45 protein-coding genes (2 of these 45 only partly in view) are annotated in these 57,671 nt (G+C 65.6%); 25 read left to right on the top strand and 20 right to left on the bottom strand.

Annotated elements, in window-relative coordinates:
• Positions 1 to 1,405: the 5' portion of a transglycosylase SLT domain-containing protein gene (locus MG068_RS14825; protein ID WP_071228772.1), read on the bottom strand. It extends 200 nt beyond the left edge of the window; only the first 1,405 of its 1,605 coding nucleotides appear in the window; its start codon is at positions 1,403 to 1,405; its stop codon lies beyond the left edge, outside the window.
• Positions 1,406 to 1,527: 122 nt separating this feature from the next.
• Between MG068_RS14825 and MG068_RS14830 the strand changes: the two genes are divergently transcribed.
• Together MG068_RS14830 and greB are read left to right on the top strand one after the other, a co-directional pair.
• Positions 1,528 to 3,033: a helicase HerA-like domain-containing protein gene (locus MG068_RS14830; protein WP_132810551.1), complete on the top strand. Its 1,506-nt coding sequence runs from the start codon at positions 1,528 to 1,530 to the stop codon at positions 3,031 to 3,033.
• A 78-nt stretch (positions 3,034 to 3,111) separates the two neighbouring features.
• A complete protein-coding gene (greB, locus tag MG068_RS14835) occupies positions 3,112 to 3,618 on the top strand; it encodes a transcription elongation factor GreB (RefSeq protein WP_032128239.1) in 507 nt (168 codons plus the stop codon).
• Between the two features lie 157 nt (positions 3,619 to 3,775).
• Here the strand turns inward: greB and MG068_RS14840 are convergent, their stop codons facing one another.
• Positions 3,776 to 4,612 (bottom strand): DUF3025 domain-containing protein, encoded by an 837-nt coding sequence (locus MG068_RS14840; protein ID WP_132810552.1) that lies wholly within the window; start codon positions 4,610 to 4,612, stop codon positions 3,776 to 3,778.
• Positions 4,609 to 5,970: a 30S ribosomal protein S12 methylthiotransferase RimO gene (gene rimO / locus MG068_RS14845; RefSeq protein ID WP_049398716.1), complete on the bottom strand. Its 1,362-nt coding sequence runs from the start codon at positions 5,968 to 5,970 to the stop codon at positions 4,609 to 4,611. The genes MG068_RS14840 and rimO overlap by 4 nt, the downstream gene beginning before the upstream one ends.
• Positions 5,971 to 6,321: 351 nt before the next feature.
• On the opposite strand from rimO, the gene MG068_RS14850 reads away from it, so the two are divergent.
• Positions 6,322 to 6,636 (top strand): hypothetical protein, encoded by a 315-nt coding sequence (locus tag MG068_RS14850; protein ID WP_132810553.1) that lies wholly within the window; start codon positions 6,322 to 6,324, stop codon positions 6,634 to 6,636.
• Positions 6,637 to 7,021: 385 nt separating this feature from the next.
• Here the strand turns inward: MG068_RS14850 and MG068_RS14860 are convergent, their stop codons facing one another.
• Positions 7,022 to 7,729 carry a hypothetical protein gene (locus MG068_RS14860; protein WP_132810555.1) on the bottom strand — a complete coding sequence of 236 codons (708 nt, stop codon included), beginning with the start codon at positions 7,727 to 7,729 and terminating at the stop codon, positions 7,022 to 7,024.
• A 598-nt stretch (positions 7,730 to 8,327) separates the two neighbouring features.
• Between MG068_RS14860 and MG068_RS14865 the strand changes: the two genes are divergently transcribed.
• From MG068_RS14865 to MG068_RS21105, 3 genes are read left to right on the top strand one after another with little or no spacing between them, the layout of a single operon-like run.
• Entirely contained in the window at positions 8,328 to 8,999 is a 672-nt protein-coding gene (locus tag MG068_RS14865) for a dienelactone hydrolase family protein (RefSeq protein WP_049423813.1), read from the top strand.
• Positions 8,996 to 9,418 (top strand): HIT domain-containing protein, encoded by a 423-nt coding sequence (locus MG068_RS14870; protein WP_010483023.1) that lies wholly within the window; start codon positions 8,996 to 8,998, stop codon positions 9,416 to 9,418. The genes MG068_RS14865 and MG068_RS14870 overlap by 4 nt, the downstream gene beginning before the upstream one ends.
• Before the next feature lie 15 nt (positions 9,419 to 9,433).
• Entirely contained in the window at positions 9,434 to 9,601 is a 168-nt protein-coding gene (locus tag MG068_RS21105; RefSeq protein WP_005418011.1) for a LiaI-LiaF-like domain-containing protein, read from the top strand.
• 96 nt (positions 9,602 to 9,697) lie between these two features.
• Here MG068_RS21105 and dcd read toward each other — a convergent pair whose 3' ends face one another.
• Together dcd and apbC are read right to left on the bottom strand one after the other, a co-directional pair.
• Complete coding sequence (dcd, locus tag MG068_RS14875) at positions 9,698 to 10,270, bottom strand: dCTP deaminase (protein WP_010483020.1); 573 nt, start codon at positions 10,268 to 10,270, stop codon at positions 9,698 to 9,700.
• A 77-nt stretch (positions 10,271 to 10,347) separates the two neighbouring features.
• Positions 10,348 to 11,202 (bottom strand): iron-sulfur cluster carrier protein ApbC, encoded by an 855-nt coding sequence (gene apbC / locus MG068_RS14880; protein WP_026347084.1) that lies wholly within the window; start codon positions 11,200 to 11,202, stop codon positions 10,348 to 10,350.
• A 214-nt stretch (positions 11,203 to 11,416) separates the two neighbouring features.
• Between apbC and MG068_RS14885 the strand changes: the two genes are divergently transcribed.
• From MG068_RS14885 to MG068_RS14925, 9 genes are all read left to right on the top strand, one after another.
• Positions 11,417 to 14,206, top strand: coding sequence for a TonB-dependent receptor plug domain-containing protein (locus MG068_RS14885; RefSeq protein WP_132810556.1), 2,790 nt, complete (start codon positions 11,417 to 11,419; stop codon positions 14,204 to 14,206).
• A gap of 344 nt (positions 14,207 to 14,550) precedes the next feature.
• Positions 14,551 to 17,358: a TonB-dependent receptor domain-containing protein gene (locus tag MG068_RS14890; RefSeq protein ID WP_132810557.1), complete on the top strand. Its 2,808-nt coding sequence runs from the start codon at positions 14,551 to 14,553 to the stop codon at positions 17,356 to 17,358.
• 466 nt (positions 17,359 to 17,824) lie between these two features.
• Entirely contained in the window at positions 17,825 to 20,680 is a 2,856-nt protein-coding gene (locus tag MG068_RS14895) for a TonB-dependent receptor domain-containing protein (protein ID WP_132810558.1), read from the top strand.
• A 160-nt stretch (positions 20,681 to 20,840) separates the two neighbouring features.
• On the top strand, positions 20,841 to 22,817 hold the full coding sequence (locus MG068_RS14900; protein WP_240792080.1) for an alpha/beta hydrolase family protein: 1,977 nt from the start codon (positions 20,841 to 20,843) through the stop codon (positions 22,815 to 22,817).
• A 138-nt stretch (positions 22,818 to 22,955) separates the two neighbouring features.
• On the top strand, positions 22,956 to 23,777 hold the full coding sequence (locus MG068_RS14905; protein ID WP_132810559.1) for an SEL1-like repeat protein: 822 nt from the start codon (positions 22,956 to 22,958) through the stop codon (positions 23,775 to 23,777).
• A 188-nt stretch (positions 23,778 to 23,965) separates the two neighbouring features.
• Positions 23,966 to 26,068 carry a M13 family metallopeptidase gene (locus MG068_RS14910; RefSeq protein WP_049398732.1) on the top strand — a complete coding sequence of 701 codons (2,103 nt, stop codon included), beginning with the start codon at positions 23,966 to 23,968 and terminating at the stop codon, positions 26,066 to 26,068.
• Positions 26,069 to 26,376: 308 nt separating this feature from the next.
• Complete coding sequence (locus tag MG068_RS14915) at positions 26,377 to 28,383, top strand: M13 family metallopeptidase (RefSeq protein WP_049460715.1); 2,007 nt, start codon at positions 26,377 to 26,379, stop codon at positions 28,381 to 28,383.
• Positions 28,384 to 28,509: 126 nt separating this feature from the next.
• On the top strand, positions 28,510 to 29,004 hold the full coding sequence (locus MG068_RS14920; RefSeq protein WP_132810560.1) for a VOC family protein: 495 nt from the start codon (positions 28,510 to 28,512) through the stop codon (positions 29,002 to 29,004).
• Positions 29,005 to 29,081: 77 nt separating this feature from the next.
• Positions 29,082 to 30,665, top strand: a complete 1,584-nt coding sequence (locus MG068_RS14925) for a phytoene desaturase family protein (protein ID WP_132810561.1) — start codon at positions 29,082 to 29,084, stop codon at positions 30,663 to 30,665.
• A 212-nt stretch (positions 30,666 to 30,877) separates the two neighbouring features.
• Here the strand turns inward: MG068_RS14925 and MG068_RS14930 are convergent, their stop codons facing one another.
• From MG068_RS14930 to MG068_RS14960, 7 genes are all read right to left on the bottom strand, one after another.
• Positions 30,878 to 31,552, bottom strand: coding sequence for a rhomboid family intramembrane serine protease (locus MG068_RS14930; protein WP_132810562.1), 675 nt, complete (start codon positions 31,550 to 31,552; stop codon positions 30,878 to 30,880).
• A gap of 93 nt (positions 31,553 to 31,645) precedes the next feature.
• Entirely contained in the window at positions 31,646 to 32,074 is a 429-nt protein-coding gene (locus tag MG068_RS14935) for an MGMT family protein (protein WP_489686035.1), read from the bottom strand.
• A complete protein-coding gene (locus tag MG068_RS14940; protein WP_132810563.1) occupies positions 31,981 to 32,901 on the bottom strand; it encodes a DMT family transporter in 921 nt (306 codons plus the stop codon). The genes MG068_RS14935 and MG068_RS14940 overlap by 94 nt, the downstream gene beginning before the upstream one ends.
• A gap of 188 nt (positions 32,902 to 33,089) precedes the next feature.
• A complete protein-coding gene (gene gorA, locus MG068_RS14945; protein WP_125893984.1) occupies positions 33,090 to 34,448 on the bottom strand; it encodes a glutathione-disulfide reductase in 1,359 nt (452 codons plus the stop codon).
• A complete protein-coding gene (locus MG068_RS14950) occupies positions 34,445 to 35,695 on the bottom strand; it encodes an NAD(P)/FAD-dependent oxidoreductase (RefSeq protein WP_132810564.1) in 1,251 nt (416 codons plus the stop codon). The genes gorA and MG068_RS14950 overlap by 4 nt, the downstream gene beginning before the upstream one ends.
• Positions 35,696 to 35,698: 3 nt before the next feature.
• Positions 35,699 to 36,943, bottom strand: a complete 1,245-nt coding sequence (locus tag MG068_RS14955) for a DUF418 domain-containing protein (protein WP_132810565.1) — start codon at positions 36,941 to 36,943, stop codon at positions 35,699 to 35,701.
• A 99-nt stretch (positions 36,944 to 37,042) separates the two neighbouring features.
• Positions 37,043 to 37,525, bottom strand: a complete 483-nt coding sequence (locus tag MG068_RS14960) for an FKBP-type peptidyl-prolyl cis-trans isomerase (protein ID WP_049398704.1) — start codon at positions 37,523 to 37,525, stop codon at positions 37,043 to 37,045.
• Positions 37,526 to 37,598: 73 nt separating this feature from the next.
• Here MG068_RS14960 and MG068_RS14965 point away from each other — a divergent pair, with 73 nt between their 5' ends.
• A complete protein-coding gene (locus tag MG068_RS14965; RefSeq protein WP_065428014.1) occupies positions 37,599 to 38,177 on the top strand; it encodes a C40 family peptidase in 579 nt (192 codons plus the stop codon).
• 131 nt (positions 38,178 to 38,308) lie between these two features.
• A complete protein-coding gene (locus MG068_RS14970; protein ID WP_132810566.1) occupies positions 38,309 to 39,082 on the top strand; it encodes a C40 family peptidase in 774 nt (257 codons plus the stop codon).
• Between the two features lie 290 nt (positions 39,083 to 39,372).
• On the opposite strand, the gene MG068_RS14975 is transcribed toward MG068_RS14970, so the two are convergent.
• The gene (locus MG068_RS14975; RefSeq protein WP_046988032.1) at positions 39,373 to 40,707 is read right to left on the bottom strand and encodes a dicarboxylate/amino acid:cation symporter; all 1,335 of its coding nucleotides are present in this window, start codon (positions 40,705 to 40,707) and stop codon (positions 39,373 to 39,375) included.
• 154 nt (positions 40,708 to 40,861) lie between these two features.
• Here MG068_RS14975 and MG068_RS14980 point away from each other — a divergent pair, with 154 nt between their 5' ends.
• From MG068_RS14980 to MG068_RS15000, 5 genes are all read left to right on the top strand, one after another.
• Positions 40,862 to 42,568, top strand: a complete 1,707-nt coding sequence (locus tag MG068_RS14980) for an alkaline phosphatase (protein ID WP_107431288.1) — start codon at positions 40,862 to 40,864, stop codon at positions 42,566 to 42,568.
• A complete protein-coding gene (locus MG068_RS14985) occupies positions 42,565 to 43,110 on the top strand; it encodes a WG repeat-containing protein (protein ID WP_032128996.1) in 546 nt (181 codons plus the stop codon). The genes MG068_RS14980 and MG068_RS14985 overlap by 4 nt, the downstream gene beginning before the upstream one ends.
• 711 nt (positions 43,111 to 43,821) lie before the next feature.
• The gene (gene tilS, locus MG068_RS14990) at positions 43,822 to 45,108 is read left to right on the top strand and encodes a tRNA lysidine(34) synthetase TilS (protein ID WP_206138659.1); all 1,287 of its coding nucleotides are present in this window, start codon (positions 43,822 to 43,824) and stop codon (positions 45,106 to 45,108) included.
• Between the two features lie 36 nt (positions 45,109 to 45,144).
• Positions 45,145 to 45,405 carry an exodeoxyribonuclease VII small subunit gene (locus tag MG068_RS14995; protein ID WP_132810567.1) on the top strand — a complete coding sequence of 87 codons (261 nt, stop codon included), beginning with the start codon at positions 45,145 to 45,147 and terminating at the stop codon, positions 45,403 to 45,405.
• A complete protein-coding gene (locus MG068_RS15000; protein ID WP_132810568.1) occupies positions 45,395 to 46,273 on the top strand; it encodes a polyprenyl synthetase family protein in 879 nt (292 codons plus the stop codon). Before MG068_RS14995 ends, MG068_RS15000 begins: the two co-directional genes overlap by 11 nt.
• 92 nt (positions 46,274 to 46,365) lie before the next feature.
• Here MG068_RS15000 and MG068_RS15005 read toward each other — a convergent pair whose 3' ends face one another.
• Entirely contained in the window at positions 46,366 to 46,737 is a 372-nt protein-coding gene (locus MG068_RS15005) for a DUF4870 domain-containing protein (RefSeq protein ID WP_014038018.1), read from the bottom strand.
• 87 nt (positions 46,738 to 46,824) lie between these two features.
• Complete coding sequence (gene pmbA, locus MG068_RS15010; RefSeq protein ID WP_132810569.1) at positions 46,825 to 48,192, bottom strand: metalloprotease PmbA; 1,368 nt, start codon at positions 48,190 to 48,192, stop codon at positions 46,825 to 46,827.
• 68 nt (positions 48,193 to 48,260) lie between these two features.
• Between pmbA and yjgA the strand changes: the two genes are divergently transcribed.
• Positions 48,261 to 48,848, top strand: coding sequence for a ribosome biogenesis factor YjgA (gene yjgA / locus MG068_RS15015; protein ID WP_049398682.1), 588 nt, complete (start codon positions 48,261 to 48,263; stop codon positions 48,846 to 48,848).
• Between the two features lie 41 nt (positions 48,849 to 48,889).
• Here the strand turns inward: yjgA and tldD are convergent, their stop codons facing one another.
• From tldD to MG068_RS15035, 4 genes are read right to left on the bottom strand one after another with little or no spacing between them, the layout of a single operon-like run.
• Entirely contained in the window at positions 48,890 to 50,335 is a 1,446-nt protein-coding gene (gene tldD, locus MG068_RS15020) for a metalloprotease TldD (RefSeq protein ID WP_049398683.1), read from the bottom strand.
• Positions 50,336 to 50,395: 60 nt separating this feature from the next.
• A complete protein-coding gene (locus MG068_RS15025) occupies positions 50,396 to 54,250 on the bottom strand; it encodes a YhdP family protein (protein ID WP_132810570.1) in 3,855 nt (1,284 codons plus the stop codon).
• A 30-nt stretch (positions 54,251 to 54,280) separates the two neighbouring features.
• On the bottom strand, positions 54,281 to 55,768 hold the full coding sequence (gene rng / locus MG068_RS15030) for a ribonuclease G (protein WP_010482960.1): 1,488 nt from the start codon (positions 55,766 to 55,768) through the stop codon (positions 54,281 to 54,283).
• Positions 55,761 to 56,369 (bottom strand): Maf family nucleotide pyrophosphatase, encoded by a 609-nt coding sequence (locus MG068_RS15035; RefSeq protein ID WP_132810571.1) that lies wholly within the window; start codon positions 56,367 to 56,369, stop codon positions 55,761 to 55,763. Before MG068_RS15035 ends, rng begins: the two co-directional genes overlap by 8 nt.
• Before the next feature lie 131 nt (positions 56,370 to 56,500).
• Between MG068_RS15035 and MG068_RS15040 the strand changes: the two genes are divergently transcribed.
• Together MG068_RS15040 and MG068_RS15045 are read left to right on the top strand one after the other, a co-directional pair.
• A complete protein-coding gene (locus tag MG068_RS15040) occupies positions 56,501 to 57,238 on the top strand; it encodes an SIMPL domain-containing protein (RefSeq protein WP_006382138.1) in 738 nt (245 codons plus the stop codon).
• A 216-nt stretch (positions 57,239 to 57,454) separates the two neighbouring features.
• Positions 57,455 to 57,671, top strand: the 5' end (the start) of a protein-coding gene (locus tag MG068_RS15045; RefSeq protein WP_032128989.1) for an energy transducer TonB. Its footprint extends 434 nt past the window's final position; the window shows 217 of its 651 coding nt (coding positions 1-217); its start codon is at positions 57,455 to 57,457; the stop codon falls past the right edge of the window.

The raw sequence follows: 57,671 nt of genomic DNA on the forward strand, positions 1-57,671 counted from the left end.
CGACCGGTGTGGTCGGCACGCTGGTGGAGGCCGCGGCGTCGGCCACCGGCACCACGCCGCCCACGGCCACGCTGCCGGTGTAGCTGGCGGCGGTCGGGCGCTTGATCGCCGCGTTCAGATCGGCGGTGATCAGGGTGCGGGCCAGGTCGGCACGCGGGCCACTGACGCAGTTGCGCTGGTACAGGCCGGCAATGCGGGTGGTGGCGTTGATCAGCGTGCCGGCCGGAATCCAGCCATCGGCCTCATAGCGCGGATTGAGATTGCGCAGCGCGCGCATGTAGCCATCACGGGTGCCGTGGCTGCCCAGGCAGATGGTCAGTTCGTAGATGGTGGTGGACTTGGCCAGGCGCAGCGTGGCCGGCTGCGCACTGATCTTCGGCAGCTCCACACCGTACTGCTGCGGGTGCAGGAAGATCCAGGCCGCGGCGATCACCATCGGCACGTAGTCCTTGGTTTCACCGGGGAACTGGTTGTAGACGCTGTCGGTCCAGAAACTCTGGCCACCGCTCTGCTTGAACACGCGCGCGGCGCGGCCTTCGCCACCGTTGTAGGCGGCCACCGACATTTCCACGTTGTTGTTCAGTTCGCGCAGGCGCTCGTTGAGATAACTGGCGCTGGCCTCGGCGGCACTGCGTGCGTCAAAGCGCGTGTCGAAGCCGGTGCCGTCCGGGCCCAGGCCGAAGCGGCGGCCGGTGGCCGGCATGAACTGCATCAGCCCGGCGGCGCCGGCACGCGAGGAGGCATGCACACGGCCGTTGGACTCCTTGGCCATGATGCCGAACAGCAGCGCCTCCGGCAGACCACGCTTTTCCCACTCCGGCCACATCACCGCGCGCAGGTTCTGGTAGTTCTCGTAGCTGGTCAGCAGCGCCGGGCGCATGTCGGTCAACCAGCGCCGGATGCCGGCCTGCACGGCGGGGTTGTACTCGACCATGGTGTCGAAGGCATGTCGCTTGTCGTTGAGCAGCGCTGCAGCGCGCGCGGCCTCCGGCACGTCGGCGGTAAGCGGGCCGATATGGTCGGGGTCGGCTTCCAGGCGGTCACCACCCTCGTCGGCCACGTCATCGCTGGCAGCGGCATCAGCATCATGCTTGAGCAGGCGCTTGTAGCTGGCCAGCAGGGTGCCCATCTGGCAGCCCTTCTGCTTCACGCAGTCGTTGAGGACATCTTCCATGTCCTCCAGCGCGGCGTCCGCCTCGTTGCTGCCCTTGGGGTCGGCATTGGCGACCAGCAGCAGCGCATCGCTGTAGCGCTTCTCGGCGGCGGTCATGCGCTGCTGCAGCGCATCCACCTTCACCTTGTCCCGGGCCGAAACCCGCTGCGCATGGGCGTCGGGCGCCAGGGAAACCAGGCCGGCCAGGGCCAGCAGCGGCCAACCGCGGGAAATCAGGACAGGAACGGGCATTGATGGCACTGTGTGCGAAACAGGCAGGCAGAGTAGCGGCGCCGCCAAGGTCCGGGCAAGCCGACCTTCGGCCCGTCACCGCCGGCGGTTAACATTGGGCTATTCACCACAAGGGCTGGACCATGGATCCGATTCTGCTCGGCAAAGGCATCACCGACGATATTGCCGTCACCCTGCTGCCGAAACTCGGCAACCGCCACGGCCTGGTGGCCGGCGCCACCGGTACCGGCAAGACCGTGACCTTGATGACCCTGGCCGAGGGCTTCTCGCGGCTGGGCGTGCCGGTGTTCCTGGCCGATGTGAAGGGCGATGTGTCCGGCCTGGCCGTGCCCGGCACCGGTGCCGAGAACCTGCTCAAGCGCGCCGCCGAGATCGGCGTGGCCGACTACGCGCCGGCCGCCAGCCCGACCATTTTCTGGGACCTGTACGGCAAGCTCGGGCACCCGGTGCGCACCACGGTCAGCGAAATGGGCCCGACCCTGCTGGCACGCATCCTCGAGTTGAACGACACCCAGTCCGGCGTGCTCGACATCGTGTTCAAGCTGGCCGACGATCGCGGCCTGCTGCTGCTGGACATGGATGACCTGCGCGCCCTGCTCGGCCTGGTTGCCGAGGAACGCAAGGACATCTCCACCGAGTACGGTCTGGTCAGCGCGCAGTCCATCGCTGCGATCCAGCGCTCGGTGTTGCGCCTGGCACAGGATGGCGGCGAGAACTTCTTCGGCGAACCGGCCTTGGAACTGGCCGACATCATGCGGGTCAATCACGACGGCCGCGGCGTGATCGGCATCCTCGCCGCCGACCAGCTGGTGCTCAAGCCCAAGTTGTATTCCACCTTCCTGCTGTGGCTGCTGTCGGAGCTGTTCGAGCAGCTGCCGGAGGTCGGCGACCTGGACAAGCCGAAGCTGGTCTTCATCTTCGACGAGGCCCACCTGCTGTTCGACGACGCACCGGCCTCACTGGTGCAGCGCATCGAGCAGGTGGTGCGCCTGATCCGCTCCAAGGGTGTGGGCGTGTACTTCTGCTCGCAGTTCCCTGATGACGTGCCGGGCAACATCCTCGGCCAGCTCGGCAACCGCGTACAGCACGCACTGCGTGCGTTCACCCCGCGCGACCAGAAGGCAGTGAAGACTGCTGCCGAGACCTTCGTACCGAATCCGAAGCTGGACGTGGCCAAGGTGCTCAGTCAGCTCGGTACCGGCGAAGCACTGGTCTCCACGCTGCAGGACAAGGGCGTGCCGATGCCGGTGCAGCAGACGATGATCGCACCGCCGCGCTGCCGGATGGGGCCGATCACCGAGGCCGAACGTGCCCAGGTGCGTGCCGGCAGCCCGGTCGGCACCCGCTACGACACCGCGATCAACCGCGAATCGGCCGCCGAGCTGCTGGCCCAGCGCGCGCAGAAGACGGTCGAGCAGGCGCAGGCGCCGGCGGCCCGCAGCCGCGAGCAGGACGAGGCGCAGGAAGGCGGTTTCGGCCAGGCGATCAAGGATGCGATCTTCGGCACCAAGCGCCGCCAGGGCATGATCGAGACCATGGCCAAGCAGACCACGCGTACCGTTGGCACCAAGCTGGGCAACCAGATCGTGCGCGGCCTGCTGGGCGGCATCTTCGGCGGCAAACGCTGACCTGCCCTCCCGGGGTCGGAGGCCTTTCCTGTGGAAAGGACCCGGCCCCATCGTTCCCCTGAAAAGAAGTTGCACCACATGTCGCGTTGGCGTCCCCCTGCAGAAAAGAGTACCGCCCTGATCACCGCCTCCGGCCACGCCCGGTTGAAGGCCGAACTGGATGAGCTGTGGCGTGTGCGCCGCCCGGAGGTGGTGAAGGCGCTGGCCGCCGCTGCCGCGGAAGGCGACCGCTCCGAGAACGCCGAGTACACCTACCGCAAGAAGCAGCTGGGTGAAATCGACCGCCGCGTGCGCTACCTGACCAAGCGGCTGGAATCGCTGCGCGTGGTCGACACCACGCCGACCGATCCTCAGGCGGTGTTCTTTGGTGCGTGGGTGGAACTGGAGAACGTGGACAGTGGCGACACCAGCCGCTATCGCATTGTCGGCCCGGATGAGACCGACGCAGGCCTGGGTTGGATCAGCATCGATTCGCCGCTGGCACGTGCACTGCTGAAGAAGCGGCTGGATGATGAATTCTCGGTGGAGCTGCCCGGCGGCCAGTTCACCTTTGCGGTAATCGGGGTGGAATACGAACCGCTGTAGCGTCGACTGTCAGTCGACTACCGCGCCAAGCGCGGCACAAACCTCCGCAGCCGGACGGTAAACGCACCGCGCTCCTCATCGCGGTTGATGACTCGCCGAAGCCACCTGTCGGGCGTTCACAGCCTCGGAACGAAGAGCAGTCGACTGACAGTCGACTCTACATAGCCCCGTGCAACGGCGGCGGATACTGGCGGCCGGCACGCAACGGGCGGAAGTACGCGGCATCTGCATAGAAGTCGGCGTCCTGTCTCTCGTGCCAGCCCGGAACTCCAGCCAACGGCAGCGGACGCAACTGCAGGGGATCGGTCACTGCCCTGCCTTCGGCAATGGCCGCGGTCACCGCGTCAACACAGGTGTCATCGGCTTTGCCGAGCACCACCACGCACTTGCCCACCAGCCGGCGGCCCGGCAGCAGCGCCTGCTCCATCAGCGCGTGCCCGAATACCGCAGCGATGGCGATGTCGCCGCTCAGCCAGTGTCTCGATTCGAACAGCGCACACCAGTCGTGCACATCCCAGGCAGCCAGCAGCCTGTGATCGCGCACACGCACGATCACGCCGGTTTCGTCGAACTGGGTCAGTGCCGCCTGCGCGCGGTTGCGCTGGCCCGGCGGCATCGCCTCGATATGCCGGCACTGCTGCGCATTGAGCGCCTGCTTGAGCTGCGGGTAGTGGGCCCACACCAGTGCGTTGAACAGGTCATGCCAGTTGTCGGCGCGGGTGGCGATGCGGCCCTGTGCGATGCGGGCTTCGTAGTGCAGGCCGTCGGCCAGCAGCGTGGCATCCTGCTCGACCAGCTGCTTGCCCGGTAGCGCGAGGCGTGCCTCGAGCGCTGCAATGGACGGCCACGCCGGGCCTTCCAACAGATCACGAACGTCGCGCAATCCGGCAAACACCGGGTGCCCGAACACCTGTGGATCGACCGCCGCACGCGGCGGCGGCACGAAACGGCGGACGCTGCTGCCGTCACCGGCCGCGGTCGTCGCCGCGGTCACAGCATCTTGAGATCGAATGCCGGGCGGGTGGCGGCCGGCAGCGCGTCACCGTACAGGTCGTGCTCGTCGCTCTCGGTGATGTCCACGTCGACGAACTCACCTACGCGCAACGGCACCTGGTCGGCATTCTGGATGTGCACCAGGCCATCGATCTCCGGGGCATCGGCCTTGGAACGGGCCACCGCGATATCGCCTTCGATGGCGTCGACCAGGCACTGCTGCACGGTGCCGATCTTGGCCTCCAGGCGCGCAGCGGAAATCTGCGCCTGCTTTTCCATGAAACGGGCCAGGCGCTCCTGCTTCACTTCCTCCGGAACCGCATCGGGCAGGTCATTGGCGGTGGCACCTTCGACCGGCGAATAGGCGAACGCGCCGACGCGGTCCAGCTGCGCTTCGTCGAGGAACGACAGCAGCTCTTCAAATTCGGCCTCGGTCTCGCCGGGGAAGCCGACGATGAAGGTGGAACGCACGGTGATGTCCGGCGCGATGCGGCGCCAGTTCTGCACGCGCTCCAGGGTCTTCTCGACCGCGCCGGGGCGCTTCATCAGGCGCAGGATGCGCGGGCTGGCATGCTGGAACGGGATGTCCAGGTACGGCAGGATGCGGTTTTCGGCCATCAGCGGCACCACCTCGTCCACGTGCGGGTACGGGTAGACGTAGTGCATGCGCACCCACGCATCCAGCTCGGACAGGCCTTCGCACAGCGCCTTCAGACGGGTCTGGTAGGCCTTGTCACGCCACATCTTCTCGGCGTACTTCACGTCCACGCCATAGGCCGAGGTGTCCTGCGAAACCACCAGCAGCTCGCGCACGCCACCACGCACCAGGCGCTCGGCTTCACGCAGCACTTCATCCACCGGGCGCGAGACCAGCTTGCCGCGCATCGACGGAATGATGCAGAAGCTGCACTTGTGGTTGCAGCCCTCGGAAATCTTCAGGTAGGCATAGTGACGCGGGGTCAGCTTGATGCCGTAGTCGGGCACCAGGTCCACGAACGGATCGTGCTTGGGCGGCAGCGCTTCGTGCACCGCTTCCATCACGCTCTGGTAGTCCTGCGGGCCGGACACCGCCAGCACGTTGGGGTACGCCTCGCGGATCTGCTCCGGTCGCTTGCCCAGGCAGCCGGTGACGATGACCTTGCCGTTCTGGTTCATCGCCTCGCCGATCGCGTCCAGCGACTCGGTCACCGCCGAATCGATGAAGCCGCAGGTGTTGACCACCACCACGTCGGCCGAATCGTAGGACGGCACGATGTCGTAGCCTTCCGAGCGGAGCTGGGTAAGGATGCGTTCGGAATCGACAAGGGCCTTCGGGCAGCCAAGGCTGACGAAGCCGACTTTGGGGTTCAGCTGGGACATGGAATCGCGGGACTCTGGGGGCCTGGGCCCCTGCCGTCGTGGCAGGGGTTCCTGGGGGCCGGGGCCTGAAAGGGCGCCAGTATACCGGGGTTGGCGGCCGCGCTCTGAATGGCCAGCCGCCCGATCACGCACAGCCGCTGACACCGCGCTGCCGGATTGTGAGCCGCTGATCCAGAAAGTCGACCCGCGCACCCGGCTCCCAGTCGAGGCGAGCTGGTTCCTTGAGCCGCTCAAGTGGATCCGCGACGCGGGACCGGCACCGATCGGCACCCACGAACGCCGCCGCAGGGCCACCGAAGCCACCTTCCTCATCGAAAAGCTCGAAGCCCACATCGAGGAGTGCAACAAGCCATGACCCAGGAACATATCAGCCACCCGGAAGGGTTGCCTAACTGCGCCGCCGGCCATCGCGCGCGCCACATCCACGACAAGCGCTGCGCGTCCGCCGGCGGTGGCCACCTGGTCGAATGCGCGTGCAGGTCGACCAGCAAGCATGCCGACCCCGATGCGGCCATTGCTGCATGGCGCCGCCTGAACCGCCCGGCGCGTAGCGCGCGCGCAGCCGCTGCGCCTGCTGCGACCGACAACGTGCTGCAGTTCCAGCTCGGCCTGGCCGATCGCAAGCCGAAGGCTCAACGCTTGGAGGGTCAACATGGGCGCCGCTGAAAAGCTTGCAGCGCCGCCAACGATCAGGGCGGTGATTTTTGAGGGAATTACCATCACAGACGGTGAGGGTCGACCAGCTCAGCTTGCGGTGGTCGACGCGCATGGATGCATTGTCGCTACAGGTCCGGAGGTTGCGAGAGCGGCCTGGGACGCATCCGTCGAAGCCTACCGCAACTACCTTCGCGGACACGGTCATCTGAGAGTGCTTAAGTATCCCGGCATACACGGCCGATGAAAACGCAGGCGCATCTAGCGCCTGCGCAAAAGTACTGCAAGTGGTACATCAGTGGCTACCCGGGCCGAGCAGGAAAGTTCCCGGCATTCTGTCGAAGTGACACCGAAGTGGGACCACTAGTTCCTGGAGCCCGTCCTCTAAGTCAACACATCAATAGACGTCAACCGCTCCGTTGTTTGTTGAGCACACCCGCGGAATGCATGCCGACATAGCAGTCGGTATGACGCCGCGCCTTACGCCAATACACACGACTTGAAGAGTATAAGTACCCGTGAATGGGCCAGTGTATTCATCGCTAGCGGAAGTCGTGCAGCGCCCATTATCAAGGGAGAGCGCCCCTGTAGATTTACCTGCCAATGAACTCTGAAAGCGAGCAGTGCCTACCGAATTGAAATTGACGCCGATTGGCGCACTACCACTGGGCGCCAATGCGAATACGTAGTATCCCGCCTTGGGTTGCACCATGTCGCTGGCGGCCGGCTTTAGCTCCGCAGCTGGATCTGACTCACCCTCACAAGACCAGCCAACCACTGCCGACTCGCCAGATATCACCGTCTCACCATGCCGAGCTTTCGAGTTTGTCACTTCACACGCAGCTTGATGATAGAGCTTCGTCGCTTCAGTTTGGTCATTGTAGCGATACACGTAGCCGCCCTTTCCATCTTTGAAAAGGCGCACCTGGACAGTGACTTCTCCGCCGTTGAAGTCTGATAGACGCACGGTCCGCTCAACCCATTGCTTCCCATCTGATGACGCCATCTGGCGGTCTTGGTACATAGGCTGGCTGGCCATAACCAAGGTGGGGATTGCCGCCACCACAAGCGCAGACAGAACGCGAATTCCTTTTTGGATCTTCATCTATGAAACTCCATTTATCGGACGTTCGTGCCTTTTACGCCTCGCTCCAGAACCATGTCAATTTAGGATTTTTAAAAGGCCTAGCCAAGCGGCTATTCACCGAATCCATAATGTGATTCTGGACACAGGAAGTCATTCCAAGTAGCCAATAAATCTATTGCCTTCGCCAGTTTTTCCAACCGATCTATAAGGCTTTGCATTAAAATTTCACCAATAGCCTCATGCGCAAGAACAAATGGTTCTCGCAGAAAAAATCAACACATGTGTCGCATCGATCATCGGCGCTCGATCGATTGCAACCCAACGGCCCCGGCGGCACAGCTCAGGAGTCTATTTCACCCACCCTTCGGGCAGCCAAGGCTGACGAAGCCGACTTTGGGGTTCAGCTGGGACATGGAATCGCGGGACTCTGGGGGCCTGGGCCCCTGCCGGCATGGCAGGGGGACCTGGGGGCCGGGGCCTGAAAGGGCGCCAGTATACCGGGGTTGGCGGCCGCGCTCTGAATGGCCAGCCGCCCGATCACGCACAGCCGCTGACACCGCGCTAACCCACGCAGCGCCGACAATGCCGTTCTGTTCCCCGCAACGAGATGGAAACGATGGCCGAGTGGATCACCCTGGATACGCATCACGGCCCGGTACGGGCCTGGCACGCCCTGCCGGAGGGCACCCCGCGTGGCGGGCTGGTGGTGGTGCAGGAAATCTTCGGCGCCAACCCGCACATCCGCGGCGTGGCCGAGCGCTTCGCGGCCGAAGGCTATGCGGTGCTGGCGCCGTCCTTTTTCGACCTGATTGACGGCACAGAAGCCGATCCGGACGCCCTGCCCTATGACGCCGACGGCGTGAAGCAGGGCCTGGAACGGGTGACCGCACTGGGCATGGAGAAGGCGCTGGAGGTGGTCCGTGCCGCAGCGACCCGGTTGGCCCCCTACGGCAAAGTCGGCACGGTCGGCTACTGCTGGGGCGGCAGTGTCGCCCTACTGTCCGCGCTGCGCCTGGGACTGCCGTCGGCCAGCTACTACGGTGCGCGCAACGTCCAGTTCCTGGATGAGACACCCAAGGCCCCGGTGATCTTCCACTTCGGTGCCCAGGACAAGAGCATCCCCCCGGAGGCCGTGCAGGCCCATCGCGAGAAGCTGCCGCAGATGGCCACCTTCGTCTATCCGGCCGACCACGCCTTCAACCGGGAGGTCGGACATGCGTATGATCCAGACAGCGCCACCCTGGCGCTGCAACGCACCCTGGACTTCTTCTCGGAGCATCTTGGATGAGCGATTTCGAACTCGATTCACGCCTGGCCACCGATAGCGTGCTGGTGGCGGAAGGACCGTTGTCGCAAGTGCGGCTGATGAACGACGAACGATTCCCCTGGCTGGTGCTGGTACCGCGCCTGGCCGGGGTGACCGAGTGGATCGAGCTGGACGGCGAGCAGCAGGACAAGCTGCGCACCGAGCTCAACCGCGCCTGCAAGGCCCTGAAGGGCGCCGACGGGGTGGAGAAGATCAATATCGGTGCGCTGGGCAACATCGTGCGCCAGCTGCATTTCCATGTGATCGGCCGCCATGACGGCGACCCCGCGTGGCCGGGCCCGGTCTGGGGCAGCGGCCCCGCGCACCGCTACGAGCCGGGTGCGCTGGACCAGCATGTCGCCTACTGGAAGGAACGGCTAGGATATCCAGCCCAGTCCTGAGCGTTTGCCGACCCGATGCGATTCAACCTCGTTGCCGCCGTCCTGCTGATCCTGATCGGCCTGTTCATGCTCGCCAGCAACCTCGGCTGGACGCACCTGAACCTGTCCAAGCTGCTGTTGACCTGGTGGCCGGTGGCACTGGTGGGCGTGGGCATCGCGATGCTGTTCGGTCGCGGGAAATAAGCTGGCGCCGGGCCATGCCCGGCGAGCGCAGCGTGTGGCCGCACCTATGAAAACGCCGGGCATGCCCGGCGTTTTCGTCATGCGATGGCGCGCCGCTCAGGTCCTCGGCAGGGTCACGCCGGTCTGGCCCTGGTACTTGCCACCACGATCGCGGTACGACGTCTCGCAGATGTCATCGGCGGCCGCCTGGAAGAACAGCATCTGCGCCACGCCTTCATTGGCGTAGATGCGTGCCGGCAGCGGCGTGGTGTTGCTGAATTCCAGGGTGACGTGGCCTTCCCACTCCGGCTCCAGCGGGGTCACGTTGACGATGATGCCGCAGCGCGCGTAGGTGCTCTTGCCCAGGCACACCACCAGGGTGTCGCGCGGGATGCGGAAGTACTCCACGGTGCGCGCCAACGCGAAGCTGTTGGGCGGGATGATGCATTCATCGCCGACGATATCCACGAAGCTGCCCGGATCGAAGTGCTTGGGATCGACGATGGTCGAGTTGATGTTGGTGAACACCTTGAACTCGCGCGAGCAGCGCACGTCGTAGCCGTAGCTGGAGGTGCCATAGCTGACGATGCGCTCGCCGTTGGCCTGCTTGACCTGCCCGGCCTCGAACGGCTCGATCATGCCGTGCTGCTCGGACATGCGGCGGATCCAACGGTCACTCTTGATGCTCATGCTTTGTCCTGGGGTACGAGGGGGCGCGAGGATTCTAGCAGGGGGCCGGGCGTCGCCGGCGGCCCCTGCCCTGGCACTTACAGCAGCGACGACAGGATCGGGATCGAGGCACGCGGACGCTTGCCAACCTCCTCGATCAGGCGCTGGGCGGCATGGCGGTAGGCCTGGGCCGGGACCGAATCCGGCTGGGCCACGGTGATCGGGGTACCGGAATCGCCCTGCTCGCGGATGCCGATCTGCAGCGGCAACGAACCCAGCAACGGCACGCCGTACTGCGCGGCCATGCGCTCGCCGCCGCCCTCGCCGAACAGGTGCTCGACATGCCCGCAGCTGCTGCAGGTATGCACCGCCATGTTCTCGACGATGCCGAGCACCGGCACCTCGACCTTCTCGAACATCTTCAGCGCCTTCTTCGCATCCAGCGTGGCGATGTCCTGCGGGGTGGTGACGATCACCGCGCCGGCCAGCGGGATCTTCTGGGTCAGGGTCAGCTGGATGTCACCGGTGCCCGGCGGCAGGTCGATCAGCAGGTAGTCCAGGTCATCCCACAGGGTGTCATTGAACAGCTGGGTCATCGCCGAGGTGGCCATCGGCCCACGCCAGATCATCGGCGTGTCTTCTTCGATCAGGTAGCCGATCGACATGGTGTCCACGCCGAACGCACGCAGCGGCTCGATGCTCTTGTTGTCGGGGCTTTCCGGGCGACCGGACAGGCCCAGCATGGCCGGCACGCTCGGCCCGTAGATGTCCGCATCAAGCACGCCCACGCGTGCGCCGAGCTGCTGCAGGGCCACGGCCAGATTGACCGCAGTGGTCGACTTGCCGACGCCGCCCTTGCCCGAACCAACCGCGATCACGTTGCGGATGCGGGCATGCGGCGTAAGTCCCTTCTGGACCTGGCTTGCATGGGGACGGCGGGGAGAACTGTTCACAACGAGCACCGGCGGGGTCAGGGGGAATAACCGAGCATCATACAAGCTGGACGTAACCTGACTGAAATTCAGGATTGCTACAGATTCGTGCACAGATTGTTAAGTTCATGTTACGTTCGACCCGCACTGTTTTGGGCTGCGGAGCTGGCATTTCCAGCCCGCGCGATGGCGCATGCGCAGTGCCGTTTTTGTTTTTGCTCTCCAATGGAACTACATGAACTACGTAAGCAACACCGCACGTCGCAACACGCTCGCCGTCGCCCTGATTTCCGCTCTGATGGCCGCCGCCCCGGCAATGGCCCAGGACAAGGCGACCAACCTGGACAAGATCACCGTCACCGGTTCGCTGATCCCGCAGACCCAGGTTGAAACCCAGACCCCGGTGATGTCCATCACCGCCCAAGACATCCAGACCCGCGGCTTCAGCAGTGTTGCTGAAGTGCTGCAGCAGTCGTCGCTGACCACCGGCGGCCTGCAGGGTGGCCAGACCTCGGGTTCGTTCACCCAGGGCGCCGAAGCTGCCGGCATGTTCGGCCTGAACCCGGGCTACACCAAGTACCTGATCAACGGCCGCCCGATGCTCTCGTATCCGGCGCTGTACAACGGCAGCGAAACCTTCAACAACATCAGCGGCATTCCGATCGACATCGTCGAGCGCATCGAAGTGCTGCCGGGCGGCCAGTCCTCGCTGTACGGCTCGGACGCAATCGCCGGTGTGGTCAACATCATCCTGAAGGAGCGCATGGACGGCGGCACCATGACCCTCCGTGGCGGCACCTACACCGAAGGCGGTGGCAGCAACATCCGCTTCAGCGCCGCCAAGGGCATCAACGCCTTCGACGACCGCTTCCATGCACTGTTCAACGTGCAGATCGAGAACGGCAGCCCGATCTGGGGCTACCAGCGCGACATTACCCGCCAGAACAACCCGGTCGGCTACACCGCCCAGGTCCCGTCGAACGACTTCGCCGTCATCACCAACGCTGACAACAAGCTGCTGATGATGGACCCGAGCCGTTGCGCGAACGTCGCTGGGCTGTATGACGGCACCACTGTGGTCGGCCAGCGCCCGTCGGGCGAGTCCTGCGGTTCGGTGTACAGCGCCGGCTACAAGACCCTGAAGAACGGCAAGAACAGCGGCCAGTTCTACTCGTCGATGACCTTCGACGTGAACGACAACTTCCAGCTGTTCGCCGATGTGCTGTACAGCAAGGAAAAGACCGAGTTCACCTCCGGCTCCAGCGCCCTGTGGTGGGGCACCAAGTCGAGCCTGGGCAGCTTCTACGACCAGGGCCTGGGCAAGGTCGTGAACCTGCAGCGCGCCTTCGCGCCGGAAGAAATCGGCCCGGGCCACTACAACAACATCATGAACTCCGACGAAAGCCGTGCCTACCAGGTCACCCTGGGCGGCAAGGGCATGGTCGGCGACTGGGACTACAGCGCCAGCTTCACCCGTGGTGAGTACCGCCTGGACCAGAACCGCTTCGTGCGCTGGAAGGACAAGATCGATGGCTTCTTCCGCGAAAACGTACTGGGCCCGCGCCTGGGTACCACCGCTGATGGCTTCGACATCTACAACCCGGACTACGCGGCCTTCTACTCGCCGATCACTCCGGACCAGTTCGCCAGCTTCACCGGCTACGGTACCCACCGCAGCAAGACCTGGCAGAACCTGGGCCGCGTGCAGGTGACCAACGGCTCGCTGTTCAGCCTGCCGGGCGGTGACGCCGGCCTGGCCGTTGTGCTGGAAGGTGGCAGCGAAGGTTGGGACTACTCGCCGGACCAGGCGTTCGTCAAGGGCAACGTGTGGGGCACCACCGCCGTCGCCGGCGCCGGCCACCGCAGCAACTATGCGGTCACCAGCGAGCTGCGCATGCCGCTGCACGACAAGCTGACCGTCAGCGCGTCGGGCCGCTATGACGCCTTCAAGATCGCCGACAAGACCGTCGACAAGGCCACCTACAGCATCGGTCTGGAATTCCGTCCGATCGAGAGCCTGCTGCTGCGCGGCAAGTACGGTACCGCCTTCCGCGCGCCGACCCTGTCCGATGCCTTCCAGGGCATGAGCGGTTCGTACTCGTCCGGCCAGAACGACTACTACCGCTGCAGCCAGCTGGGCTACGGCCTGCGTGACGAGGCCTGCTCGTTCTACAAGAACACCTCGGTGTACAGCGAAAAGTCCGGCAACCCGGACCTGAAGCCGATCACCGCCGACGTCTGGAGCGCAGGCGTGGTGTGGGCCCCGGTCAGCAACTTCTCGCTGTCGGCCGACTACTACAACTGGAAGATCAAGAACGAGGTCAAGACCCTCAGCAGCGACCAGCTGCTGCTGGCCGAGTACCAGTGCCACAACGGCCTGCCGAACAACACCTCGGCCAGCTGCGGTGACGTGACCAACTGGGTGTCCCGCGATGCCGGTGGCAACCTGACCCGCGTGTACACGCCGAAGCTCAACGTTGCCAGCCAGAACCTGGAAGCGGTGACCGTGGCGGCCAAGTACCAGCAGGATATCGGCCGCTTCGGCTCGCTGATGTTCTCCGGCAACTACACCAACATGCTGAAGCGTGAAGTGCAGCCGATGCCGGGTGCCGCCAAGCTGGATCTGCTGAGCGATCCGTACAACATGTGGTACTACGACAACTTCGCCAAGGTCCGCGGCGATCTGTCGGTGGCCTGGAACATCGCCAAGTTCACCACCACCGTGTACGCCAATTACGTCGGCAGCACCCCGAACTACCTGGCCTACACCGGCCGCAGCTACGGCTACGTTCACTCCTCCGGCGCCAAGGCCGGCAAGTGGGGTTCGTACACCACGTACAACCTGAGCATGAACTACCAGGCACAGGAAGATCTGGTCCTGTCGCTGATGGTCAACAACGTGTTCAACAAGCTGCCGGAAGGCCAGCGCTACAACTACCCGGGCAACGAATCGACCCCGTTCAATGACGGCTTCTACAGCGTCTACGGCCGCCAGATCTCGGCCCAGGTCAAGTACAACTTCTGATCCCGTCGTTTTCCGGACTTCGTGTCTGGACCAGGCCCCGCTTCGGCGGGGCCTTTTTTTTTTGGTTCCAGGAAGCCTTCGGCAAAGCATTGATGCAGAAGCAGCAAATGCACTACGAAAGAATGCCCTTCATATCGCCATCTTTTGAAACACTCCAAAACAATTGGCGTTAGTCATTGATATATCGCCATTTTTCAGGCAAAAGCCCGATTGACGAAATGACGATCGTGTGTTCCCTGCGTTAAGTGCGTGTTACGGTCCGGCTGAATGGAATGCAACTGAACAGATCGTTAAGCCGACACGGAAGCCGGTAGCCAAGACATCGCTCACTACGGGGATTTTCCATGTCTCGCCATCGTTCCACACTCTCGCGCCACCCACTGACGCTCGCCCTGCTCGGCACACTGCTCGCCTCCGGCACGGCCCTGGCGCAAAGCGGCAATGCACCGACCCAGCTTGACCGCGTGACGGTCACCGGTTCGCTGATTCCGCAGACCGAGATCGAGAACCACACGCCGGTCCTGACCGTGACCGCAGAGGACATCCAGACCCGCGGCTTCACCAGCGTTGCCGATGTCCTGCAGCAGTCCTCGCTGTCCACTGGCGGCCTGCAGGGTGGCCAGACCTCGGCCTCGTTCACCCAGGGCGCCGAAGCCGCCGGCATGTTCGGCCTCAGCCCGGGTTACACCAAGTACCTCATCAACGGCCGCCCGATGCTTTCATATCCGGCGCTGTACAACGGCGGCGATACGTTCAACAACATCAGCGGCATTCCGATCGACATCGTCGAGCGCATCGAGATCCTGCCGGGCGGCCAGTCCTCACTGTATGGCTCCGATGCGATCGCTGGCGTGGTCAACATCATCCTCAAGGAACGCATGGATGGTGGCGTCCTCAACGTCCGTGGCGGCGCCTACAGCGAAGGCGGCGGCAACAGCTTCCGCTTCAGCGGCGCCCGCGGCTTCAATGGTGTCGATGACCGCTTCCACGCGCTGGTCAACGTGCAGTACGAAAAGACCAGCCCGATCTGGGGCTACCAACGCGATCTGACCAAGGTCAACAACCCCGACGGCTACAGCCCGCAGTACGTTTCCAACGACTTCCTGGTGCTGCTGCCGGCGGCCAACAACGCCTACGCCATGATGGATCCGAACCTGTGCGCCAATGTGGCCGGGCAGTTCGATGGCACCACGGCGCTCGGCACCCGGCCCACCGGCCAGGCATGTGGCTCGACCTATGGCACCGGCTACAAGACCATCAAGAACGGCAAGGAAAGCGCGCAGATCTACAGCTCTGCCACCTTCGACGTGAATGACAATTTCCAGCTGTTCGGCGATGCGCTGTACAGCCTGGAAGAGGTCAAGTACGCAACGGGTTCCGGCTACACCTGGTGGGGCACCTCTTCCGGTTGGGGCCGCTTCTACGACCAGGCCAGCGGCCAGTACATGAACCTGCAGCGCGTGTTCGCCCCGGAAGACATCGGCGGCGCCGGCTACCGCGACATCATGAACACCGACCGCAACAAGGCCTATCAGGTGACGCTGGGCGGCCGCGGCACGGCCGGCAACTGGGACTACAGCCTCAGCTTCACCCGCGGCGAGTACAAGCTGACCGAGCGCAACTTCGTGCGCTGGAATGACCCGATCAACGATTACTTCGAACAGCGCGTGCTCGGCCCGGTGCTGGGAACCACCAGCACCGGCTACGACATCTACAGCCCGAACTGGGAAGCGTTCTACGCGCCGCTGCCGGCCGGTGACTTCCAGACCTTCACCGGCTACAGCTACAGCCAGAGCCGCACCTGGCAGAACCTGGCCCGTGCACAGGTCACCAATGGATCACTGTTCAAGCTGCCCGGCGGCGACGCCGGCCTGGCCGTGGTCGTTGAAGGTGGAAGCGAAGGCTGGGACTACAGCCCCGATCCGGGCCTGATGGATGGCAGCGTCTGGGGCACCACGGCGGTCTCCGGTGCTGGCCACCGCAGCAACTATGCGGTGACCGGTGAACTGCGCCTGCCCCTGCATGACATGCTGACGGTGACCGGTTCCGGTCGCTACGACGCCTTCAAGATCGGCAGCAACACCGTCGACAAGTCCACCTACAGCATCGGCGTCGAGTTCCGTCCGATCGAAAGCCTGCTGTTCCGCGGCAAGTACGGTACGGCGTTCCGTGCTCCGACGCTGTCCGACGCGTTCCAGGGCCGTAGCGGCTACTACGCCAACGGCTCCACCGACTACTACCGCTGCGGCCAGTTGGGCTACGACCCGGCCAACACCACCGGCTGCCCGTATGACAGCGTCTCGGTGTTCGGCACCCGCGCCGGCAATCCGGACCTGGAACCGATCACCGCCGACGTCTGGAATGCAGGTGTTGTGTGGGCACCGATCAACAACCTGTCGCTGTCGGTGGACTACTACAACTGGAAGATCAAGAACGAGGTCGATACGCTCAGCTCCGACCAGCTGCTGCTGGCCGAGTACTACTGCCGTGGCGGCCAGGCCAACAACACCTCGGCCAGCTGCCAGAACGTCAACGACTGGATCACCCGCGATGCGTCCGGCGTGCTGGACGAGATCTACACCCCGAAGATGAACGTCGCCCGCCAGAACCTGGAAGCGCTGACCGCCAGCTTCAAGTACGTGCACGACATGGGCCGCTTCGGTTCGCTTCAGTTCTCGGGCAACTACACCGACATGCTCAAGCGCGAACTGCAGCCGCAGCCGGGCGATGAGTTCCTGGACCTGCTGCGTGACCCGTACGCGATGTGGGTGTACGACTCGTACGCCAAGGTGCGCGCCGATGGTTCGGTCGGCTGGGCCAAGGACAAGTGGACCACCACCCTGTACGCCAACTACATTGGCAAGACGCCGAACTACATGGCGTACGTGGGCAATGGCTACGACTACGTCCACAGCTCCGGCTACAAGGCAGGCAAGTGGGGCTCCTACACCACTTACAACCTGAGTGTGAACTACCGTGCGTTGGACAACCTGACCCTGTCGCTGATGGTCAACAACGTGTTCAACAAGATGCCGGACAACCAGCGCTTCAGCTTCGCCGGCACCAGCGGCCAGCCGTACAACAATTACCTGTACAACGCCTACGGGCGTGCCATCTATGTGCAGGCCAAGTACGAGTTTGGCGACAAGTAAGCTTCTGTCGCCCTCTACCCAAAGGCCCCGCTTCGGCGGGGCCTTTCTTTTTCGTGTCACCGCACGATCCGTGAAGCGCATCCCGGCCTCACGCACAGGCAATGCCTCTCGTGGCCCCAGGCCAAGACGCTCAGCATCTCACTTTGCGCCGCCATCAGCGCTATTTCCCTACTGAACCCTGAACATGGTCGCTACCGCCCTCCGGTACGCCCAGCCCCGCCAACCAGATTCAGACTCAAGAATAATTCTTAAAAATCAGTTGCTTGAAATAATTCCACAGAGGAATCAGATATTTGCCTACTTTGTCTTTATGACGGAATGATGAACAGTTGACAGGTCAAGTTAAGTCTGTGTTAACTTTGGCTTATCGGCTTGTGAAGCCGGTGGGAAACGGGCAACTGCCCATCAAGGACGGCGGCAACCGCACCGGGGCCGACCGAGGTTCGATTCATCAGGGGATCCATACATGACCATCCGCAAGGCGCTCTGTCGCCACCCGCTGAGCTTCGCGCTCACCACGGCCCTGTTGGCCACCGGCATCGCTCCTGCCTTCGCACAGGAAGCCGGCAATGAGGCAGGCGGCAAGAACGCAACCAATCTCGATCGTGTCTCGGTGGTGGGTTCGCGCATCAAGCGCGCTGACGTTGAAGGCCCGGCACCGGTGACGGTGATCACCCGTGCGGACATTGACCGGGAAGGCTTCCAGTCCGTCGGCGACATGCTGCAGACCTTGACCCAGAACACCACCAGCTCTTTCACTGGTGACCTGAACGTGGGCGGCTTTACGCCGAACGCCCAGGTTGTCAACCTGCGCAACCTGGGCCCGGGCTACACCCTGACCCTGATCAACGGGCGTCGTCCGGCCCAGTATCCGCAGCCGTACAACCGCGACAACAACGTTGTGAACATCAAGGCCATCCCGAGCTCGATCGTCGAGCGCGTGGAAATCCTGACCGGTGGCGCCTCGGCGATCTACGGCTCGGACGCCGTCGCCGGTGTGGTCAACATCGTGCTGCGCAAGAATTACGATGGACAGCAGATCAAGCTGACCACCGGCACCACCGAAGAAGGCGGCGGCGATAGCGTCAACGTCGAATACACCGGCGGCAAGACAGGTGACCGTTGGAGCGCGACCTACGCCTTCCAGTACCAGGAGAACGAGCCGGTGTTCGCCAGCCAGCGCGACTTCCTGGCCGACACCCGCCAGAACGAGATCGGCTTGGCCGTCAATCCGAGCCTTTCGCTGGCTGCCATCAGCGCCGGTGGACGCAATGGCCACACCCGCAACTTCAACGCGCTCTATGACGCGGCGGCCTGCGATGCGTTCGGCTACACCACCGTGACCACCGCAACCCGTGGCAAGTACTGCGGCAGCTACACCCAGCCGGCTTCGCGCTCGATCCAGAACAAGAATCGCAACTTCAACGGCTACGCATACGGTACGTTTGATTTCACCGACACTCTGCAGGCCTTCGGCAGCGTCAACTTCTACAAGACAGACGCCAAGGCCAGCAGTGGCACCGAGTTCTGGGCCACCTCGAACGACCGCTTCACCTCCAACCGCGCAGGTGCTGCAACTTCGGCGTACTACGATTCCAATCTGAGGGATATCATCCAGCTGCAGCGCGTATTCAACCCGTTCGAGCTGGGCGGAAATGAAGCGGCCAGCACGCTGTACGACGAGAAGAGCTACGATTTCACCCTCGGCATCACCGGCACCATCGCCGATCGATTCGACTGGGAAGCCAGCGCGAACTATGGCAAATACGACTACACCGCCGATCGCCCACGCCTGTTGGCCAAGCCGGTCCACGACTATTTCCTGGGCCCACTGCAGGGTTACACCACCGACAACTACCCGATCTATGCGCTCGACCAGGCACGTTGGAACTCACCGATCACGCCGGAAATCTACCGTTCGTTCGCAACCCGCGTAAAGAACAAAGCTGAAGCCACCTCGGCCACCGTCAACTTCAACATCAGCGGCGACCTGTTCGAACTTCCGGCTGGTGCCGTTGGCTTTGCCGGTGTCATCGAAGGCGTCCGCCAGACCACCGACGTGAACAGCGACCCGCGCACCAACCAGCTGCGTCCGCTCGACGGCCAGACCATCTATAACCTGACCAGCTCGGGCGAGACCCACGGAACGCGTGATCGCTATGCGATCGGCACCGAGTTCCGCGTGCCGATCTTCAGCAACCTTTCGATGAACATCGCAGGTCGCTACGACAAGTACGACGACATCACGGCCGTGGACGACGCAAAGACCTGGAACGTTGGCCTGGAATGGCGTCCCTTCAGCAACCTGCTGGTGCGTGGCTCCTACGCCACCAGCTTCCGCGCTCCGGACATGCAGCTGGTCTACGCCGAAGGTGCTGCGTCGTACTCGAATATCGTCGATGACTACAGCTGCCGTTCGGGTACCGGCCTTGGCCAGCCGGCAGGCACACCTGGCCGCACCCGCACGCAGTGCAACCGCACCACCGACATCACCTATTACCAGGCGCAGTCGCTGACCGCCGGCAACCCGCAGCTGAAGGAAGAAGAAGGCAAGTCGTGGGGCGTCGGCTTCGTGTGGGACATCGTGGACAACATGTCGCTGACGGTGGACTACTACAAGATCCGTCTGGAAGATGCCGCCTCGCAGTTGAGCTCGACCTACCTGCTGCAGAACGAAGCCAATTGCCGACTGGGCGTCCGCCCGGATGGCTCTCCCTTCCCGTTCGGCATGGACTCGACCTTCTGCCAGAACCTGACCAGCCTGATCACCCGTACAAGCGCTCCGGGCACCACGCTTGATGGTCGCATCCAGCGTCTGAATACTGCATACATCAACACCGCGCTGCTGGAAACCAGCGGTATCGATGCGTCGTACAAGTATCGTCTGGACACCGATCGCCTTGGCAGGTTCGGCCTGGACCTGGGCTACTCGCTGATGCTGACCAACAAGTATCAGGAAAACGATGACGACGAACTCATCGATTACCGCGATCTGCCCGATCACGACTGGAGCCAGCGCAGCCGCTTCCGTGGCAGCCTGAGCTGGTCGAAGGACGAATGGGGCGCGACGCTGTTCAGCACCCGCTACGGTTCGAACTGGAATCGCGCGCAAACCCAGCGCCTGGGTCCGTACAGCGTGTACAACCTCCAGCTCACCAAGAAGTTCGGCCCGAACGTGACGGCTGATTTCACCGTCGTCAACCTGACCAACAACACCTTCCGTCGCGACCCGACCGATACCAACTATCCGTACTTCAATCCGCTGATCGGCGCCGATCCGTTGGGTCGTCGCTACTACGTCAGCCTGTCCTACCGCTTCTGATAGCGCGTAGTTTGCTCCATCGCGAAGCCCGGCAGATGCCGGGCTTCGTGCTTCTGCATCCATACAGTCACATCCAGGCAGTCATGCCGTCCAGGACATACAGCGCCATGCTGCGGCCCTCTGACTGCCATGTATTCACGCCTAGAACCAAGGGGATCCCATGAAGAAGCTGCAATCGGCCGCACTGGCTCTTTCCTTCACCTTCGCCGCCCCCACATTTGCCGCATCGACCTACTCAGTCGAAGATTTCGTCAAGCATCCCAGCTATGGCAACGTGCGCATTTCGCCCAATGGCGATTACCTGGCCATCAGCATGGACCACGGCGACCAGGACGTGCTGACGATCATGCGTACCAGCGACCTGGCAGTGCTGAAGGTCAATCAGCTGCCGGACAAGAAGAGCGTGGGTTCATTCCACTGGATCTCGCCGAACCGGATCATGTTCAACGCTGTCAAGAAAATTGGCGGCTATGCGCAGCCGTTTGCAACTGGCGAATGGTTTGCGGTCAATGCCGATGGGTCGCAGGCCGTTCCCGTGATCTTCTATGGCACCCGGGATGCAACCCAGCGCGGAAAGACGGTGGGCGCCGAATCGTTCAGCCTGCTTGACACTCTCAAGGGCGATGACCGCAACGTCATCATGCAGTCACGCTATCCACGCTCTGCTGAAGGGGCTGGCACCCAGGTGGTACAGGTGGACACCATCACTGGTCGCCGCAGTGTCTTGGCCAGGGCTCCGAAGGACGACTGCAGCATTGCCCTCGATGCAGCCAAGGAACCACGCTTTGCCGTGTGCTCCTCCAGCCGCAACGAGGAAGGCGAGTACGACGAGAGAACCGAGCTGTATCGGCTTGACGGTCGCGAGTGGGTGCTGGTGAATGCTTCCAAGTCCGGAGGCAAGCACCTCTGGGTGGAGCGCACCACCGCAGACGGACGCGTGTTCGCTACCCAGAGCGACGACAAGGCACCGGGTGCGATCGGTACGCTGGATACAGCGACCGGAGAATTTACTCCACTGTTCCAGGACAAGGTGGCGGAGGTATCGGACTACATCTGGTCTACGGACGACAAGGCCCTGCTCGCTGTAGTGACCGAAGCGGGGGCGCCCAAGGTCACCCTGATCGACGAAAACCACCCCGACGCCGATCTGTATGCCTCTCTGGCTGGATCGTTCGAGGGAGAAATGGTCGATTTCTCCAGCCATACCGAAGACGGCAAGAGGATCATCGTTTCGGTCTACAGCGACTCGAATCCGGGTGAGCTCTATCTGTTCGATCGCGATACCGGCAAGGCCCGGTTCCTGATGCAGCGCGCGCCGCACCTGGACAAGAAACTGCTGGCCAACGTCAAGCCGTTCAACTTCACCTCACGCGACGGCATGCAGATCCACGGCTATCTGACCCTGCCGCGCGACTCGGACGGCAAGAACCTGCCATTGATCGTCAATCCGCATGGCGGTCCGATCGGGCCGCGCGACAACTGGCGCTATTCAGGCGAAACCCAGTTGCTTGCCAGCCGCGGCTACGCCGTACTGCAGATCAACTTCCGTGGCTCCGGCGGTTACGGCAAGGGGTTCCAGGATGCGGGCCACAAGCAGTGGGCCGATGGCATTCAGAACGACATCATCGACGCTACCCAATGGACCATCAAGAACGGCTATGCCGACAAGGACCGGATCTGCATCTACGGTGGTAGCTTCGGTGGCTACTCGTCGTTGATGGCGCCGATCCGCGCGCCCGGAATGTTCAAATGCGCCTTTGGCTACGTCGGCGTGTACGACGTAGACATGCTGTTCAAGAAGGGCGATATCCCGCAGCGCGAGTCCGGTCTGCGCTACCTGCGCCGCACTCACGGTACCGATGTCGCCGAGTGGAACAAGGCCTCCCCCGCACGGCGCGCCGCGGAAGTAAAAATTCCGGTTTTCCTTGCAGCCGGTGCGCGCGATGTGCGCGCAGTGCCCGAGCAGACCGAGCTGATGGCCAAGGCCCTTGCCGATGCCGGTAATCCGCCGGAGGGCATGATCATCCAGTCCGGTGAAATGCACGGCTTCTATGGCGTGCCGGCCCGTGTCAACCTTTACACCAACATGCTGAATTTCTTCTCCCGCCACATCGACGGCCCGGCAGAGAAGAAGTGATGCGACCGGGACGCCCCATCGCCGGGGCGTCCCGCAGCTTCCCTGCGTTCGACGGGACAGCACGCCCCTGTGCCTATCGGCCGTTGCGGCGCCCCCGCCGCAGGATGGAACCTACAACTGCTTGCAAGGAGAGATTGCGTGAAACGTTGGACACTGCCACTGTTGTTGCCGATGCTCGCCTTGGCGCCCATGCAGAGCCAAGCGGCAGAAAGCAAGCCGCTGGCCCTGCCTGCCGACCCGACCAGCGACCCGCTGATGATCACCGCCGGGTTCCTCAGCGGCCATCCGGACCTGCGCTTTCGCCTTCTGGGAATGGAGAAGCGCAATGCAGGCGACCAGGAGGCCGCTTTCAAGTTCTTCCAGCGTGCCGCGTTCTATGCAGACAAACCTTCGCAGGCCATGGTTGCCGAAATGCTGTGGAATGGCTCGGGCACCCCGGCTGATCGCGCACTGGCTTATGCCTGGATGGATCTCGCCGCCGAACGAGGCTACGAAGGGTTTGTCGAGTTGCGGGAGCGCTACTGGGCCGCGCTGACGGCAGAGCAACGTTCCCACGCCGTAGTCGAGGGTGAAGCCATCTACGCTCGATTCGGGGATTCCGCTGCAAAGCCACGCATCGCCACCGTGCTGCGCCGTGAGCGCCGCGCAGTAACCGGGAGCCGCACCGGATTTGCCGGCAATCTACGGATCATGGTCCCCGGTCCGGCCGGTCCGGAAGAGATAGACGGCAGCAAATTCTATGACGATCGCTACTGGGATCCGGACAAGTATCAGCAATGGCACGATGCCATCTGGGCAAAACCCAGGGTTGCCCGAGTTGACGTCGGCGCACTCAGCCAAGTGAAGGGCGAACCTGAACGCAGGACCCGGATCGCGGATGTTCCACCCGATCCGGATGCCAACGAACCGTTTACTGACGACCTGCAACCAACAAAGCAGCCCGTCCCGGAAAAGCCCTGAACAGCACACTGGCAGGCATCGCACTGTGCCGATCCTGCCAGGTTGCCCGAGTGCGTGCGCCACGTCGTGCGTGCTTGCCAACGGCCATGACCTTCGACACCCTTGCAGGGCAGGCCGGCGGCGTATTGTTCGGCCCACGGCCGTCCCCGCGGCCCTTCCCTGACTCACTCGGCCTGGAGGCCATCAAAGTGACCCGTACTCCCAAGATCGTGCTGCTGACCCTGGCCGTTTCGGCCGCGCTGGTCGGCTGCGGCAAGAACGAAACCCCGGCCAAGGATGCCACCGCCTCCACGCCGGCCGCGGCCGAAGCCACCAACTACACGCTGGACGAGAGCAAGCTGCCGGCCTACAACGCCTTCCAGCCCAGCGATCTGGATGCCAGCAAGGACGCCTGTGGCGCCTTCGGCGACTACGTCAACAGCAAGTGGCTGGCCGCCAATGAAATTCCGGGCGACCGCACCAGCTGGGGCGCGTTCACCATCCTCGACGAGCGTTCGGTGGCCGTACAGCACCAGTTGGCTGAACAGGTCGCGCAGGTCAAGAACCCGAACCATATCGAGAAGATCGTCGGCGACCTGTGGGCCACCGGCATGGACGAAGCCAAGATCAATGCCCAGGGCATCGAGCCGCTGAAGGCCGACCTGACCGCGATCGACGGCCTGCAGGACAAGGCGGCCATCGCCGACTACCTGCGCAGCAGCGCGGCCAAGGGTGACAACGTCCTGTTCGGCTTCGGCGCTGAAGCCGACTTCAAGAACTCGGCCGTGAACCTGGCCTACGCCAGCCAGGGCGGCCTGGGCCTGCCGGACAGCACCTACTACACCGATGCCAAGAACGCCGACAAGCTGAAGGCCTACCAGGCACACGTCGCCAAGGTGCTGGAGCTGTCCGGCGTCGCCGCTGCCGACGCTGCCAAGCAGGCCGAGGACGTGGTCAAGTTCGAGACCCGCCTGGCCAAGGCCTCCAAGTCGCGCGTGGAGCTGTCGCGCAACGTCGAGCTGTACTACAACCCGGTCACCCTGGCCGACGCTGACAAGCTGACCCCGAACTTCAGCTGGACCGAGTTCTTCAAGTCGCAGGGCGTAGCCGCGCCGGAGAAGTTCTCGCTGGCCATGCCGGCCTTCCATGAGGAAGTGAGCAAGGCGCTGGGCGATACCGATCCGTCGGTGTGGCGCGCCTACCTGCGCTTCCACACCGTGGACAGCGCCTCGCCGTACCTGGCCGATGCCTTCGTGCAGGAGAACTACGAGTTCTACGGCAAGACCCTCAATGGCCAGAAGGAACAGAAGCCGCGCTGGAAGCGCGTGCTGGGCACCATCGAGAACGACGCCGGTGAAGCCTTCGGCCAGCTGTACGTGAAGGTTGCCTTCTCGCCGGAAGCCAAGGCGAAGATGGAAGAGCTGGTGAAGAATCTGGCCGCTTCGCTGAAGGAACGCATCCAGGGCCTGAGCTGGATGAGCGATGAAACCAAGGCCAAGGCCATCGCCAAGTGGGAAACCTTCACCCCGAAGATCGGTTACCCGGACAAGTGGCGTGACTGGGCGGGCCTGCAGACCCAGCGCGACAGCTACCTGGGCAATGTGCGCGCAGCCAGTGAGTTCAACTACAAGTTCAACCTGTCCAAGATCGGCAAGCCGGTGGACAAGACCGAGTGGGGCATGACCCCGCAGACGGTCAACGCCTACTACAACCCGCTGCAGAACGAGATCGTGTTCCCGGCCGCCATCCTGCAGCCGCCGTTCTTCGATCCGAAGGCCGACGACGCACTGAACTATGGCGGCATCGGTGCGGTGATCGGCCACGAAATGACCCACGGTTACGACGACCAGGGTGCACGCTTCGGGCCGACCGGCAACATGGAAGACTGGTGGACCGCCGCTGACAAGAAGAACTTCGAAGGCTTGACCGGCAAGCTGGTCAAGCAGTTCGACCAGTACAAGGTCGACGGCCAGGCCGTGAACGGTCACCTGACCCTGGGCGAGAACATCGCCGACCTGGGCGGCCTGGCTACCGCCTACGACGCCCTGCAGAAGGCGTCCGCCGGCAAGGAAGATGCAAAGGTCGATGGATTCACCCGCGACCAGCGCTTCTTCTTCAACTGGGCCACCGTGTGGCGCACCAAGTACACCCCGGAAAACGCCAAGGTCCGCCTGGCCACTGACCCGCACGCGCCGGCGCAGTTCCGAGCCATGGGTGCGCCGTCGAACCTGCCGACCTTTGCCGCGGCCTTCCAGTGCAAGGCCGGTTCGCCGATGGCCCGCGCCGGCGAGCAGCAGGTGGTGATCTGGTAAGCCTTGGCTGATGCCAAGGTAGACCTGCAGAGGCCCGGGAACTCCCGGGCCTTTGTTTTTTGCGGCGCCCGTCATCCACGCATGGCGTGGATCTACTGCGCCTGTGCAGGCCCACGCCATTGGCAGATGCCGACCTTGGTCGGCGCACGGCACGGCGGAGCCACCGTGATGCGTGCATGCGGTGTCGATGCCACACACCCGGTAGCGCCGGGCCATACCCGGCGGATGCGCCGTGATGCGTGCATGCCGCGCCCATGCGCGGCTTGCTATAGTGCGCGCGCCCTCAATCCATCACGGATTCGTTCCACATGCCCAATTTCCGTCCGCTTGCCATCGCCCTGGGCATCAGCCTGGCGACTCTGGTCCCGACCCACGATGCCTTCGCCGCCAAGAAAAAGGCCGCGCGTGCCCCGGCTGTCAGTGCCCAGTGCAGCGACTTCTACGACGCCACCAATGCAGGCTGGCTGAAGGCCAACCCGGTGCCGCAGACCGGCGCCACCACCGCGCTGGGCCAGCTGGTCGACCGCAGCCGCCAGCAGCAGCGTGAACTGCTCGACGCAGCGATGAAGGCGCCGCAGGGCAACGTGCAGAAGCTGCTGGGTGACTTCTGGGCCAGTGGCCTGGACGAAGCGGCCGTGGAAGCAGACGGCTCCAACCCGATCGCCCCGCTGCTGACCCGCATCAACGCCATCAAGAAGGCCAAGGATGTGCCGGCCTCGATCGCCGCACTGCACCAGGTCGGCATCCCGGTGGCATTCAACTTCGGCCCCGACGTCGATCTGAAAGCGCTGGACCGTCACATCGGCTACTTCATGCAGGGCGGCATGGGCCTGCCGGATCCGGCGTTCTATACCCGTACCGACGCCGACACCGTGGCGCTGATGGGCCGCTACCGCAACTACGTCAAGCAGATCCTGGCACTGACCGGCACCCCGGCGGCCAAGCTGGATGCCGAGTCGCAGGCGGTGATCGCGCTGGAAACCGAGCTGGCACGCAATGCGCAGTCGCTGGCCGGCATCAACAACCCGTTCAACAACTACGCGCCGATCTCCACCAAGGAGCTCAACAGCCGCTACCGCAACCTGCAGCTGGATGCCTTCCTGAAGGCACAGGGCGTGGATGACGACCTGGTCTCGCTGGCCGACCCGGGCCTGTTCAAGCAGCTCGACGGCATGGTCACCAAGCTCAAGCCGGACCAGTGGAAGGCCTACCTGCGCTGGCGCGTGGGCGACTCGATGGCACCGTACCTGTCCAAGGCCTACCGCGATGCCGAGTTCGAATTCCGCGGCCGCGTGCTGCGTGGCGAAACCCTGCCGCCGCAGCGCTGGGAAGACGTGCTGGAGGCGATCAACGTAGCCGCTGGCCCGATGGTCGGTCGCGAATACGCTGCCCGTTACCTGTCCGCCGAAGATCGTCGCCAGGCGGCGTGGATCGTCGACAAGGTGCGCGAAGTGCAGATCGAAGCGGTCAAGAACAGCAGCTGGATGAGCACCGAAGCCAAGGCCGAAGCGCAGGCCAAGCTGGCTGCGCTGAAGATCGAGATCGGCACCCCGCTGCGCGACCTCGACTACAGCGTGCAGCCGATGGGCCGCGGTTCGTTCGGTGGCAACATGCTGATTGCTTCGACCTGGCGCCATCGCGAGGAAATGAAGCGCATCGGCAAGGGCAACGCCGACCGTCGCTGGGACGTGCTGCCGCAGCAGCCGTCGCTGGCCTACGATCTGGCCCAGAACCGCCTGATCGTCACCGCCGCGATCCTGCAGGGCCCGGTGTTCAACGCCAAGGCCGACGCTGCCGACAAGTTCGGCAGCTTCGGTGGCCTGGTCGGCCATGAGCTGACCCGCGCGATCGATGCCAAGGGTGCGCTGGTCGACGCCAAGGGCGAGCTGCGCAGCTGGTGGACCCCGGCCGACAAGACCGCCTGGACCCTGCTCGGTAACCGCGTGGCCGCGCAGTACAGCGCCTACGACTTCCCGGGCGTGAAGGGTGCCAAGGTCAACGGCACGCTCACCCAGGAAGAGAACCTGGCCGACATCGCCGGTCTGGAACTGGCCTGGGCGGCGTATGTCGCGCAGGAGCCGAAGGCCAAGCAGGCCCAGCAGCAGGGCTTCTTCCGCGCCTGGTCTGCGCTGTGGGCGCAGCAACTGGCGCCGAACGAGGCCGTACGTCGCCTGACCGCCGACATCCGTGCACCGGGCCTGTGGCGCAGCAACGGCACGCTGGCCAACCTGCCGGCCTTCGGCGCCACCTTCAGCTGCAAGGCCGGCCAGCCGATGCAGCGCAGTGAAGCCGAGCAGATCAAGGTCTGGCGCTGATCCAGCTGCCACACGGGTAACGCAGAGGGCGCCTTCGGGCGCCCTCCTTTTTTGCAGGTGCAGCACGATCCCGGATTAACACCGCGCATGCTATCGCTGCGGCTTCGTCCAACGTGGAGCCCCGACATGGCACACAAGAACACGATCTGTGTCTGGTATGACAACGGCGCACTCGAGGCCGCCACCTTCTACGCCAGTATCCTGCCCGACAGCGCGGTGACCGCCGTGCATCACGCCCCCGGTGACTATCCGGACGGCAAGGAAGGCAACGTACTGACCGTTGAATTCACGGTCTGCGGCATCCCCTGCGTCGGCCTCAACGGCGGCACCGCGTTCAAGCACAGCGAAGCGTTTTCCTTCCAGATCCAGACCGAGGACCAGGCCGAGACCGACCGCCTGTGGAATGCGATTGCCGGCAACGGTGGCCAGGAGAGCCAATGCGGCTGGTGCAAGGACCGCTGGGGCATCTCCTGGCAGATCAGCCCGCGCATGCTCATCGAAGCGGTGACCAGCCAGGACAAGGCACTGGCCAAGCGCGCATTCAACGCGATGATGCCGATGAAGAAGATCGACATCGCCACCATCGAAGCAGCGATCAAAAAAGGGGACGGAGGGGATTAAGTCGTTTTTTCCCCATTGCCGGTGCCCCCATGCGAATTGCGACTTAATCCCCTCCGCCCCCTTTTTCCGAGGTGCAGATGACCTGGGATGCGATCATCGTTGGTGGTGGCCACAACGGCCTGGTCTGCGCGGCCTATCTGGCGCGTGCCGGAAAGAAGGTGCTGGTGCTGGAACGTCGCGGCGTTCTTGGCGGCGCTGCGGTCACCGAGGAATTCCATCCCGGCTTCCGCAACTCAGTCGCCTCGTACACGGTCTCGCTGCTGCAGCCGAAGGTGATCGACGACCTGCAGCTGCATGCGCATGGGCTGCGCATCGTCGCGCGCCCGGCCAACAACTTCCTGCCATTGCCCGACGACCGCTATCTGTTGTCGGCTCCTGGCCGCACTCAGGCCGAGGTGGCGAAGTTCTCCGAGCGGGATGCGCAGCACTTGCCCGCGTACGAGGCACGCCTGGAAATCTTCGCCGACGTACTGCGCGCATGGGCTCTGCGCGCGCCGCCCGACCTGGGTGTAGCAGGCGGTTGGCGTGCGCTGCCCGCACTATGGCAGATGGGGAAACTCGGCCGCGAACTGGCGGCGCTGGATGCGCCACTGCGGCAGGAACTGCTGGACCTGTTCACGCTGTCGGCGGCGGAGTACCTGGACCGTTGGTTCGAGAGCGAGCCGATCAAGGCGCTGTTCGGCTTTGATGGCATCGTCGGCAACTACGCAAGCCCGTATACAGCGGGCAGTGCCTACGTACTGCTGCACCACGTATTCGGCCAGTGCAATGGCGTAAAGGGTGCGTGGGGCCACGCGATCGGCGGCATGGGCGCGATCAGCCAGGCCATCGCCAGTGCGGCGCGCGAGGCCGGGGCCGAACTGCGCGTGGATGCCGGTGTGCAACAGGTACTGACCGAACAAGGCCGCGCCGTGGGGGTGGAACTGGTCAACGGCGAAACCCTGCGTGCACGCGCGGTGGTGGCCAACGTCAATCCGAAGCTGCTGTACGAACAGCTGCTGGAGCCGACGCAGGTACCCGCTGCCACACGCGAACGCATGACGAACTGGCGCTGCGGTTCCGGCACCTTCCGGATGAACGTGGCGCTGTCGCGGTTACCGAACTTCCGTGCCCTGCCCGGCCCCGGCGATCACCTCAGCGCCGGCATCATCATGGCCCCCAGCCTGGACTACATGGACCGCGCCTGGCTGGATGCGCGCCGCGAAGGCTGGTCGCGCGAACCGATCGTAGAGATGCTGATTCCGAGCACGCTGGATGATTCACTGGCGCCGCGCGGGCAGCATGTGGCCAGCCTGTTCTGCCAGCACGTGGCGCCGGTACTGCCCGACGGGCGCCACTGGGATGATCACCGTGAGACTGTGGCGGACCTGATGATTGCCACCGTCGAACGGTATGCGCCCGGCTTTGCCGGCAGCGTGCTCGGTCGGCAGGTGCTGTCGCCGCTGGATCTGGAACGCACCTTCGGCCTGGTCGGCGGCGACATTTTCCACGGTGCGCTCAGTGCCAACCAGTTGTTTTCGGCACGGCCGATGGTCGGCCAAGCCGGCTATCGCGGTGCCCTGCCCGGCCTGTACCTGTGCGGTGCGGGCACCCATCCCGGTGGTGGCGTCACTGGTGCACCCGGGCACAATGCCGCGCAGGTGGTGTTGCAGGATGGGTAGGTGCCAACCTTGGTTGGCACAGAGTGGCAGAGCGGACGCCAACCAAGGTTGGCATCTACCGGGTCAGATGATCCGATTCAAAGCGTGCCAACCTACCCGCGTGGGACAAGGCGTGCCGACCAACGGTCGGCACCTACAGCGTCAAATGATCCCATTCAAAGCGTGCCAACCAAGGTTGGCACCTACCCGCGTGAAGCGAGGCGCATCGCGCCTCACTTCACGCTGCGCAGATGGTTCGGGCGCTTCGGTGGGCCGGGCGGGCGGCGCTTGTTGAACGGCGATTGTCCGCGCCAGTAGCGGATCAGCAACCAGCCGAACAGCATGCCGCCGAGGTGTGCGAAGTGGGCCACGCCCGGCTGCCAGCCGGTCATGCCCAGCACCAGCTCGCCCACGCCGAACAGGATCACGAAGGTACGCGCCTTCATTGGGATCGGCGGGAACAGCAGCATCACCCGCTGGTTGGGGAACAGCATGCCGTAGGCCAGCAGCAGGCCGAACACGCCACCGGAAGCGCCCAGCACCGTGGCCGGGTTTTCCAGCAGCGTACCCACCAGCAGCTGGCAGACACCGGCACCGGCCACGCACACCAGGTAATACAGCAGGAAGCGCTTCTCGCCCCAGGTCTGCTCCAGCGGCGCGCCGAACATGAAGACCGCCAGCATGTTGAAGAACAGATGGCCGAAGCTGCCATGCAGGAAGCCGTAGGTCAGCAGCTGCCAGGGCTGGAAGTTGCCGCCCGGCGAGAATGCGTCGAAGCCCTGCTGCAGGGGTTGCAGCATGAACGGCTCGAAGGTCTGCATGCCGAGCAGGAACGGCTGCTGCAGCAGGAACAGGATCGCGTTGGCGATCAGCAGGGCCTTGGTGACGGTTGGCAGTCGCAGGAACATGGGAGCACCGGCATGGAACGGCCTCCATCATAGCCGCAGCACCGTGTCTTGTTGGCGACCGGCAGGCGCGGCCTGTTCAGTCGCCAGCGGTGCTCAGCCCGGACCCCACACAGCGGTATCCAGTGCTGCCGCCGGATCAGCCGCCGGCATCCGCACCCGGCCGTTCTCCACCCGCACGCCCTCGGCGCGCAACCGCTGTGACTGCTCGCGCCAACCAGCCGAACCTTCCTCCATGGCAATGCGCCCATCTGAACGCAGCACGCGATGCCAGGGCAGGTCTGGGTCGTCGTTCTGGCCCAGGATGCGCGCGGTCAGGCGCGCACGCCCGGGCAGGCCCGCGCGCAGCGCCACCTGCCCATAGCCCATCACCTGCCCCGCCGGGATCGCGCGGATCACCGCCAGGATGCGCGCACGCGCCTGCTCCGGCGTCAGCGCCGCAGGCGGGTCACCAGCAGAACGCCGATCAGCACCAGCACGGTGCCGGCGATCTGCGCCGGCCCCATCGGTTCGTCGAGCAGCCATAGGCTCATCACGATGGTGGAAACAGGGCCCAGCATACCGACCTGCGCGGCCAGCGACGAACCCACGCGCTGCACCGCCAGCATGATCGCCAGCACCGGCAGCACCGTGCACACGGTGGCGTTGACCAGCGACAACCACTGCACCGGCGCCGGTGCCTGCCACAACAACGGCAGCGGATGGGTCACCGCGAAATGCAGCAGCACCAGCACGCTGGCCACGCAGCTGGCGTAAGCGGTCAGCCGCACCGCTCCGATACGCGCGACCACCTGCCCGCTGCCGAACAGGTACAGCGCATAGCTGAGCGCACTGCCCAGCACCAGCAGGCTGCCAACGATGATCTGTCCACCCTCGCACTGCAGGTCATGGCCGAACGCCAGCAGCACGCCCAGATAGCTCAGCACCAGCGCGCCGATCTGCCATCGGCCCGGCCGCTGGCGCGCCAGCAGCACGTTGATCAGCAGCACCAGGGTCGGGTTCAAGTACAGGATCAGCCGTTCCAGCGTCACGCTGATGTACTGCAGGCCCTGGAAGTCGAGCAGGCTGGACAGGTAGTAGCCGGTGAAACCCAGCCACAGCACGCGGGCACGGTCGGCCCAGGACAGTGGTTCGGCCCGACGCGCGGCCCACAGCGCCATCAGTACGAACAGCGGCAGCGCCATCAGCATGCGCAGGGCAAGCAGCGTGGTGGCATCCACGCCGTGACGCAGGCCGAGCTTGACGATGATCGCCTTGCCAGAAGCAGCGATGGCGCCGATCGCGGCCAGGCCGATACCCCCCAGCGCAATGCGTGGGGAGGCGGTGGCGATACGGGAAGCGGGATTGGACATCAGGACGACGGCGGGCCGCTCGGAGCGGCCCGGGAAAGCGTGGGGGCGCCCATTGTCGCACGGAGCCGTCCGGTGCCCGCCTTGTAGAGTCGAGCCAAGCTCGACTGTCTTTCCACCGCAGTCGAGCATGGCTCGACTCTACAAAGAGCGACGGCCGAGCACGGGCTCGGCTCCGCAGCAACCGCAGGTCAGCGCATCAACACCACTTCCTCGGCCGAGGTCGGGTGGATCGCCACGGTGTCATCGAACTGGGCCTTGGTCGCGCCCATCTTCACCGCCACCGCGAAACCCTGCAGGATCTCGTCGGCCGCTTCGCCCAGCAGGTGGATACCTACCACGCGTTCTTCCGGGCCGGCGCAGACCATCTTGAACAGGCTGCGCTGTGTACCGTTGGCCAGCGCCTGCAGCATCGGTCGGAAACGGCTGTGGTAAACGCTCACCTGGTCGAAACGCGCGCGCGCTTCTTCCTCGCTCATGCCCACCGCACCCAGCGGCGGGTGCGAGAACACCACGCTGGCCACGTTCTCGTAATCCATCTTCGACTGCGGGCGGCCACCGAACAGGCGATCCATCAACCGTCGCGAAGCAGCCACCGCCACCGGGGTCAGGCCGACCTTGCCGGCGATGTCACCCACCGCGTGCACGCTCGGCACGCTGGTGGTCTGCCATTCGTCCACCTGCACCTGCTGGTGTTCGCCAATGCCGATGCCGAGCGCTTCCAGGCCCAGATCACGACTGTTGCCGCGGCGGCCGGTGGCGAAGAACACCGCGTCGAACACGCTGTCGAGCGGGCCGTCATGGCCGAACGCACGTACGCGTTCGCCATCGCGCTGCAGTTCGCGCAGGCGATAGCCGAAATGGATGCGCACGCCCTGCTGCTTCAGGTTCTCGGCCAGCTGATCAGTCAGCTCGTAATCGAAGCGATCCAGCAGCCGCTGGCCACGCACCAGCAGGCTCACCTTGCTGCCCAGTGCCTGCAGCAGTCCGGCCAGCTCCACCGCGATGTAACCGCCACCGATGATCGCCACCTCGGCCGGTGCCGCACGCAGATCGAAGAAATCATCGGAGACCAGGCCCAGTTCCGCGCCGGGGATATCTGGACGCAGCGGGTGCGCGCCGGTGGCGATCAGGATGTGCTCGGCGCTGTAACGCACGCCATCACTGCAGGCCACGGTATGCGCATCGAGCAGATGGCCGCGCGCCGGAATGCGCACCACGCCGGTCTCATCCAGGCGTTTGTGGTAGCTGGTGTGGATGTTGCTGATGTAGGCCTGGCGATGGATCACCAGTTCCTTCCACGACAGCGCCGGGCGCGCCTGAACATCGAAGCCCATCGCACTGGCCAGGCCGATGCGCTCGTGCAGGTCGGCCGCCAGCCACATCGCCTTCTTCGGCACGCAGCCGACATTGACGCAGGTCCCGCCCAGCTCACCGGGCTCCAGCATTGCCACGCGCTTGCCATGCTGCGCGGCACGGATCGCACCGGCCAGGCCGGCGGAGCCGCCGCCAAGGACGATCAGGTCGTAATCATAGGGTGCAGTGCTCATCGGAATCGCTCGGGTCGGTAAGGGGCAGGATCGATCGCTGGCGTGCGGCCGCAGACGAGATCGGCGATCAGCTGGCCGGTGCCGGCGCTCATGCTGATGCCGAGCATGCCATGCCCCGCTGCAAGCCAGACGTGAGGATGCGCAGGCGCGCGGCCGATCAACGGCACGTCGTCCACGCTCATGGGGCGCCACCCGCACCACTGCTCCTGCAGCTGCGCACCGCGTGGCGCGCGCAGGTAGTGGTCGGCGGCCTGCTGCAGGGCCTGCAGGCGGGCCGTGCGCAGCTGCGGTTCGGCACCGGCGAATTCCATGGTGCCGCCCAGTCGCAACGCTTCGCGCCAGGCAATCACGAACACGGAATGGTCCTTCAGCACCACCGGGCGCTGCGGCGCCTGCGCCGGTCGCGACCAGGTCAGCGAATAGCCCTTGCCGGGCTGGATCGGCACGCGCAGATCCAGTTGCCGTGCCCAGCGCGGCGACCACGGTCCGGTGGCCAGCACCAGCTCGCGTGCGTGCAGCGTGCGTTCGCCGACGTGCACGCGCACACCCTGCGCGTCGGTGCTGAAATCCTGCATGTCCGCCTGCTCCTCGATCACCACGCCCTGTGCACGCAGCACGCGCGCCAGTTCGGCGGTGTAGCGGTCCGGACGCAGCTGCGCATCGCCGGGGAAGTGGATCGCGCCGGCAATGCGATCATGGAAAGCTGGATTGTCGCGCGCATAGTCGGCGCCGTCGATGCGCGCCGTGGCGATGCCCTGCGCGTTCAGTGCCTCACACTCAGCGGCGTGGTGATCGAAATTGCGGGCATCGCCAAACACGTAGTCCAGACCGCGGGTATCGAATTCGCAGTCCAGCGCATGCGTCTGCACCCAGTGGGCCAGGCGCAGCCGTGAATCATTCAACAGTGCGCCGCGTGCCCGCGTGGCGTGCAGCCAGTCACGTGCGTTGCAGCGCGCGCCGAACTGCAGCAGCCAGCGCCACAATGCAGGGTCCAGGCGCGTACGTACGTACAACGGTGCACGCGGATCGAGCATCCAGCGCAGCGCGCGCAGCGGTACACCAGGCGCTGGCAGCGGCGGCGCGTGGCTGGGGGTGATGGTGCCGCAGTTGCCATGCGAGGTCGCGCCGCCGACACGCCCACGGTCGATCACGCGTACCTGCCGGCCCTGTGCGCGCAGCGCGAGCGCGACGGCCAGTCCAATGGCACCGGCGCCGACCACGATCACATCCTCGCGCGCGCCCTGCATCGATCAGCCCTGCCCGGCCCCGCGCCGCATCGGCGGCCACTGCCGGTAGGTCATCGCACGCCACAGCCATTCCATCGGCCCGAAACGGAAGCGGCGCAACCACGCGTGCGAAATGCCCACCTGCACAGCGAACAGCAGTAGTGCGAACAGCAGCTGCACGCTGCGCGGCATCACCTCGAACCATCCCAGTCCGTAGTGATAGAAAAGCAGCGTGCAGACCAGCGACTGCGCCAGGTAATGGGTCAGCGCCATGCGCCCCACCGGCGCCAGCCAGGCCAATCGCATGCGCCAGTGCACGATCCACGCCAGGTAGCCCAGGCACATCGGCAGCCCGCCAACCGTGACCATGGCCATCGCCGCCGTCACCGGCAGGTTGTACGCACCGGGTGCCAGGTAGGGTTTCCAGGCAACCCCCAGCAGCGTGACCAGCAGGCCCAGCGGCAGTGCGATCCAGCGCAGCGACGCGTACAGGCGCGGGAAGCGCTCCGGCGTCGCCAGCGCGCCACTGCCGGCGAACCAGCTGCCGATCAGGAACATGCCCAGCACTTCCGGGCCGGTGATCAGCAGCGCCCCCATCGACGTACCGAACTCACTCAGGCGCTGCACATTGGCCTGCGCCCAGCTGCCCTGCCCGTACACCTGCCGTTGCAGCTCGATGCTCCGCTGCGCCTCAGCAAGCATGCCCTGCACATCTTCGGCCGAAGCCATCGACACCATCGCGCCGACCAGCAGCATCATCGCCACACCGCCGAGGTAGACCATCAACCCCATCCACGACAGCCAGCTGCGTGGCGCCTCGCGGCACGCCAGCAGCGGCAACGAGATCAGTGCATACATCACCAGAATGTCGCCGGACCAGACCAGCAGTGCATGGCACAGACCGATCAGCAGCAAGCCAGCGCTGCGGCGCAGGTAGAACGGGGTGAAGTCGCGCCCGGCGGCCTCAGCGCGCTGCGCCATCACCGCGAAGCCGGCACCGAACAGCAACGAGAACAGGGTGAAGAACTTGCCCTGCACGAACACGTAGACAAAGGCATCGGCCCAGTAGTCGATGCCCTGCCAATGCACGTCGATGCCGGTGAACGCCAGGTCCAGCGGCCCGCTGAAGGCCTCGATGTTCATCAGCAGGATGCCCAGCAGCGCAGCACCGCGCAGCACGTCAAGCACGGCGATGCGTTCGCCGGAAGCCACCGGCTGCAGGGAAGGAGAAGCGGCGTTCACAGGGCGTCCGTCGGGCAGGTCCGCCATTATGCCGCCGGCCTGCGCGCCATGGATGGCCGCGCCGTGTTCCACAAACGCAACGGCCCGCCGAAGCGGGCCGTTGCTGCCATCACGATCGCGCTGCGATCAGTGCTGGTGACCGCCGTCGCCGTGGACGTGGCCGTGGTCGATTTCTTCCTTGCCGGCTTCGCGCACATCGACGATTTCCACGTCGAAGTGCAGGTCCTTGCCGGCCATCGGATGGTTCAGGTCGACGTCGACGACGCTCATGCCGACCTTCTGCACGGTCACCGCACGCGGGCCGAAGTTGGTCTGCAGCACGACCTGCTGGCCGGGAGCCAGCTTGGTGTTGCCGAAGTGCTTCTTCGGCACGCGCTGGGACAGGCCCTCACGACGCTCGCCGTAGGCATCGGCAGCGTTGACGTCGACGCTGAAGGTCGCGCCGGCTTCCTTGTCCATCATGGCGTTTTCCAGGCCCGGGATGATGTTGCCGTGGCCGATCAGGATCGCCAGCGGCTCGCCGCGGTCCTTGGACGATTCGATCGGCTCCTGGCCGACTTCGGAAACGGTGTAGTGGAAGCGGACAACGCGGTCTTTTTCGATCTTCATGCGCAACTCTGTCTGGATCTGCCGGAGGCAGGCGGGTTGGGGCGGGTTGTCGCCCGGCGGGGACGCCGCCATCATGACGGCCAATCCTAAGGTGGCGCATTATCCGGAGATCATGCACATCACGCCAGTTTCGTCCGGCCTGCGCCGGCTCCTCGCCCCGGCCCTGCTGCTGGCCCTGCCCGTGCTGATGACCGCCTGCGGCGGCGGCAAGGCCACCCGACCCGCGCCGCCCCCGCCGACCGCGAACTGGCCGAAGACCGTGCCGGACAATCCCGAGGCGGCCAACTCGGTGCTGATGCGAGCCATCAGCCTGGTCGGCACCCCCTATCGCTATGGCGGCAATACCCCCGACTCCGGCTTCGACTGCAGCGGCCTGGTGGCCTACGTCTACCGCGAGATGCTGGACCTGAAACTGCCGCGCACCTCGCGCGACCTGGCGGCGGTACAGGGCCCGAAGATCGACCCGCAGCGCCTGGCCACCGGCGACCTGGTGTTCTTCGGCAGCCGCGGCAGCGTCACCCATGTCGGCATTTATGTGGGTGAAGGGCGCTTCGTGCACGCGCCGAGCACCGGTGGCACGGTCCGGCTGGACTCGCTCAGCGGTCCGTACTGGAAGGACCACTACACCGGGGCGAAACGCGTCCTTCGCTAAGATGAACAGGCGATATGATCAAAATTGTGACGCACATCACCATGCAACTAACGATTTACTAACGGAATTTTTAACTTATTGCCGCTTTTACAGGGCATGATGCCCCATCGTTTTTTTCCTGTGACCGACGCGTGACGACTGACGACCTGAAAAGCGAAGGCCAGACTTCCGTATCTTCACGTAGTGCCCGCCCGCTGTTGCTTGGCCTGGCACTGTGTCTGACCAGCCTTCCGGCCTGGTCGCAGACTGCTCCGAACCGTTCCGATGTGACCCCGGCCCCGGTGGTCGAGAGCACCGCCCGACCGGCCGCCAAGGCCGAGGCTGCCGCTCCGCAGCGCAGCCGCGTCGATGCCGCCGCCAGCGCCACGCTGGCCGCCCTGCTGCCGCACCTGGCCGCCAATGACACCATTCCGCTGATGGACCGCTCGGCCGTGGTAGCCGGTGATCTCAGCCGCCTGCTCGCCAACTACGACACCAGCAGCGCCGCCAATGGCAGCGTTGTCGGCACCGCCGCCGACAACGGCAAGGTGCAATCGCTGCTGCGCCGCGCGATGACCCTGCTGGGCACCCCGTACCGTTGGGGTGGCAGCAACCCGGACAGCGGTTTCGACTGCAGCGGCCTGGTCGGTTACGTGTTCCGCTCGGCCCTGGGCATCGAGCTGCCGCGCGTGTCGCGCGAGATGGCACACGACGACAACGCCGAACTGATCAATGATCGCACCGCACTGGCTGCCGGTGACCTGGTGTTCTTCGGCCGCAAGGGCCGCGTCGACCACGTCGGCATCTATGTTGGCGATGGCCGCTTCCTGCACGCACCGAGCTCCGGCAAGGACGTCCGCGTGGACACCCTGCTCAGCGGCTACTGGGGCAACAAGTTCATGCAGGCCCGCCGGGTCGATCTCTGATCTGACCGGTTGGCGCTACCGCGCCGCCTGACACGAGAAAGCCGCTGCCCTGCAGCGGCTTTTTTGTTGGGCCCGTAATGGTGGGTAGCTGCCGACCTTGGTCGGTACCGCCTTCATCCACGCATGGCGTGGACCTACTGACCTCTGGTGGGTGCCGACCGTTGGTCGGCACTGCGGCCATCCACGCATGGCGTGGATCTACCGGGGACCTACCCTGATCGGCACCGCGCCAGTCAGCTCCAAAACAAAAAGCCCGCCGTTCAGGGCGGGCCTTTCATCTCCACGCAACCTCAGCCGCGTGGCGGTGTCGGGTCCGGATCGTCCACGCCCACGTTGCTGGACGGGTTGTCATACACCGCCTGGTCAAGCAGGCCGGTTTCCTTGGCCACGATCACCGGCACAAGCATCTGGCCCGTCACATTCGTCATCGTGCGCATCATGTCCAGGATGCGGTCAATGGCATACAGGTAGCCGATGGTCTCCAGCGGCAGGTTGGCTGCGCTCAGCACCACCGTAGCCATGATCACAGCAGTACCCGGCACGCCGGCGGTACCGAAGCTGCCCAGCACCGAGGCAATCAGCACCACCACGTACTGCTCCGGGGTCAGCGGCACACCGCTGTACTGCGCGATGAACACCGCGCACAGCGCCGGGTAGATCGCGCCGCAGCCATCCATCTTGATGCTGGCACCCAGCGGCACCGCGAACGAACCGTAGTCCTTGTTCACGCCCAGGTTGTGGGTGATCGAGCGCAGCGCCACCGGCATCGCTGCGAAGCTGGACGAACTGACGAAGGCGACCTGCATGCCCGGCGCCGCGCCACGGAAGAACTTCAACGGGTTCAGGCCGTGCGCCAGCAGCAGTGCGCTGTAGACCACCACGATGTGCAGTGCGCAGGCCACGTACAGCGCCAGCACGAAGTGGCCCAGCGGCAGCAGCTTCTCGAAACCGTAGCTGCCGACCAGGCCGGCAATCAGGCCGAAGGTGCCGATCGGGGTGACTTCCAGCACGAAGCGGGTCACCTGGATCATGATGTCGCTCATCTGGCCGACCAGCTTGCGCGCCTCGGTCACCTTCTCGCCCAGCTTGACGATGGCAAAGCCCACCAGGCCAGCGAAGAAGATAACTGGCAGGATCGAGCCGCGACCGGCAGCCAGCACGGTTTCACCGGCCGCATTGACCTTGGTGCCGATGCCGGACAGCGCGTAGAAGACATTGGCCGGCACCACGTCCAGCAGCACCTGCACCACGCTGGGCACTTCGCGCGGCACGTAGTTGCTGGCCATCGACAGCTGCAGGCCACCGGCGCCGGGCTGCAGCACGGTACCCACGCCCAGGCCGACGCACACCGCCAACGCGGCGGTGATCACGAACCACAGGAAGGTGCGGCCACTGAGCGCGGCGACCGACTTCTGGCCGTGCAGCGACGAGATTGCGTTGATGACCGCGAAGAACACCAGCGGCACGGCGATCATCTTGATCAGGGTGACGTACAGCTCGCCGAGCGGGCCGAACCACGTTTCCGCGGCCGGGCCGAGCGCCCAGCCGGCCAGCGCGCCGAGCACGAAGCCACCGACCACGCGCTGCCAGAATGGAATCCGCAGCCAGGCAGAGACCAGCTTCATAGGCAATCCAGAGGGGAAGGAAGGGATGCTGGCACGATAGCCCAAGGTGGCCCGCAGAACGACCGCCCGGCCGGCAAATCAGTGTGTCATCGGCGTGCCTTGCGAGGGCGGGCATAATGAACGTCCCGTTACAGTTTGTGAGATCCCAGCGTCCATGCGCCGTTCCGTCTCCCTGTTGGCCGCCTGCGCCACCACCCTGCTGCTGGGCGCCTGCGCCAGCACCACCCCCGCGTCCGCCCCGGCCGGCCTGAAGGTCGCCGTCGACCCCGTTGCCCATCCGGCCGGCGAGACCCCGCAGTGGTGGTACCGCAGCGGCGCCGCCCAGGCCGCCGCCAACGGCGCGATGTCCGGCAAGGCCAAGAACGTCATCCTGTTCCTCGGCGACGGCATGAGCCTGACCACGGTGGCCGCCTCGCGCATCTACGAAGGCCAGCAGAAGGGCGGCTCGGGTGAAGAGAACCTGCTGTCCTGGGAGCGCTTCCCGGCCACGGCCTTCAGCAAGACCTACAACACCGATTCGCAGACCCCGGATTCGGCCGGCACCATGACCGCCATCACCACCGGCGTGAAGACCCACATGGGCGCGATCGGCGTCAGCGCCGGCAGCCGCACCGACTGCGCCGACAGCCTGTCCAAGGGCCTGCTGACCTGGCTGCAGCTGGCCGACAGCGCCGGCCTGGCCACCGGTGTGGTGTCCACCGCACGCCTGACCCATGCCACTCCGGCCGCCACCTACGCGCACTCGCCCGAGCGCAACTGGGAAAACGACACCGACCTGACCGAAGCCGCGAAGGCCGCCGGCTGCAAGGACATCGCCCAGCAGCTGTTGTCCACCTCGCGCTATGGCCGTGGCCCGCTGGTCGCCCTCGGCGGCGGTCGCGGTGAATTCACCACCGTGGAAGAACGCGATCCGGAATACGACGACAAGGTCGGCCAGCGCCTGGACGGCCGCAGCCTGGTGCAGGAATGGCAGCAGACGCATCCGCAGGGTGCCTACGTGTGGAACAGCAAGCAGCTGGCCGCCGCCGCGAATGCGCCGGCCATCCTCGGCCTGTTCGAGCCGGACCACATGCGCTACGAGTACGAGCGCCCGCAGGATCCGGGCGGTGAGCCGAGCCTGGCCGAACTGACGGCGGCAGCCATCAAGAACCTGGCCAAGCACCAGGAAGGCTACGTGCTGATGATCGAAGGCGCGCGCATCGACCACGCCAACCACAGCGGCAACGCCTACCGGGCGCTGACCGAGACCGTGGCCCTGTCCGACGCGGTGCGCGTGGCCAACGAACTGACGTCGGCCGATGACACCCTGATCATTGTCACCGCCGACCACTCGCACACCCTGAACTTCGTCGGCTACCCGGCGCGCGGCAACCCGATCCTGGGCAAGGTGAAGGACAAGGGCGGCGAAGATGGCGCCGGCAAGCTCGACTACGCGTTGGACGGCACCGGCCAGCCGTACACCACCCTGAGCTACGCCAATGGCCCGGGCCATACCGGCAGCAGCAACCAGCAGCCGGCCGGTCCGAAGCGTTACCCGCACAACCCGAGCAGCTTCGAACCGGCCAACGGCCGCCCGAACCTGCGCGAGGTCGACACCGAGCATCCGGACTACATGCAGGAAGCACTGGTGCCGATGAAGTCCGAGTCGCACGGCGGCGAAGACGTCGGTATCTGGGCACGCGGCCCGGGCAGCAAGGCGATCCGCGGCACGCTGGAACAGAACGCGATCTACCACATGATCGTGCAGGCCACCCCGGCCCTGCGCGAGCGCCTGTGCCAGGCCGGCACCTGCGACGACAAGGGCGTGCCGGTACAGCTGCCGGCGCCGACCGCATTCGAGCGCAAGGCCGAGGCCAAGTGATCGTGAGGCAGGCCCACCCTGCCCCTGCCAGCGGCCGCTTCGCGCGGTCGCTGGTCCTGCTTGGCGTGCTGGTCAGTGCCAATGCAGCGGCACAGGCACCGGCGTGCAAGCTGCTGACCGACGAACACGGGTTGTGGCCGCTGCCCAACTGCGAGGTGGTCGATCACCGGCCGAAGATCAGTGCCGACACGTTGAAGGACCTGAACTACGACGACCATGGCCTGGCCGTGGTGTACGCCGATCAGGGTTTCCACTACGTCAACCGCAAGGGCCGCAGCCTGCCGGTGCTGACCTGGGACAACGGCCCGGAAACGCCGCAGGAAGGCCTGCTGCGCGCCCGCGTAGGCAACCGCGTGGCCTACTTCGATCTGAAGTTCCGCCAGGTGGTGCCCGGCACGTTCGATTTCGGCTGGCCGTTCCAGGATGGCGTGGCCGAGGTCTGCAATGGTTGCCGTCGTGGTACGCCGGATGCGGATGGCCACACGCCGATGGAAGGCGGAGAGCGGTTCCGGATCGACCGTTCGGGCCGTCGGGTGAAGTAGGGTTTTCGGCAGGGCTGCGCCCTGCACCTGCAGACGCAACGGCAACGGCCGAAGCAACAGCGTGCATTCCGTGGGATGGCGGGGCACTGTGGGTTTGCGGGGACGGCGCAAGTACGTCCATGTAGCCTTGATCGCCGCATCCATGCGGCTCACACCCCGCAAACCCACAGTGCCCCGCCTCTGACAGATCTCCGCGGCTGTTGGTAGGTGTCGACCTTGGTCGACACATCTGTCAGATATCGAATGAGTCATCCACGCATGGCGTGGATCTACTGTGTCGACCAAGGTCGACACCTACCAAAGCGGTGCACGACGCCGTTCTGGCAGATCGCGGCATTCTGTCGAAGCCGGGGTGGGTCCGGTTGCGGGGGCGTGAGCCGCATGGGCCCGAGGCATGCCTCGGGCGGGTTGGGCAGGACGCCCAACCCCGGTCTTGCCGTGTGCGCAGGACTGCGCACACGAGCAAGCGGCGACCGAGCTTACATGGGTGAGGGCGCTTTGCTTGCGAAGCACGGCTTCGCAAGCGCCCGAACGCACAGCCGCCAGCGGCTGGGCCGGGCCCCGGAGGGGGACTTGCAGCGCCCCCCGCAACCGGCCCCACCCCGCCAACCCTCAGGAAACCCGCTTCTGCTGTTGCTTCGGCCGTTGCCGTTGCTTGCGCGTCTGCGGGTGCAGGGCGCAGCCCTGCCGACCAACCCTATACTTGCCGCCGTGACTGAATTTCCTGCCCTCGTTCCGCTGGATGCGCCGCTGCTGGTGGGCTACAGCGGTGGTGTCGACTCCACCGTGCTGCTGCATTGGCTGTGGTGCTGCGCGCAAGCTTCCGGCACGGCGCTGCGTGCGGTGCACGTGCACCACGGGCTGCAGCCCGATGCAGATGACTGGGTGCTGCACTGCCAGCAGCAATGCGACGCCTGGGGCATCGAACTGGCCGTGCACCGCGTGCAGGTCGAGAACGGCACAGGCCTGGGCACCGAGGGTGCCGCGCGACTGGCACGACGCGCCGCGTTCGCGGCCGAACTGCGCGACGGCGAAACCCTGGCGCTGGCACAGCACCAGGACGACCAGGCCGAGACCTTCCTGTTGCGCGCCCTGCGCGCTTCCGGCGTCGATGGCCTGGCGGCGATGTCCACGCACAGCCGCCTTGGCGAAAAGCCTCTATGGCGACCGCTGCTGGCGGTGCCACGCAGTGCACTCCTCGACTACGCCCGCCAGCATGCACTGCACTGGATCGAAGACCCCAGCAACGCCGACGACCACGCCGATCGCAACTTCCTGCGCCTGCAGGTGCTGCCGCTGTTGCGCCAGCGCTGGCCGCATGCCGCTGCGGCGATGGCGGGCAGCGCAACGCACTGCGGGCAGACCCGCGAACTGCTTGACGAGGAAGACGCCGAGCTGATCGCACACCTGGAAGTCGCTCCACGCGTGCTGTCGCTGCAGCTGCTTCGCCAGGTCTCAACGGGCCGTGCCGCACGCGTGCTGCGTGCCTGGGTGGCCGGCCACGACGCGGCACCGCTGCCGGCCACCGTGCTGCAGCAGGCGCTGGACGAGCTGCTGCCGGCCGACAACGATCGCCAGGCGCGGGTGCGCTGGCACGATCACGCGATCCAACAGTGGCGCGACCACGCCTACCTGCTGCCGGCCCGGCTGCCTGCGCTTCCCCTCGAGTGGCAGGCCGAATGGGATGGACGCGCACCGCTGGCACTGCCCGATGGCGGACAGCTGCGCCTGCAGGGCACCCCGGCCTTCGATCGCCCCCTGCAGGTCCGTGCACGCGTGGGCGGTGAGCGCATTCTGCTGCCCGGTCGCCAGCATTCGCACGCGTTGAAGGACTGCCTGCAACGCGAACACCTCGCCCCCTGGCGACGCGCGCAGCTGCCGCTGATCTTTGATGGCCCGCAGTTGCTGGCCGCCGCCGACGTGGTCATCGCCGCACCGCTGCAGGCCTGGTTGCAGGCGCATGGCGCGCAGTTGCAGTGGCGCCCGGGCGGCTGGTGAATTGACCCCCGCGCGCGGCCCGTCCACACTTGCCGCATGGCCAAGAAGTCCCCCGAAAACGCCTCCCCGGTCGCCCAGTTCGAGCAGTCGCTCGAATCGCTGGAGCAGCTGGTGGAGCAGATGGAAACCGGCGAGCTGAGCCTGGAAGCTTCGCTCAGTGCTTACGAACGTGGCGTCGGTCTGTATCGCCAGTGCCAGCAGGCGCTGGAGCAGGCCGAGCTGCGCGTGCGCCTGCTCAGCGATCCGGCGCAGCCGGAAGCATCCGAGCCTTTCGATCCGCCCAGCTATGACGGCTGAGGCCCTGTTCGCGCGCTGGCGCGACCGTATTGAAAGCCAGCTCGACGCCGCACTGCCCTCGCCTGCCGAGGCACCGCAGGGCCTGCACCAGGCCATGCGCTATTCGGTGCTGGGCGGTGGCAAACGCATGCGCCCGCTGCTGGTCTACGCCAGTGGCCACCTGTTCGGTGCGCAGCCGGAAAGCCTGGATGCGGCCGCCATGTCCGTCGAACTCATCCACGCCTACTCGCTGGTGCATGACGACCTGCCGGCAATGGATGACGACGCGCTGCGTCGCGGCAAGCCGACCACCCACATCGCCTTCGACGAAGCCACCGCGATTCTGGCAGGCGACGCGCTGCAGACGCGTGCCTTCGGCCTGCTGGCCGATGCACCGCTGCCGGCCACGCTGCGCGTGGCCTGCCTGCAGACCCTGGCCCACGCGTCCGGCGCCGCTGGCATGTGCGGCGGCCAGGCGCTGGATATCGATGCCACCGGCCAGCAGCAGACGCTGGCGGCATTGACCCGCATGCATGCCCTGAAGACCGGCGCGCTGATCCGTGCGGCGGTGCGCATGGGCGCGCTGTGCGGCCAGGCCCACGAACCGCAGCTGGCCCAGCTCGACAGCTTCGCCGATGCACTCGGCCTGGCGTTCCAGGTGCGTGACGACATCCTCGATGTCGAGGCCAGTTCCGAACAGCTGGGCAAGACTGCCGGCAAGGACCAGGCACAGGACAAGAGCACCTTCCCCGCCCTGCTTGGCATGGACGGGGCCAAGGCTCAGCTGCACGAACTGGCCGCACGCATGCAGTCGATCCTGGCCGGGTATGGCGAAGAGGCCGATGCGTTGCGCGCGCTGGCGACGCTGGCGGTCGAACGCGATCATTGAGTGCTGCGCGCTCGCCGGGTACCGCCCGTCACTCTCCGCACATGAAAACGCCCGGCAATGCCGGGCGTTTCCAGTTCCGCATGTGGCCGATCTTACTTGACCAGGCGCAGCGCGAACGGGTAGCGGTAGGCTTCGCCGTTGTTCGCCTTGACCGCGGCGATGATGCAGAACACCAGGTTCAGGATGCCGACGATCGGGGCCAGGATGCCACCGATGATCACGATGGTCAGCACGATGCAGATCAGCATCGCGATGGTGATGGTGATCTGGAAGTTCAGCGCTTCCTTGGCCTGGTCGGTCACGAAGGCCTTGCTGGCGTCATCCTTGTTGATCAGCCAGATGATCAGCGGGCCGATGAACCAGGTGAAAATGCCCAGCAGGTGCGCAGCCAGCGCCATGGTGCGCTGGTCGGCCGGGGCCTCGGTGGTGGCCGGCGGCGGCGGGACGTTATCGAATTCGCTCACGACAAAACTCCTTTTCATTGGGTGGTCTTGACCCACCAGCACCAAGCTGGTTGCGTCAGGCGGGCATAGCTTACGCCATCAATACCATCAATCATTACCGGCGATGGTCATCCGCCCCAGCAGGATCGAACCGGTCCGGACGTGCGAGCGCGGGTCGACGTCGCTGCCGACCGCTTCGATGCTGCTGAACATCTCGCGCAGGTTGCCGGCGATGGTGACGCCATCCACCGGGTACTGGATCTCACCATTCTCGACGCGGAAGCCGCCGGCACCGCGCGAGTAGTCGCCGGTCACCCCGTTCACGCCCTGCCCCATCAGTTCGGTCACCAGCAGGCCATCGCCCATCTGCCGGGCGATGTCCTGCAGGGAACCCGCGTTGGCGGCCAGCTGCAGGTTGTGCACGCCACCGGCATTGGCGGTGGTCTGCAGGCCCAGCTTGCGTGCCGAGTAGCTGCCCAGCACATAGCGCTGCAGCACGCCGTCACGGACCAGGGCCGAAGCACGCGTGGCCACGCCGTCACCGTCGAAGGCGGCCGAGCGCAGGCCACGGCGCAGGTGGGGCAGTTCCTCGATCTGCATCCAGTCCGGGAACAGCTGCTGGCCAACGCTGTCCAGCAGGAAGCTGGCCTGGCGGTACAGCGCACCGCCGGACACCGCCGACAGCAGGTGGCCGACCAGGCTGCGCGCCACTTCCGGGGCGAACAGCACCGGCATGCTGCCGGTGGCCATCGAACGAGGCTGCAGGCGGGCGACGGTGCGCTCGGCAGCACGACGACCGACCAGGCCCACGTCTTCCAGATCCTCGCGGGCCAGCGCGCTGGTGTACCAGCCATCGCGCTGCATGCCATCGCCCTGGCCGGCGATCAGCGCACAGCCCACCGAATGATGGGTGCCACGCTCACGGCCGAAAAAGCCATGCGAATTGGCGTACACCGACAGGCTCTGCATGCTCGAAACCGAGGCGCCGTCGGAATTACGGATCTGCGCATCGGCCTGACGGCCTGCGTTCTCGCAGGCCAGGGCTAGGTCCACCGCCTCGTCGGCCTGCAGCGCCCAGGGGTGCCAGGCATCCAGATCCGGGAAATCGGTGGCCATCAGTGCGGCCTCGGCCAGGCCGGCAGCCGGGTCATCTTCGGTGTGCCGGGCGATTGCACAGGCCTGCTCGACCGTGGCGGCAAGGCTGGCCTCGTTCAGGTCGCCGGTGCTGGCGCTGCCCTTGCGTTGGCCGAAATAGACGGTGACGGCGATACCGCGGTCACGGGTGGACTGCACGGTCTCCACCTCGCCAAGGCGGACATTGACCTCAAGGCCACGATCCTCGCTGCAGCTGACCTCGGCCTGGCTGGCGCCCAGCGCACGGGCGCGGTCGAGCAGCTGCTGGGAGAGGTCGGCCAGCCGTTCCAGCCGGGCCAGGCTGTCGTCGCCGACAGCGACTTCAGGGGCGATCACGTTCAATGCTTTATCCTGTACGGGTTGGGCCCGGCATCACGCCGGGCGACTTTTTTTGAGATCAGGTAGGAACGATGCGCGGACGCGACGAAGAAACCGGTGAATTCCACGACAAGAGCCGCAGCCAGAACCGGCGCGACGCGCTCGACGTCCTGGCCCTGGGCGAGAAGCTGGTGTCGTTGACCCCGGCCCAGCTGGCACGCCTGCCGATCCCGGAAGACCTGCTGCCGCATATCGCCGAGTGCAAGCGCATCACCGCCCACATCGCCCACAAGCGCCAGCTGGCGTTCCTGGCCAAGCACATGCGCCGCGAAGAAGACGCCACGCTGGATGCGATCCGCGATGCGCTGGACGCCAACAGCGAAACCGGCCGCCGCGAAGTGGCGATGATGCACCGCGCGGAAGACTGGCGCGAGCGCCTGCTGGCCGAGGGTGACAAGGCGCTGGCTGCACTGCTGGACGACTACCCGCAGGCCGACCGCCAGCAGCTGCGCACGCTGGTGCGCAATGCCCAGGCCGAAAAGGCCAGGAACAAGCCGCCACGCGCCTACCGCGAAATCTTCCAGGTGCTGCGCGCCCTGATGCTGCCGGCCGCACTGGGCCTGAAGGCCAGCGCCGAAGACGCCGACCCCGTCGACAGCGACGAAGCCGACGAGGACTGAGTCCGCGCCGGCCTGGGCGGTGGCGCTGGCCATCGCCCGGCTCAGGCCTGGGTACCGCCGACCGTGATGCCCTCGATCAGCAGCGAGGGCTGGCCGACACCCACGGGCACGCTCTGCCCGTCCTTGCCACAGATGCCCACGCCCTCGTCCAGGGCCAGATCGTTGCCGACCATGCGCACCTTCTGCATGGTTTCCGGACCGTTGCCGATCAGCGTCGCACCCTTCACCGGCGTGGTGATGCGGCCATCCTCGATCAGGTAGGCCTCAGTGGCCGAGAACACGTACTTGCCGCTGGTGATGTCGACCTGGCCACCGCCGAAGTTGACTGCGTACAGGCCCTTCTTCACCGAACGGATCATTTCCTGTGGGTCGTGCTGGCCGGCGCGCATGTAGGTGTTGGTCATGCGCGGCATGGTCAGGTGCGCGAACGATTCGCGGCGGCCGTTGCCGGTCGGCGCCATGCCCATCAGCCGTGCGTTGAGGCTGTCCTGCATGTATCCCACCAGAATGCCGTCCTCGATCAAGGTGGTGCACTGGCTCGGGTGGCCCTCATCGTCGATGTTCAACGAACCACGGCGTCCGTCCAGCGTGCCGTCATCGACGATGGTCACGCCCGGGGCGGCAACGCGCTCGCCGATGCGGCCCGCGTAGACGCTGGTGCCCTTGCGGTTGAAGTCGCCTTCCAGGCCATGGCCGACCGCTTCATGCAGCAGCACGCCGGGCCAGCCCGGACCAAGCACCACCGGCATCACCCCGGCCGGTGCCGGAACGGCGTCCAGGTTCACCAGCGCCTGGCGCAGCGCCTCGCGGGCAAAGGCCTCGGGGCGGCCGTCGGCGAACAGCTCCTCATACCCGTAGCGGCCACCACCGCCGGCATAGCCGGACTCGCGGCGGCCGTTGTGCTCGACGATCACCTGCACGTTCAGGCGCACCAGCGGGCGCACGTCAGCGCCCAGCACACCGTCGCTGCGGGCGATAAGTACCGTATCGACGCCGCCGGACAGGCTCACCATCACCTGCTTCACGCGCGGGTCGGCGGCGCGCAGGTAGCCATCCAGGCGCTTGAGCACCTCGACCTTGGCCTCGTTGCCGATGCCATCGATCGGGTCCAGCGCCGGGTACAGCGCGCGCGCGTTGCCGCGCAGCAGCGACCGCCCGGACTGGGCGCCACCTTCACGCGAGATCGCACGCGCCGACTGCGCCGCCGTCAGCAGCGCATCGGCATGGATGTCGTCGGAGTAGGCGAAGCCGGTCTTCTCGCCGGAAATCGCCCGCACGCCCACGCCCTGCTCGATGGAATGGGCGCCGTCCTTGACGATGCCGTCTTCCACGCTCCAGCTCTCGCGGCGGGCATGCTGGAAATAAAGGTCGCCGAAGTCCACACCGGGGCCGAGCAGCTGGCCGAAGGTGCGCTCCAGGCCAGCGGTATCCAGGCCGCCGGGGCGCAGCAGGCGGTCTTGGGCAAGCGTCAGGGCGATATCAGTCATGGTTCTCGATCTGGGGATGCGGGGGCGCTCAGGCAAGCCCCGTGAACAGGAAAGCCGCGCTCAACGCGAGCGCGGCAGGCCGGTGATGGTCGGCGGAATCGCCGGCGCCGGTGCCGGTACGGGTGGCGGAGCCTTGTCGCGGCTGCGCTCGATCACTTCCACCTTCGGTTCCTTCCATGGACCGGTCACCTTGTAGGTACGGGCGCCAATCTCGCCCAATGGCTTGGACAATACCGCATTGGTGGCCGCGCCCAGCGCCGCCCCCACCGGGCCACCGGCGACCGCACCCACCACGGTCAGCAGATTGCCTGCACGCGGGTTGACGTCGATGGTCTGGTCGAACTGCTGGTTGCGCAGGTCGGCCTGGCCGCGGATGGTGATGTTGGCTGCCGGGCCTTCGATCAGCACCTTGTCGGTGCGTGCCATGCCCTGGCCGAACTGCATGCTGCCGTCGATCTGGTTGAACGCGAAGCCCTTGGAGAAGAAGTCGCGGAAGTCGAACATCAGGCGCCGCGGCAGCTGGGTGACACTGAGCAGGCCCAGCACCCGGCCAGCGCCCGGTTCCAGCTCCAGCAGCTGGCCGTTGCGCGCGTGCAGGTCCAGGCGGCCCTGCAGGTTGCCCAGCTGGAAGTCCGACGGCCCCCCACTCCACGTGGCCTGCAGCTGCGCCTGGCCGGAACCGCCACGCAGCTGGCCGCCGTAGTCGAGGTTCTGCATCAGTCCGCCCAGGTCCTCGCTGCGCACCTGTGCGGTCAGCTCGGTGCGGGCACCACCGGTGCGGCCCAGCCAGCGACCGCTGATGTCGATCTCCTGGTCGGGCGCACGGAAGCGCAGCTCGTCCACGTTCAGGCCATTGGCCAGCGGCCGCGTACGCAGTACCGCCTGGCCCAGCATCACCTTGCCGAACTTCAGGTCGGCGATGTCCAGCGCGAACGGCGGCAGCTTGGCCGGGTCCATGTCGTTGGCGCCGGCCTGTACCCGTGCCGGTGCGGCCGATGCACCCGGAGCCGCCGGCAGGGATTGCCAGTGCACGCGGTCGAGCTGGCCACTGATGGTGCCGCCATCTGCATTGGGGACGGTCAGGCGCCCGGCCAGCGACGGGCCGTCCAGGCGCACATCCAGTGCCTGCGCGCCCGGGCGCAGCTGCAACCGGGTCTGCTCGAACACGCCACCGATCAGCTTCAACTGGCCTACCTGCACGTCCACCGCACGCAGCGGCATGGCGTCGTCATCACTGCCACCCCGCGCCAGACTGATCCACTCCAGAGCGTCCAGGGTCGGACTGCGGCCATTGACGGTCAATCCGCTCGGCGGCGGCTCGCGGTCGACATGGTCGCTGCCCAGCGTCACCTGCACACCGGTCTGGTTGTTGTGGCTGCGAGCGGCCAGCGCCAGGCGCTGGCCGAACGCCACGTCGATGCGGCCGGCCCCCATCGGCAGCTGTGCAGCCACGGTGGTCGCCAACGGCTCGGCAGCCGGTTTGTCCAGCGGCGCCGGCAGGTCCAGCCGGGTCCCGACCAGATCGGAGCTCAACCGCAGCTCGCTGGGCGGCGCAGGCGCCCCCGGAGTGACCTTGGGCAGGCTGACCGCGATGGTCCACGGCGAGGTTCCGGTGATGTAGGGCTTGAGCCAGGCCATCTCCGGCGCGCGGTCGATCAGCACGCCAGCATCCAGCGTGGCCGACAGCTGCGATTCGAAGGCCAGTCTGCTGTCGTGCACGTAGCCACCGGCACGCAGGCTCAGGCGACCGTCCTGGCCGAGGTGGCGCACCGACAGCGCCTCGGCATCGAAACCGCCATTGCTGTAGCGCGTCTGCCCCTGCATGTTGTCGAAGGCGAGCTGGAAGCGCTTGTCGACCAGCTTCACGCCGGCCAGATCAACCGTCCCCTGCAGGTGGCCGCCACCTTCATCGTGGTGCAGTGGCTGCAGCAGATCGAAGGTCACATGCGCCGGGCCGGCAGCGGTGAGGTTGTCCAGGGTGTCGCCATAATCCTTGTGCAGCGGGCTCTGCCGCAGCATCGCCAGCAGCTTGCCCGCCTCGCTCTGCGCATCGGCGCGCACATACAGCGGCTGCTGCCCGAAATCCGGAATGCCCGCCTCGAACTTCTGCACCGCCACACCGGCCAGATCGCCGCGCCCATGCATGTCGAAGCCGGGGCCGATGAAGGCGATATCGGCGTCGACCTGGCTCATCAACGGCCAATCATGCTGGAAACGGATGTCACCGTTGGTGATATGGCCGGTGGCCTCGAAGCGGCCATCGTTGTTGTCGAACGGCCAGTCGTCCAGGTCGCCACTGACCAGGCCGATGCCATTGCGCACCTGGCCGCCGGCCAGCGCCATGTCCAGCCAGTCGGTGGCGCCCTTGCTCATCTTGGAGTGGATCCAGAAGCGCTTGGCCGCAGTCATCGGCACGTCGTCCAGCTTGGCCGCCAGCTGCAGCCACGGCCGCGTACCGTCCCCCTGGAACCAGACCCCGCCGCGCACGTCGGCCGCATAGTCGGTGCCTTCCACGCGCATCGCCGCAGTACCGATACGCCAACCACCGCCCTCGTCGCGCCAGCCCACCACCTGTCCCGCCAGATGCAGGTCATGACGCACACCAAAGCCGGTCGGCCAATCGAACTGCAGCTGCCGTTGCGGCTGCAACTGCAGGCTGAAGCCATCCGCGTCGCCTTCGAAGCGCCCGCCCAGGCCGCGCAGGCCGGGCGAATTGCCCACGCTGGCGAAGCCCAGCGACTGCAGTTCGCCCTGCGCCCACAGCGGGCCATCGCGATCGCCCGCCAGCTGCAACTCGCGCACATCCAGCTGCGGCCTGGACAGGAACAGCCAGCGACGCAGGCCCGGTTCGAGACGATCGCTCAGGGCCAGCGCACGCAGCGCGGTGCCGGCCTGCACTTCGCCAGAACGGACCCGCAGCTGCTTGCCAAGCTGCAGCTGCAGGCCATCGAGCTGCTGCTCGCCCTCTTCGGTTTTCAGGCGCAGGCGCGGCACCTGCAACGCCCAGCCATCAGCCTGGCGCTGCCAGCGCAGGCGTGCCTGCAACCGCTGCAGCTGCAGCTGCGGAGCCGCCATCGAGGGCATCGGTGCGCCATCGATGCGGACATCACGCAGGTCCGAATCGGTGGTCACCGCCACCGGCGCGAAATCGCGCAGGGTCAGCCACAGGTTGAGTTCGCCCTTGCCTTCGCGCAGACGCACACCGCCGGCCGCCAGCAGCGGCGACCAGGCATGGAAATCGACCGGATCGGCGCCCAGCCAGGCCTGGCCATTGCCGCGCACGCGGTCCACGTCCAGCACCGCCGTCAACGGCAGCGCTTCGGTCTGGGCCCAGGCACGCACGCCTACACGCAGGCGGTCGCCGTTGACCCGCAGGCGCACGTCGATGCGTGGCAGCGTGGTGTCGATCCCCAGCCCCGGCGCATGCACGCCCAGGCGGCCTCCGATCACCTGCAGTTCGCCCAGCCGGCGCAGCGCATCCAGCGGGTCCCCGCCATTGGCGGCCTGCGGCAGGCCGCGTACCGACCAGCGACCGTCCTCGCCCTGCTGCAGGTCGAGCGCCAGGCCACGCAGGCGCAGCTCGGTCAGCGACCGGCCAGGCAACAGGCCGCTGTACATCGATACCAGCACTTCGGCCTCGCCGATCGCCAGGCCCTGGCCGGCGCCGATGCGCAGGCCCTTGAGCTGCAGCAGCGGGCCGCGCCGGGTCCAGGCGGTCTGCAGCTGGTCGAAACGCACCGGCTGGCCAGCGCGTTCACTCAGCCAGGCGGCAATCCTGTCGGGATGGCGCTCGGCCAGCGGCAGCAGCTGGCTGAGGGTGCCCACCAGCAGTGCAAGCCCGACCAGGCCCACCGCGCAGGCGGCAATGAAATGACGGCGGATCCTTCGCAGTCGCAGGCGCGGCGGCGCGCTCATCGGCCACCGCCGGCCTGCGGCCGGCGAGGATCAGAGCAGAACGACATCGAATTGCTCCTGCAGGTACTGCTCGTCCGCCTGGAAGCGGATGCTCTTGCCGAGGAATTCCTCCAGCTCGGCCACCGCCGCGGATTCCTCGTCGGTGATGCGCGCGACCACCTTGGTCGACGCGATCACCAGCAGGCGCGCGGCATCGAACTGGCGCACGGCACGGGTGATCTCACGGAAGATCTCGTAGGTCACCGTCTCGGTGGTCTTGATGCTGCCGCGGCCGCTGCACTGCGGGCAGGTTTCCGACAGCTGTCGCTCCAGGCTTTCCACCGTGCGCTTGCGGGTCATCTCCACCAGGCCCAGTGGCGAGAAGTCGTACACCGTGGTCTTGGCATGGTCGCGGGCCAACGCCTTTTCCAGGGTGCGCAGCACCTGGCGGCGATGCTCGGCATCGTCCATGTCGATGAAATCGATGATGATGATGCCGCCCAGGTTGCGCAGCCGCAGCTGCCGCGCCACCGCCTGTGCCGCTTCCAGGTTGGTGCGGAACACCGTCTCTTCCAGGTTGCGCTGGCCGAGGAACGAACCGGTGTTGACGTCGATGGTGGTCATCGCCTCGGTCTGGTCGATCACCAGGTAGCCACCGGACTTCAACGGCACCTGCTTGTCCAGCGCGCGGCCGATCTCGTCCTCCACCCCGAACATGTCGAAGATCGGGCGATCGCCGCTGTACAGCTCGATTTTCTCGGCCAGCACCGGCATGTACTTGGCCACGAAGGCCTGCAGCTGGGCGAAGGTCTCCTTGGAGTCCACCTTCACCTTGTCCACATCCTTGCGGATCAGGTCGCGCACCGAACGCAGCGGCAGGCTCAGGTCTTCATAGATGTTGCTGCACGAGGCCGCTTCGCGGCCACGACGCTCGACCACGTTCCAGACCCGCGACAGGTAGGCGATGTCCTCGGCGATGGCCTCTGCCGGCTGGCCCTCGGCATTGGTACGCACGATGTAGCCGTAGCCCCCGTGCTGCGCCGACAGTTCGGTCACCAGCGCCTTCAGGCGGGCGCGCTCGGTTTCATCCTCGATGCGTGCGGAAACGCCCACGACCTTGGATTGCGGCAGCAGCACCATGTAGCGCGAGGGAATGCTGATCTGGGTGGTCAGGCGTGCGCCCTTGGTCCCGATCGGGTCCTTCACCACCTGCACCACGATGTCCTGGCCGTCGCGCAGCAGCTCGACGATCGGCACGCTGGATGGCGGCGGCAGCGTGGTGTTCTCGGTATCGGCACTGGCCACCGGCGCCGGCCGCACCACGTCGTTGGCATGCAGGAACGCGGCACGCTCCAGCCCGACTTCGACGAAGGCGGCCTGCATGCCGGGCATCACCCGCTGCACCTTGCCCTTGTAGATGTTGCCGACCACACCCCGGCGCCAACCGCGCTCGATGTGCAGTTCCTGCAGCATGCCGTTCTCGATCACCGCGACCCGGGTTTCGCGCGGGGTCACATTGACCAGGATTTCCTCAGACATCGGCAGCCTCCCTGGCGGCATCGGCAGTTGTGGCCGGCACGCCGCAGCGCGCCAGCAGACGATCGGTATGCAGCAATGGCAGCCCCATGACGCCGGAGTAGCTGCCGGAAAGATGTTCGATCCAGCGCTCGGCCCCGCCCTGGATAGCGTAGGCCCCGGCCTTGTCCAACGGCTCGCCGGTGGCCACGTAGGCGGCGATGTCGGCAGCGTCGATCGGGGCGAAGGTCACTTCGGAAATGACCAGTTCGCTGTCCAGCCCGTCCGCGCCGACCACCACCACGGCGGTCATCACCTGATGGGTACGCCCGGCAAGGCGCGCCAGCATCGCCCGCGCATCGGCGGCGTCAGTGGGCTTTCCGAACACGTCGCCATCCAGCACCACCTCGGTGTCCGAGCCGAGCACGCGCGCCTGCGGGTCATCGACCAGCACCCGGGCCAACCCGGCGCGCGCCTTGTCGGCGGCGACCCGGCAGACATACTGTTCGGCGCTTTCAGCGAGCGCGCGCTGCTCGACGACCTCCAGGTCCAGGGCCTGGAAGGGGCGTCCGAGTCGGGCTAGCAGCTGGTTGCGTCGGGGGGAGCGGGAAGCAAGATAGAGCATCGGCACAGCATAACCTGAGGCCGCCACCTGAATCGTCGGCAACCCGTCCCGGAACGTGCGCAACCCCGAACGGGCTCACAGCGCGTTCATCGCTACGACACCACCCTCAACGGCACAACAAGGAGTTCTCCATGCGCCTGACCGCCACCCCGCTGCTGCTCGCCCTGTCCCTCGCCCTTGGAACCTCGATGACCGCCCATGCTGCCCCGTCGTCGCCGTCGATCGCCGCCCCGGCCGAAGGCACCCTGCTGAACATCTCGGCCAATGCCGAGGCGACCCGCGTCCCGGACGTGGCCACCCTGTCGGCCGGTGTGGTCACCCAGGCCGCCGATGGCAACAGCGCCATGCGCCAGAACGCCCAGCAGATGGACAAGGTACTGGCCGCGATCAAGGCCGCCGGCATCGCCGAGCGCGACGTGCAGACCAGTGGCGTCAGCCTCAATCCGCAGTACCGCTATGCCGACAACGAAGCACCGAAGATCACCGGCTACCAGGCCAGTAACACGGTCAGCCTGAAGGTGCGTGACATCGCCAAGCTGGGCAAGGTGCTGGATGCACTGGCTGCGCAGGGCGCCAACCAGATCAACGGCCCCAGCTTCGAGATCGACCAGCCGGAACCGGTCTACGACGAAGCCCGCCTGGCTGCACTGAAGAAGGCCCAGGCCCGCGCCCAGACCTATGCGAAGTCGCTGGGCCTGCAGGTGCGCCGCATCGTCAGCATTTCCGAGAACGCTGGCGGCGGCTACCGCCCGATGCCGATGATGCGGGCCATGTCGGCCGGCGCGGCGATGGACAAGGCCACCCCGGTCGCACCGGGTGAGTCGACCGTCTCGGTCAACCTGGACGTGGTGTTCGAACTGGGTCGCTGATCCCGTTCGCCATTGCCGACAAAGGCGGATCCCGCAGGGGGTCCGCCTTTTTCATGCCCGCAGCCGGCGTTGGCTGAAGGCCAGCCCAACGATCGCCCCCCTGCCTCTAGGCAGTGGCCGCCCTGTCGCGCTACTGATGGACTGCCAGCCGCGTGCGGCAACCCCGCCACGGGCCCTGGTGCGTTGAGGACTTCGTCACTGGCATGGAGGTGGACCATGGTTCGTACGTATCCCGTTGCATCCCCGCATTTCGACCCCGCCCGCGTTGCCGCCTGGAGCGCGGCCATCGCCCTGCATCTGCTGGCCTTCCTGTTGCTGCTGATCCCGGCGACCTACCAGGCCGTGCAGGTCCCACGTGACAAGACTGCGGTCAGGCTGATCGAGAAGATCCCGCCACCGCCCACGCCGCCGGTTCCGATCACGCCGAAAGAGA

This window comes from Stenotrophomonas sp. ASS1 (assembly GCF_004346925.1).
Lineage (GTDB): Bacteria > Pseudomonadota > Gammaproteobacteria > Xanthomonadales > Xanthomonadaceae > Stenotrophomonas > Stenotrophomonas maltophilia_A.

What these genes read in the sequence shown, in the direction of transcription:
- MG068_RS14830 (WP_132810551.1), top strand. Translation starts at nt 1,528, where the DNA reads ATGGATCCGATTCTGCTCGGCAAAGGCATCACCGACGATATTGCCGTC.
- greB (WP_032128239.1), top strand. Translation starts at nt 3,112, where the DNA reads ATGTCGCGTTGGCGTCCCCCTGCAGAAAAGAGTACCGCCCTGATCACC.
- rimO (WP_049398716.1), bottom strand. Translation starts at nt 5,970, where the DNA reads ATGTCCCAGCTGAACCCCAAAGTCGGCTTCGTCAGCCTTGGCTGCCCG.
- MG068_RS14850 (WP_132810553.1), top strand. Translation starts at nt 6,322, where the DNA reads ATGACCCAGGAACATATCAGCCACCCGGAAGGGTTGCCTAACTGCGCC.
- MG068_RS14860 (WP_132810555.1), bottom strand. Translation starts at nt 7,729, where the DNA reads ATGAAGATCCAAAAAGGAATTCGCGTTCTGTCTGCGCTTGTGGTGGCG.
- MG068_RS14865 (WP_049423813.1), top strand. Translation starts at nt 8,328, where the DNA reads ATGGCCGAGTGGATCACCCTGGATACGCATCACGGCCCGGTACGGGCC.
- MG068_RS14870 (WP_010483023.1), top strand. Translation starts at nt 8,996, where the DNA reads ATGAGCGATTTCGAACTCGATTCACGCCTGGCCACCGATAGCGTGCTG.
- MG068_RS21105 (WP_005418011.1), top strand. Translation starts at nt 9,434, where the DNA reads ATGCGATTCAACCTCGTTGCCGCCGTCCTGCTGATCCTGATCGGCCTG.
- dcd (WP_010483020.1), bottom strand. Translation starts at nt 10,270, where the DNA reads ATGAGCATCAAGAGTGACCGTTGGATCCGCCGCATGTCCGAGCAGCAC.
- MG068_RS14885 (WP_132810556.1), top strand. Translation starts at nt 11,417, where the DNA reads ATGAACTACGTAAGCAACACCGCACGTCGCAACACGCTCGCCGTCGCC.
- MG068_RS14890 (WP_132810557.1), top strand. Translation starts at nt 14,551, where the DNA reads ATGTCTCGCCATCGTTCCACACTCTCGCGCCACCCACTGACGCTCGCC.
- MG068_RS14895 (WP_132810558.1), top strand. Translation starts at nt 17,825, where the DNA reads ATGACCATCCGCAAGGCGCTCTGTCGCCACCCGCTGAGCTTCGCGCTC.
- MG068_RS14900 (WP_240792080.1), top strand. Translation starts at nt 20,841, where the DNA reads ATGAAGAAGCTGCAATCGGCCGCACTGGCTCTTTCCTTCACCTTCGCC.
- MG068_RS14915 (WP_049460715.1), top strand. Translation starts at nt 26,377, where the DNA reads ATGCCCAATTTCCGTCCGCTTGCCATCGCCCTGGGCATCAGCCTGGCG.
- MG068_RS14920 (WP_132810560.1), top strand. Translation starts at nt 28,510, where the DNA reads ATGGCACACAAGAACACGATCTGTGTCTGGTATGACAACGGCGCACTC.
- MG068_RS14925 (WP_132810561.1), top strand. Translation starts at nt 29,082, where the DNA reads ATGACCTGGGATGCGATCATCGTTGGTGGTGGCCACAACGGCCTGGTC.
- MG068_RS14930 (WP_132810562.1), bottom strand. Translation starts at nt 31,552, where the DNA reads ATGTTCCTGCGACTGCCAACCGTCACCAAGGCCCTGCTGATCGCCAAC.
- MG068_RS14935 (WP_489686035.1), bottom strand. Translation starts at nt 32,074, where the DNA reads ATGGCTGCTCGACGAACCGATGGGGCCGGCGCAGATCGCCGGCACCGT.
- MG068_RS14940 (WP_132810563.1), bottom strand. Translation starts at nt 32,901, where the DNA reads ATGTCCAATCCCGCTTCCCGTATCGCCACCGCCTCCCCACGCATTGCG.
- gorA (WP_125893984.1), bottom strand. Translation starts at nt 34,448, where the DNA reads ATGAGCACTGCACCCTATGATTACGACCTGATCGTCCTTGGCGGCGGC.
- MG068_RS14950 (WP_132810564.1), bottom strand. Translation starts at nt 35,695, where the DNA reads ATGCAGGGCGCGCGCGAGGATGTGATCGTGGTCGGCGCCGGTGCCATT.
- MG068_RS14955 (WP_132810565.1), bottom strand. Translation starts at nt 36,943, where the DNA reads ATGGCGGACCTGCCCGACGGACGCCCTGTGAACGCCGCTTCTCCTTCC.
- MG068_RS14960 (WP_049398704.1), bottom strand. Translation starts at nt 37,525, where the DNA reads ATGAAGATCGAAAAAGACCGCGTTGTCCGCTTCCACTACACCGTTTCC.
- MG068_RS14965 (WP_065428014.1), top strand. Translation starts at nt 37,599, where the DNA reads ATGACGGCCAATCCTAAGGTGGCGCATTATCCGGAGATCATGCACATC.
- MG068_RS14975 (WP_046988032.1), bottom strand. Translation starts at nt 40,707, where the DNA reads ATGAAGCTGGTCTCTGCCTGGCTGCGGATTCCATTCTGGCAGCGCGTG.
- MG068_RS14980 (WP_107431288.1), top strand. Translation starts at nt 40,862, where the DNA reads ATGCGCCGTTCCGTCTCCCTGTTGGCCGCCTGCGCCACCACCCTGCTG.
- MG068_RS14995 (WP_132810567.1), top strand. Translation starts at nt 45,145, where the DNA reads ATGGCCAAGAAGTCCCCCGAAAACGCCTCCCCGGTCGCCCAGTTCGAG.
- MG068_RS15000 (WP_132810568.1), top strand. Translation starts at nt 45,395, where the DNA reads ATGACGGCTGAGGCCCTGTTCGCGCGCTGGCGCGACCGTATTGAAAGC.
- yjgA (WP_049398682.1), top strand. Translation starts at nt 48,261, where the DNA reads ATGCGCGGACGCGACGAAGAAACCGGTGAATTCCACGACAAGAGCCGC.
- tldD (WP_049398683.1), bottom strand. Translation starts at nt 50,335, where the DNA reads ATGACTGATATCGCCCTGACGCTTGCCCAAGACCGCCTGCTGCGCCCC.
- MG068_RS15025 (WP_132810570.1), bottom strand. Translation starts at nt 54,250, where the DNA reads ATGAGCGCGCCGCCGCGCCTGCGACTGCGAAGGATCCGCCGTCATTTC.
- rng (WP_010482960.1), bottom strand. Translation starts at nt 55,768, where the DNA reads ATGTCTGAGGAAATCCTGGTCAATGTGACCCCGCGCGAAACCCGGGTC.
- MG068_RS15035 (WP_132810571.1), bottom strand. Translation starts at nt 56,369, where the DNA reads ATGCTCTATCTTGCTTCCCGCTCCCCCCGACGCAACCAGCTGCTAGCC.
- MG068_RS15040 (WP_006382138.1), top strand. Translation starts at nt 56,501, where the DNA reads ATGCGCCTGACCGCCACCCCGCTGCTGCTCGCCCTGTCCCTCGCCCTT.